This window comes from Bacteroides sp. L10-4, from assembly GCF_013373675.1.
In the GTDB taxonomy this organism is placed as follows: Bacteria; Bacteroidota; Bacteroidia; order Bacteroidales; family Bacteroidaceae; genus Bacteroides; species Bacteroides muris.
In genome coordinates this window covers 39,247-86,629 of the sequence record NZ_JABXJH010000010.1, presented here as the reverse complement: position 1 = coordinate 86,629, position 47,383 = coordinate 39,247, and the positions used below count along the sequence as shown (strand labels likewise).

At 44.0% G+C, this 47,383-nt stretch carries 39 protein-coding genes and 2 pseudogenes; 27 read left to right on the top strand and 14 right to left on the bottom strand.

All coding sequences use genetic code 11. The features are described from left to right. Positions 1–376 precede the first annotated feature (376 nt). The 21 genes and pseudogenes from HU824_RS05380 (at position 377) to HU824_RS05280 (ending at position 23,766) form a co-directional block, all read left to right on the top strand. Positions 377–859, top strand: a complete 483-nt coding sequence (locus tag HU824_RS05380; RefSeq protein WP_176468304.1) for a UpxZ family transcription anti-terminator antagonist — start codon at positions 377–379, stop codon at positions 857–859. Between the two features lie 50 nt (positions 860–909). Continuing rightward, positions 910–2,115: a UDP-N-acetyl-D-mannosamine dehydrogenase gene (gene wecC, locus HU824_RS05375; protein ID WP_117588520.1), complete on the top strand. Its 1,206-nt coding sequence runs from the start codon at positions 910–912 to the stop codon at positions 2,113–2,115. 15 nt (positions 2,116–2,130) lie between these two features. Then, a complete protein-coding gene (gene wecB / locus HU824_RS05370; protein ID WP_176468303.1) occupies positions 2,131–3,288 on the top strand; it encodes a non-hydrolyzing UDP-N-acetylglucosamine 2-epimerase in 1,158 nt (385 codons plus the stop codon). Then, positions 3,285–4,472 (top strand): EpsG family protein, encoded by a 1,188-nt coding sequence (locus HU824_RS05365; protein ID WP_120129840.1) that lies wholly within the window; start codon positions 3,285–3,287, stop codon positions 4,470–4,472. Before wecB ends, HU824_RS05365 begins: the two co-directional genes overlap by 4 nt. Then, on the top strand, positions 4,462–5,913 hold the full coding sequence (locus HU824_RS20010) for an oligosaccharide flippase family protein (RefSeq protein WP_176468301.1): 1,452 nt from the start codon (positions 4,462–4,464) through the stop codon (positions 5,911–5,913). The genes HU824_RS05365 and HU824_RS20010 overlap by 11 nt, the downstream gene beginning before the upstream one ends. Further along, positions 5,913–7,010 (top strand): glycoside hydrolase family 99-like domain-containing protein, encoded by a 1,098-nt coding sequence (locus tag HU824_RS05355; protein WP_120129834.1) that lies wholly within the window; start codon positions 5,913–5,915, stop codon positions 7,008–7,010. Before HU824_RS20010 ends, HU824_RS05355 begins: the two co-directional genes overlap by 1 nt. Next, on the top strand, positions 7,000–8,142 hold the full coding sequence (locus HU824_RS05350) for a glycosyltransferase (RefSeq protein ID WP_117588525.1): 1,143 nt from the start codon (positions 7,000–7,002) through the stop codon (positions 8,140–8,142). The genes HU824_RS05355 and HU824_RS05350 overlap by 11 nt, the downstream gene beginning before the upstream one ends. After that, positions 8,132–9,169 (top strand): glycosyltransferase family 4 protein, encoded by a 1,038-nt coding sequence (locus HU824_RS05345; RefSeq protein ID WP_117588526.1) that lies wholly within the window; start codon positions 8,132–8,134, stop codon positions 9,167–9,169. The genes HU824_RS05350 and HU824_RS05345 overlap by 11 nt, the downstream gene beginning before the upstream one ends. 69 nt (positions 9,170–9,238) lie before the next feature. After that, positions 9,239–11,362 (top strand): bi-domain-containing oxidoreductase, encoded by a 2,124-nt coding sequence (locus tag HU824_RS05340; RefSeq protein ID WP_176468300.1) that lies wholly within the window; start codon positions 9,239–9,241, stop codon positions 11,360–11,362. A 13-nt stretch (positions 11,363–11,375) separates the two neighbouring features. Continuing rightward, positions 11,376–13,247, top strand: a complete 1,872-nt coding sequence (locus HU824_RS05335) for an alginate lyase family protein (protein WP_176468299.1) — start codon at positions 11,376–11,378, stop codon at positions 13,245–13,247. A 1-nt stretch (position 13,248) separates the two neighbouring features. Next, entirely contained in the window at positions 13,249–14,466 is a 1,218-nt protein-coding gene (locus HU824_RS05330; RefSeq protein ID WP_176468298.1) for a glycosyltransferase family 4 protein, read from the top strand. A gap of 206 nt (positions 14,467–14,672) precedes the next feature. Continuing rightward, positions 14,673–15,047 (top strand): hypothetical protein, encoded by a 375-nt coding sequence (locus HU824_RS05325; RefSeq protein WP_176468297.1) that lies wholly within the window; start codon positions 14,673–14,675, stop codon positions 15,045–15,047. 5 nt (positions 15,048–15,052) lie between these two features. Further along, positions 15,053–15,463 carry a hypothetical protein gene (locus tag HU824_RS05320; protein ID WP_136009340.1) on the top strand — a complete coding sequence of 137 codons (411 nt, stop codon included), beginning with the start codon at positions 15,053–15,055 and terminating at the stop codon, positions 15,461–15,463. A gap of 30 nt (positions 15,464–15,493) precedes the next feature. Beyond that, a complete protein-coding gene (locus HU824_RS05315; RefSeq protein WP_176468296.1) occupies positions 15,494–16,102 on the top strand; it encodes a sugar transferase in 609 nt (202 codons plus the stop codon). Positions 16,103–16,111: 9 nt separating this feature from the next. Further along, complete coding sequence (locus HU824_RS05310) at positions 16,112–16,702, top strand: acetyltransferase (protein WP_136009342.1); 591 nt, start codon at positions 16,112–16,114, stop codon at positions 16,700–16,702. Positions 16,703–16,715: 13 nt separating this feature from the next. Next, positions 16,716–17,957, top strand: a complete 1,242-nt coding sequence (locus HU824_RS05305; RefSeq protein WP_176468295.1) for a DegT/DnrJ/EryC1/StrS aminotransferase family protein — start codon at positions 16,716–16,718, stop codon at positions 17,955–17,957. Positions 17,958–18,187: 230 nt separating this feature from the next. After that, complete coding sequence (locus HU824_RS05300; RefSeq protein ID WP_005831322.1) at positions 18,188–18,781, top strand: master DNA invertase Mpi family serine-type recombinase; 594 nt, start codon at positions 18,188–18,190, stop codon at positions 18,779–18,781. A gap of 107 nt (positions 18,782–18,888) precedes the next feature. Beyond that, positions 18,889–19,389, top strand: a complete 501-nt coding sequence (gene tpx / locus HU824_RS05295) for a thiol peroxidase (protein WP_176468294.1) — start codon at positions 18,889–18,891, stop codon at positions 19,387–19,389. Positions 19,390–19,469: 80 nt separating this feature from the next. Beyond that, a pseudogene (locus HU824_RS05290) lies at positions 19,470–19,946 on the top strand (hypothetical protein). A 106-nt stretch (positions 19,947–20,052) separates the two neighbouring features. Beyond that, positions 20,053–21,723 (top strand): putative transporter, encoded by a 1,671-nt coding sequence (locus HU824_RS05285; protein WP_176468293.1) that lies wholly within the window; start codon positions 20,053–20,055, stop codon positions 21,721–21,723. Positions 21,724–21,777: 54 nt separating this feature from the next. Then, positions 21,778–23,766 carry a fructose-1,6-bisphosphatase gene (locus HU824_RS05280; RefSeq protein WP_176468292.1) on the top strand — a complete coding sequence of 663 codons (1,989 nt, stop codon included), beginning with the start codon at positions 21,778–21,780 and terminating at the stop codon, positions 23,764–23,766. Between the two features lie 70 nt (positions 23,767–23,836). Here HU824_RS05280 and HU824_RS05275 read toward each other — a convergent pair whose 3' ends face one another. From HU824_RS05275 to HU824_RS05250, 6 genes are all read right to left on the bottom strand, one after another. Continuing rightward, positions 23,837–25,123 (bottom strand): LA_2272 family surface repeat-containing protein, encoded by a 1,287-nt coding sequence (locus tag HU824_RS05275; RefSeq protein ID WP_176468291.1) that lies wholly within the window; start codon positions 25,121–25,123, stop codon positions 23,837–23,839. Between the two features lie 6 nt (positions 25,124–25,129). After that, a complete protein-coding gene (locus HU824_RS05270; protein WP_176468290.1) occupies positions 25,130–26,677 on the bottom strand; it encodes a sulfatase in 1,548 nt (515 codons plus the stop codon). Positions 26,678–26,732: 55 nt separating this feature from the next. Then, a complete protein-coding gene (locus HU824_RS05265; protein WP_176468289.1) occupies positions 26,733–28,391 on the bottom strand; it encodes a long-chain fatty acid--CoA ligase in 1,659 nt (552 codons plus the stop codon). A 354-nt stretch (positions 28,392–28,745) separates the two neighbouring features. Next, positions 28,746–29,822, bottom strand: coding sequence for a GDP-L-fucose synthase (locus tag HU824_RS05260; protein ID WP_136009352.1), 1,077 nt, complete (start codon positions 29,820–29,822; stop codon positions 28,746–28,748). 26 nt (positions 29,823–29,848) lie between these two features. Then, a complete protein-coding gene (gene gmd / locus HU824_RS05255; RefSeq protein ID WP_176468288.1) occupies positions 29,849–30,925 on the bottom strand; it encodes a GDP-mannose 4,6-dehydratase in 1,077 nt (358 codons plus the stop codon). A gap of 74 nt (positions 30,926–30,999) precedes the next feature. Continuing rightward, a complete protein-coding gene (locus tag HU824_RS05250; RefSeq protein ID WP_136009354.1) occupies positions 31,000–32,160 on the bottom strand; it encodes a dicarboxylate/amino acid:cation symporter in 1,161 nt (386 codons plus the stop codon). A 128-nt stretch (positions 32,161–32,288) separates the two neighbouring features. Between HU824_RS05250 and gnd the strand changes: the two genes are divergently transcribed. Genes gnd through pgl form a run of 3 tightly spaced genes read left to right on the top strand, consistent with a single transcriptional unit; the run spans position 32,289 to position 36,020 of the window. Further along, positions 32,289–33,764 carry a decarboxylating NADP(+)-dependent phosphogluconate dehydrogenase gene (gnd, locus tag HU824_RS05245; protein ID WP_176468287.1) on the top strand — a complete coding sequence of 492 codons (1,476 nt, stop codon included), beginning with the start codon at positions 32,289–32,291 and terminating at the stop codon, positions 33,762–33,764. A 16-nt stretch (positions 33,765–33,780) separates the two neighbouring features. Beyond that, positions 33,781–35,277 carry a glucose-6-phosphate dehydrogenase gene (gene zwf, locus HU824_RS05240; protein WP_176468286.1) on the top strand — a complete coding sequence of 499 codons (1,497 nt, stop codon included), beginning with the start codon at positions 33,781–33,783 and terminating at the stop codon, positions 35,275–35,277. After that, complete coding sequence (gene pgl / locus HU824_RS05235; RefSeq protein ID WP_176468285.1) at positions 35,274–36,020, top strand: 6-phosphogluconolactonase; 747 nt, start codon at positions 35,274–35,276, stop codon at positions 36,018–36,020. Before zwf ends, pgl begins: the two co-directional genes overlap by 4 nt. 242 nt (positions 36,021–36,262) lie before the next feature. Here the strand turns inward: pgl and HU824_RS05230 are convergent, their stop codons facing one another. From HU824_RS05230 to HU824_RS05205, 6 genes are all read right to left on the bottom strand, one after another. Next, positions 36,263–36,964, bottom strand: coding sequence for a LytTR family DNA-binding domain-containing protein (locus HU824_RS05230; protein ID WP_176468284.1), 702 nt, complete (start codon positions 36,962–36,964; stop codon positions 36,263–36,265). Beyond that, positions 36,961–38,028 carry a sensor histidine kinase gene (locus HU824_RS05225; protein WP_136009358.1) on the bottom strand — a complete coding sequence of 356 codons (1,068 nt, stop codon included), beginning with the start codon at positions 38,026–38,028 and terminating at the stop codon, positions 36,961–36,963. The genes HU824_RS05230 and HU824_RS05225 overlap by 4 nt, the downstream gene beginning before the upstream one ends. Positions 38,029–38,276: 248 nt before the next feature. After that, positions 38,277–39,497 (bottom strand): ABC transporter permease, encoded by a 1,221-nt coding sequence (locus tag HU824_RS05220; protein WP_176468283.1) that lies wholly within the window; start codon positions 39,495–39,497, stop codon positions 38,277–38,279. After that, a complete protein-coding gene (locus HU824_RS05215; protein WP_136009360.1) occupies positions 39,497–40,243 on the bottom strand; it encodes an ABC transporter ATP-binding protein in 747 nt (248 codons plus the stop codon). The genes HU824_RS05220 and HU824_RS05215 overlap by 1 nt, the downstream gene beginning before the upstream one ends. A 15-nt stretch (positions 40,244–40,258) precedes the next feature. Continuing rightward, positions 40,259–41,488, bottom strand: a complete 1,230-nt coding sequence (locus HU824_RS05210) for an efflux RND transporter periplasmic adaptor subunit (RefSeq protein ID WP_136009361.1) — start codon at positions 41,486–41,488, stop codon at positions 40,259–40,261. A 12-nt stretch (positions 41,489–41,500) separates the two neighbouring features. Beyond that, positions 41,501–42,901 carry a TolC family protein gene (locus HU824_RS05205; RefSeq protein WP_136009362.1) on the bottom strand — a complete coding sequence of 467 codons (1,401 nt, stop codon included), beginning with the start codon at positions 42,899–42,901 and terminating at the stop codon, positions 41,501–41,503. A gap of 210 nt (positions 42,902–43,111) precedes the next feature. Here HU824_RS05205 and HU824_RS05200 point away from each other — a divergent pair, with 210 nt between their 5' ends. The 3 genes from HU824_RS05200 to HU824_RS05190 are packed head-to-tail and all read left to right on the top strand — an operon-like array spanning position 43,112 to position 46,140. Next, a complete protein-coding gene (locus tag HU824_RS05200; protein WP_136009363.1) occupies positions 43,112–43,351 on the top strand; it encodes a DUF4492 domain-containing protein in 240 nt (79 codons plus the stop codon). Positions 43,352–43,396: 45 nt separating this feature from the next. Then, positions 43,397–44,959 (top strand): cytochrome ubiquinol oxidase subunit I, encoded by a 1,563-nt coding sequence (locus HU824_RS05195; RefSeq protein ID WP_176468282.1) that lies wholly within the window; start codon positions 43,397–43,399, stop codon positions 44,957–44,959. A gap of 32 nt (positions 44,960–44,991) precedes the next feature. Further along, the gene (locus HU824_RS05190) at positions 44,992–46,140 is read left to right on the top strand and encodes a cytochrome d ubiquinol oxidase subunit II (protein ID WP_176468281.1); all 1,149 of its coding nucleotides are present in this window, start codon (positions 44,992–44,994) and stop codon (positions 46,138–46,140) included. Positions 46,141–46,293: 153 nt separating this feature from the next. Here the strand turns inward: HU824_RS05190 and HU824_RS05185 are convergent, their stop codons facing one another. Both HU824_RS05185 and HU824_RS19675 read right to left on the bottom strand, forming a co-directional pair. Continuing rightward, positions 46,294–46,968: an OmpA family protein gene (locus HU824_RS05185; protein WP_136009366.1), complete on the bottom strand. Its 675-nt coding sequence runs from the start codon at positions 46,966–46,968 to the stop codon at positions 46,294–46,296. A gap of 103 nt (positions 46,969–47,071) precedes the next feature. Next, positions 47,072–47,383: pseudogene (locus HU824_RS19675) on the bottom strand (MATE family efflux transporter); the annotation flags it as partial.

The window sequence follows — 47,383 nt, the reverse complement described above, 5'->3', positions numbered from 1 at the left end:
GATGAGGATATCTATGATGTGATGATTAACAGGTCGGAAGAGATGAACCATATATGCGATATTTACAAATTAAAACTAGCAAGCTGAACTTGCGAAACTTAAATTAATAATCATATTCAACTTGCTTATTATCAATTCATAGCAGCTTTACAAACTCTTCATCAGTAATAAAGCGTTACTTTATCTGCGATAAAGCAGTACTTTAATACTAATAAAGCAGTACTTTAACGCGTATAAAGCGGCACTTTAGTATCGATAAAAAAGTATAAAGCAGAAAGGTTCTGTCTTTCAGAGCATTGCTGCTACCACATTGCAGCAACAGGCAAGTGATGAACAATTCCTGATTCACACAAATAATAGAAAACTTAATATAAAGATGAATTCTTTACTTTCCCGTGCTCTTGAGCTTCAACGTGTTGCTCATGAGTTGATGTATTTTGGCATGGACGGTACTCCCGTCTATTCCGATACGTTTTGTCGATTGAACAAGGAGGTGCTTGTTCAGTCCGATTCCCTTTTTCCCGTTCAAGGTTCCGATGTTGAAGAGGAGGCGAATTTGTGCCTGGCTCTTTTGATGGGGTATAATGCTACCATTTATGATGATGGAGATAAAGAGCAAAAGAAACAGGTTGTCTTGAATCGTGCTTGTCAGGTTTTGAGTCGGCTTCCGGCTTCTTTGCTCAAAGTCCGTTTGCTAGCTTATATGTATGGTGAGGTTTATGAGGAATCTTTGCTTCAGGAAGCTCATGCTATTATAGATGGTTGGGGTAAGGAAGTCATGACGGCAGAGCAAGTGGAGTTAGTGAAGGAGTTGAGGAATATTGAGGAGAATCCGTATCCGTTTGAGGAAGTTGAATAGGATTTGGGTGTGATAAGGAAATCATAAAAAAATAGATAACTTTTATTGATATGAAAGCATGTTTTATGGGGTTGGGCTATATTGGCCTGCCTACTGCGATTATTGCTGCTAAACACGGAATTCAGATTATCGGGGTTGATATTAATCCCAAAGTTGTAGAAATGACTAATCAGGGTAAGTTGCATATCATTGAGCCAGGTATGCAGGAGCTTCTTCAAGAAGTCGTTACTACCGGTCAGTTGAAGGCTTCTACAACTCCGGAAGTGAGTGATGCCTATTTTATGGTGGTGCCTACTCCTTTTAAGGGAAATCATGAGCCTGATATTTCTTACGTGGAAGCTGCTACCCGTGCCGTAATACCTTTGTTGAAAGAGGGAGATTTGTATGTCATAGAATCTACATCACCGGTAGGTACTACTGATAAAATGTGTGATTTGATATTTGGATTACGTCCGGAATTGAGAGATAAAATTTATATTGCTTATTGTCCGGAGCGTGTTCTTCCAGGGAACGTCATTTATGAGTTAGTTCATAATGATCGAGTTATTGGCGGTCTGAATGAAGCTTCTACAGATAAGGCCATTGAGTTTTATAGTAGGTTTGTACAAGGAACACTCCATCGCACTAATTGTAAAACGGCAGAAATGTGTAAACTGACAGAAAACTCCTCCCGTGATGTACAGATAGCTTTTGCCAATGAACTCTCTCTGATTTGTGACAAAGCAGGAATCAATGTCTGGGAATTGATAAACTTGGCGAACAAACATCCTCGTGTGAATATCCTTCAACCAGGTTGTGGTGTTGGAGGACATTGTATAGCGGTTGATCCTTATTTCATTACGGCAGAATTTCCTATGGAATCTAAAATCATATCTACCGCTCGCGAAATCAATAACTATAAAGCATTCTGGTGTGCAGAGAAAGTGCAGAATGCCATGTTGAAGTTTGAATTGGAATATCATCGTAAACCTATCATTGCCATGATGGGACTGGCCTTTAAACCCGATATTGATGATTTGCGTGAAGCTCCTGCCAAGTATATTACTACCAAAGTGATGCAAAGCTGTAATAATGCGGATATATTAGTCGTGGAACCTAATGTGCAGGAGCACAACGTGTTTAAACTTACGGACTATAAAGAAGCCTATGAGAAGGCTGATATAGTCGTTTTTCTGGTTGCTCATTCTGTATTTAAATCTTTGCCACATAATGACCGGAAAGTAATTCTTGATTTTTGCGGAATCTATAAGAAATAATTAATCCCCTATAGCATGAAGAAAATTATGTTGGTTTTCGGGACTCGTCCCGAAGCCATAAAGATGGCTCCCCTGGTGAAAGAATTTCAGAAATATCCGGAGGAGTTCAAGACAATCGTATGCGTTACCGGTCAACATCGCGAAATGCTTGATCAAGTGTTACATATATTTGATATTACTCCTGACTATGATTTGAATATTATGAAACAAGGGCAGGATTTATATGATGTGACAGCCCGTGTTTTGACGGGGATGCGGGATGTCTTGAAAGAGGCACAGCCGGATGTTGTTTTGGTTCATGGTGATACAACCACTTCTACGGCTTCGGCATTGGCTGCTTTTTATCAGCAGATTCCGGTGGGGCATGTAGAGGCGGGACTTCGTACTCATAATATTTATAGTCCTTGGCCAGAGGAGATGAATCGGCTGATAACAGGACGCATTGCTACTTATCATTTTTCTCCCACACCGTTAAGCCGACAGAATCTGTTGGATGAAGGGGTAAAGGAATCTTCTATTATTGTGACCGGAAATACGGTAATAGATGCACTCTACATGGTTGTAGATAAGATAAAGAGCGATAAGAAACTTGATGAAGAATTGGAAGGTGTTTTGAGAACTTCCGGTTATGACATTAACCGTTTGCAGGATGGAAAGAGATTAGTTTTGATAACAGGTCATCGTCGTGAAAATTTCGGTGACGGATTCATGTCTATGTGTAAGGCTATTCAGTCTCTTACAAAACGATATCCCGATGTTGACTTTGTTTATCCGATGCATTTGAATCCCAATGTTCGCAAACCCATTCATGAAGTATTTGGTGAGGATTTATCCAATTTAGGAAATATGTTTTTTATAGAGCCTTTGGAGTATCTCTCTTTTGTTTATCTGATGGAGAAATCTACTATTGTTCTGACAGACAGTGGTGGTATTCAGGAAGAAGCTCCCGGACTTGGGAAGCCGGTACTTGTGATGCGTGATACGACGGAACGTCCGGAGGCATTGGAAGCTGGTACGGTGAAGTTGGTGGGAACAAATTATGATAAGATTGTAAATGAGGTCTCTGCTTTGCTGGATGATGAGGCGCATTATGAGGAAATGAGTAAGGCGGTAAATCCTTATGGGGATGGGAAGGCTTGTGCCCGTATTGTAAATATGTTTATACTGAAATGATATATGTTGTAGCCTTTATCCTGATTCTCTATAGTTGGATACTCGTTGATTTGAAACATTATAGAAAGCTTTCTTCTGTATGTATATGTGTAATAATCGTATTTTTGATTTTAATTGCCGGATTAAGATATAGAGTTGGAGGTGATTCTTTACATTATATAGATACATATACTTCAATGCCTACATGGAAAAATTGGGAATTCTTTAGTTTTGATGAAGGATATGGTCCATTATGGTATTTATTTTGTGCGATATCTAAAACGTTAGGTGCTGATTTTGTATACCTTCAATTATTACATGCTATAATAGTAAATCTTACTTTTTTGTATGTATTTAAGAAGCGAAGTGTAAATGTAATATCTTGTTTTCTGATATATTTTCTAATATATTATATTTATTATAATATGGAGATATTACGTGAGGCATTAGCTGTTTGTATTTTTTGTTTTAATATTTCTAATCTTATAGAAAAAAGATATTTTAGATACTATTTAGGATGTCTTTTTTCTATAGGTTTTCATTTTTCAGCATTGGTGTTGTTAGTTTTTCCTTTGCTGAATTACTTATTAAAGGCAAAATATGCCAACTGGTTATTAGGAATAGGGGGAGGAATTGTTCTGCTCGTTTTTTTTTATATCCTACCTAATCACTATATGATTTTTATGGATTTTATGCCTATTATAGGATTGAAATTGAAATCTTATTCTACATTGGAAATGAATAATGTATTGGGTATTATGTATTATGCAATTTCTTTTGTGGCATTTTTGGGTTTTTATTTGATTGCAAATAAAAATGGATTTATGAGTAAGCAGGATAATTGTATAATGAAGATGTTACTTCTGTTTTTGTTTTTAGGAGCAATGAATCAAGGATTAATGAGAATCGCAAATTATTTGATTCCATTTGCAATTCCATATGTAGTAAATGTTGGCTATTCTTTGATTACAATGGAAAAATTTGCTTATAATAAAATATTATTTATAGGGTGTTTCGCTTTTTTGATATTTCAAAAAAGTTATTATTATTTGGCTGATACTTCTCATTTAGCAGTTCATACAAGACAATATGAGTTATGGTATCCTTATGAATCAGTCTTTAAGCCTATTAAACATACTCATAGAGAGTTGATTTTCTATAATGCGATGTATAATCAATCTGTAATAAGAACAAGTGGAGAATAATAGTATTAAAAAAAATATTATTTATAGTGCTATCTTGACAACAAGTAATTATGTAATACAGTTAGTTACTTTTCCGTATTTATCTCGTATATTGGGGGTAGAAAATATTGGAATAGTAAATTTTGTAGATGGAGTTGTAAATTATTTCATAATGATTTCAATGTTGGGATTGAATATATTAGGTATTCGTGAAGTGGCTAAAGCCTCTAATGATATTAGTAAAAGGAATAGTATATTCTCCGTTTTGTTTTCTATAAATTTGTGTTTCACTATTATTGTAACTTTAATATATATTAGTTTGATATATTTGGTACCACAATTTTATGAAAAACGTGATTTGTTGTTATTAGGTATATTTAAATTGTTGTTCAACTTGTTTTTAATAGAATGGTTTTACAAAGGAATTGAAAACTTTAAATATATAACTGCACGCACTTTAGTATTGAGGATTATTTATCTTTTTTCGTTGTTTATTTTTGTGAAAAATCGTAATGATATATATGTTTATTATATCATAACAGTTTTGCTCGTTGTTTTTAATGCTGTTGTGAACTGGATTTATTCGCAAAGATTTGTATTATATAGTTGGGCACATGTTAGAACATTTAAATTATATATAAAACCCTATATCTATCTAGGTTTTTATTTGATATTAACCTCTGCTTATACTACATTTAATGTTATATATTTGGGATTCGTTTCTTCTGAAAGGGAGGTTGGTTATTATGTGACAGCACTAAAGATATATATAATAATATTGGGATTATTTACTTCTTTGACAAATGTGATGATGCCTCGTATGTCAGCTTTGTTGTCTAATGGTAGTGTAATCGAATTTAGAAAGAAAATAAATGCTACATATTGGTTGTTTTTTTCGGTTAGCATACCTCTTGTATTTGCAATCATACCATTGTCTGATGCTATTATAGCTATTATTGCAGGAAATGGATATGAAGGGGCTGTATTACCTATGCAATTGATTGTTCCTTTGATACTGATAGTTGGAATAGCTCAAGTGTTCGTGTCTCAAATTCTTATACCTCTTAAAAGAGATGCTGTTATTTTAAAAATAGCTGTAGTTGGGGCAGTTGTAGGATTATCATTTAATTTGACTTTAGTAAGTAATTTAGCTTCTGTAGGTACGGCAATTACATTATTGTGCTCTGAACTTTCGGTTACTATTTTTCTTTTTTGCTATATGTTCCGGCATAGATTGTTATTTATACCTATTAATAGTATAAAATTGAATGTGTTTTATTCAATTCCATATTGGATTATTGTTGTTCTTCTGAAGGGAATATTGACTGATAATTGGCAAATATTATTATTATCTTTTGTTCTTTGCTGTATGTATTTTTTGTTGTCTCAGTTTTTCTTTATTAAGAATCCATGGATTGTATCTTTTGTTCAAAATTATATTAAGTATAAAAATAGTAAGTGATGACAAATAGAACTCATGTTATTGCATTTTATTTACCACAATTTCATCCGACAAAAGACAATGATAGATGGTGGGGGAAAGGATTTACCGAGTGGACTAATGTAGGAAAAGCTCGTTCGTTATATCCAGGACATTATCAACCTAGAGTGCCAGCTGATTTGGGATATTATGATTTGAGATTGCCTGAAGTTAGAAAAGAACAAGCAGTTCTTGCTCGAAAAGCTGGAATTGAAGCTTTTTGCTATTATCATTATTGGTTTGGAGAAGGAAAGCAAGAGCTTGATTATCCATTTAAGGAGGTTCTAAGGCTTAATGAGCCAGATTTTCCTTTTTGCTTGTGTTGGGCTAATGAATCATGGCATGCAAAATTTTGGAATAAAGATGGAACTTGTCAGAAGAATTTGCTAATAGAACAGCGGTATCTAGGGGTAGAGGATTATATACTTCATTTTAAATCTTTGTTGCCTGCTTTTAAAGATAAACGTTACTTTAAGATAGATGGTAAGCCGGTATTTATGATATATAGGCCTTTTGAGTTTCTTGATGTAGCCAATTTTATATCTGTGTGGAAAGATTTTGCAAAAAAAAATGATATAGGTGATATTTATTTTATTGCCCAAGCAACAATACGCTCAGATATAGATAAAATGCTTTCATTAGGTTTCAATGCTGTTAATTATGTGGGACTATGGGAATGGAAGACTGATAATCTTTTTTTGAATAAACTTAAAAGACGTTTCTGCTCTGATATATTAAAAATTCCATATATCCATAAATATTCGGATATGGTAAGAAAAATGTCTTTGATGAATCGTGAATATGAAGATGTAAAGGTCTTTCCAACAATAATACCTAATTGGGATCATACTCCAAGAAGTGGTACTGGTGGATATATTTTGCATGGTTCAACTCCAGATTTATTTCGAAAGCATGTTAATTCGATTTTATATAATATGAAAAATAAGCCTCAAGAACAGAAATATGTTTTTTTGAAGTCTTGGAATGAATGGGGAGAAGGAAATTATATGGAGCCTGATTTGAAGTATGGTTTAGAATACATAAATGTTTTATCGCAAGAGTTGAAAAATGAAAAGTAAAGTAATATTAACAATGATATATGATATCAAGTTATTTCCACCAGTGATATCTATATGTAACATATTGTCGGAATTAAATTATGAAATAGTATATATCGGTGGTTGTTCGAATGTGGCCATTGAAAGGGCATTGATAGAAAAAAATCATGTAAAATTCTATAAGACACCATTGTATGGTGGAAATGGAATGCAACGAATAATTCAACAGTGGAAATATCGAAAGCAAGTATTGAAAGTATTGAAAACTGAGTATAGCTCCAAAAATACATTTTTGTGGTTGTTACATTCTGAAACAGTCAGTCTATTTTCTGGTGTATTAGAACGTTATAATACGATATCTCATTTGTTTGAATTTAAGAATCCATCACAAAAATGGGCATACAAACTATTAAATCCTTTTTCTTCTTTTGAGGATAATTTAAAGAAGTCGAAGAAAATTATTTGCTGTGAGTATAATAGGGCTCATATCACTAAGGCTATTTATAACTTAGAAAAATTACCTTATATATTGCCCAATAAGCCTTATAATAAACAATCGGAGGAATCGGTAGTATTGCCTCTTTCTATACAGGAAATAGTAGCAAAATACAAGAACAAGAAAATTATATTGTATCAAGGTATTTTTATTGCTGAAAGAAAAGTTGATGATTTTATAGAGGCTGTAAATTTATTGCCAAATGATTATGTCTTGTTTCTTATGGGGGGAGGAACTTCTTTATATGATGAGTTAAAAAATAAATATCAAAGTGATAGAATAGTTTTTTTGCCATTTTTAGCCCCTCCTTTGCATTTAGAAATAACCAAATTGGCACATATAGGAATACTTGTGTATATAGTAAATGGAGTTCCTATTAATCATGCAATTAATGTATTGTATTGTGCTCCGAATAAGCTTTATGAATATTCTAAATTTGGAATTCCAATGGTTGCCAATGATTTACCAGCATTGAATATGGCTTTTTATCAAAACAAAGCAGGGGTTTGTTTGCGGTCATTATCTGCAAAAGAAATTAGTGAAGCAATACTTAAAATTGATTCTGATTATGAGGGATATTCTCAATCATCTTATCAATTATATAATAGTATTGATATGGTTGATCTTGTAAATAGTATCGTAAGTGATGAAGGTTGAACTTTGGGGAACATATCCTCCTCCAATTGGTGGAGTTTCCATTCATATATATAGATTGATTCATAATTTGCATAAATTGGATTCTTCTATAATATTGCGTAATTTTGGGAAACATGTACCTGATATTTCCTATGTAAAACGCGTGTCTTATCCTTGGATGGAGTTTCTTCTTTTACCTTTTAGAAAGAAGAAAGTGATTCATTTACATTCCAATAATCTTTCTGCATTTGCTTTATTTCTTCTGTTAGGAGGAAGACATAAGGTTGGCGTTACATTACATAATCAGAATCTGATAAGGGAAACCTCTTATATTAAAAGAAAAATTATTCAGCTTTTTCTTCAAAATGCGGCTTTTGTTATTTTAAATGATGATAATTATTCAGTAAAGTTATGTTCGTACTTTCGATGTTCAAATGATAAATTCCATATACTTCCTGCTTTTTTGCCTCCGACCCAATCCGAATATTTAGGATTAAGTAATGAAATACTACTTTTTAGGAAGCAACATTCTTTTTTATTTTCAGCAAATGCTTATAAGCTACGTTATGAAAATGGCATTGATATATATGGTTTTGATTTATTGATACAGTTAGTGAAATCTTTGAAAGAGAAAGGTATTAATGTAGGGCTTGTTTTTTGTTTACCAATGATTGGAGATATGGAATATTATCAGAGATGCCTTTCTTTGATAAAAGAAATGAATATTGACGATAATATTTTAGTTGTACAAAAAGAAATGCCTAATGGATTTGAGGTTTGGAAATTATCTGATTTGTTTATCAGACCTACATATACTGATATAGAAGGCATTTCTGTAAAGGAAGCTCTGTATTGTGGTACTCCTGCTATAGCAAGTGATGTTTGCAAAAGGCCTAGTGAAGCTATTTTATTTAAAAATAGGAATTACGAAGATTTGGAGGAAAAAGTTTTAGCTTTCTATAAGAATCATAATCAATCTCAAATTAGAAATGTCTCTTTTGTAGATAGTACGGTTTCACAATTATGGGATATATACAAATCTGTATAATAATATTATTGATTTTGCATTAAAATAGATTCTGTTGAGTATTAGAAGGTGTTATAAAGGAAATTAATCATGAAGCAAATAATTCAAGATATGAAATCAGGGAGGACTGTACTTGAAGAAGTTCCGGTTCCTCAGGTAAAATCAGGTTATGTCTTGGTTAAAACATCTTGTTCTTTAGTGTCTTTAGGGACAGAACGTATGCTTGTCGAGTTTGGAAAGGCAAATTTGATAGACAAGGCTCGTCAACAGCCTGATAAAGTAAAGCAAGTACTTGATAAGATAAAGACAGATGGTTTACAACCTACATTGGAGGCTGTTTTTAATAAATTGGGACAACCATTGCCTTTAGGGTATTGTAATTCCGGTGTAGTGGTTGCTGTAGGAAATGGAGTTACAGAATTTAAGGTGGGCGATCGTGTAGCCTCTAATGGACAACATGCCGAGTATGTTTGTGTACCTAAAAACTTGGTAGCTAAAATACCTGAAAATGTTTCGGATGAAGAAGCTGCTTTTACTGTAATTGGGTCTATAGGTTTGCAGGGTATTCGTTTGTTGAATCCGCAACTGGGAGAAACCGTTGTTGTAATCGGGTTAGGGTTGATTGGACTGATAACGGCTCAATTATTGAAAGCAAATGGGTGTAAAGTCATAGGAATTGATTTTGATGAAGAAAAGGTGGAATTGGCCCATACTAAAGGAGTGATAGGGGTAAATCCTGCTAAAGGAACAGATTCTGTAAAATATGTGCTTGAAGAAACATATTCACATGGGGCTGATGCTGTATTGATTACTGCTTCTGCTAAAACAGATGAAGTGATTCATCAAGCGGCTGAGATGTCAAGGAAAAGAGGCCGTATTGTCCTTGTAGGTGTGATAGGGTTGGATATTCGTAGGGATGATTTTTATAAAAAGGAGTTGTCATTCCAGGTTTCTTGTTCCTACGGTCCGGGACGTTATGACGAAGATTACGAAAATAAAGGGATAGATTATCCGTTACCTTTTGTACGCTGGACAGAAAAAAGAAATTTCGAGACTGTTTTGCAGGCAATATCCATGGGGAATATTGATGTGAAATCATTGATTACTGAAGAAGTGGATTTGAAGGATTATGAAAAGATATATGGGGACATGCGTAAACATGGTTCTATCGCTTCTATCTTGAAATATCCCGTTGATGCAAAACGAAATACGATAGTTGAGGTTGCTTCTGCTGACTTTTCAGCAACAAAAGGACAAATAGGCATTATTGGCGCCGGAAACTTTACATCGGCAACGATGCTGCCTGCTTTGACGAAAGCAGGAGCGCATATTCGGTATATTGCGAGTGCGCAAGGTTTGTCTGCTAAAGTTCTGGCTCAAAAGGCCGGTGCCATGAAAGCAACTTCTGATTACAAGGAAATCTTGAAAGATGAGGCTGTGGATTTGGTAATGATTACAACCCGTCATAATCTTCATGCTTCAATGGTGCTGGATGTATTACGAGCAAAGAAACATGTATTTGTGGAGAAGCCGTTGTGCTTGAATCAAATGGAATTGAATGAGATTACTGAAACTTATCGGGAAGCACAAAAGAATGGAGTAACATTGACTGTGGGGTATAACCGACGTTTTTCTCCTTTCGCGGTGAAAATGAAACAGCTTTCCGGAAGCGGAGTGAAAAATATTGTGGCAACTATGAATGCCGGATTTATACCGTCTGAAGTATGGGTGCATGATTTGAAAGTGGGAGGAGGACGTATTATTGGTGAGGCTTGCCATTTTATTGATTTATGCTCATTTTTAGCAGACAGTAAGGTTGTTGCCGTATGTATGAATGCAATGGGGGAAAACCCTGAAGAGAATACGGATAATGCGAGTATTTTGCTAAGATATGAGAATGGGGCGAATGCCGTGATAAACTATTTTGCTAATGGTAGCAAGTCTTATTCGAAAGAGAGAATAGAAATCTATACACAAGAAAAGACGCTGGTTCTTGACAATTGGAGAGAACTGAAAGGGTATGGTTGCAAAGGATTCTCTAAAATGAAAAAAGGCATGGATAAAGGACATACTACCCAATTTGCTTTATTGAATGATAGAATACAAAACGGAGGAGAAGCTTTAATTCCATTTGACTCTATTGTAAATACAGCCAAGGCATCGTTTGCTTGTATCGATAGCTTGAAGCAGAACAAGTGGATTGAGATTGAATAATTCTGTGTTCCTTATGAATAAACTTCTTCTTTATTTTCAGTTATTTCATAACATGGGAATAAAGTACTTTTTGTTTCGTATCCAGTATGAAATACGCCGTAAAGGGGGAATGTTGAAAAGAGCATACCCTATTTCTTGGGAGGATAAAGAATATTTGTCATTGGCGGATTGGAGAAAGCACGCAAAACCCTTTTTCTTTTCAAGTAGAAAGAGCGTGAAATTGACCCATACTGATAGTAGGGTACTTTCAGAGAAAGTCAATAGAATGAAGCGCGGTGAATATTGCTTCTTTTCTGCCGTTTGGTACAACCTTGGAACGGATTATGACTGGCTGACAAACCCTGATACGAACTATAAATATAACGCGAATGTACACTGGACGACAGTAGAGGATATTGTGCCTGAAGCAGGGGATATAAAGTATGTATGGGAAAAGTCCCGTTTTTCTTTTCTCTATGACATTATCCGCTATGATCAAAAGTCTGGTGAAAATCATGCGTCTTTTGTATTTTCTCAAATAGAGGACTGGATTCATAAAAACCCGCTTAATTGTGGACCTAATTATAAATGTAGTCAGGAAATATCTTTGCGTGTATTGAATTGGTTATTCGCACTTTATTATTATAAAGATTCGGTTGAATTGACGGAAGATGTTTTTAGGTTAATCATCCAGTCTGTTTATTGGCAAATAAAGCATGTATGTGCAAATATAAATTTTTCCCGGATTGCAGTGCGTAATAATCATGCAATAACGGAAACGTTGGCGTTGTATCTGATAGGTCTGTTATTTCCTCAATTTCCAGAATCTGGAGAGTGGAAAAAGAAAGGGAAAAAATGGTTTGAGCAGGAGATAAAATACCAGGTGGCAGAAGATGGTACTTATCTGCAATTCAGTATGAATTATCATCGGGTAGTGGTTCAGCTTTTGACATGGGCCATTACTCTGGCAGACAGAAATGGGGAGCGGTTCTGTGAAGAAGTATATAAACGTGCTTATCAGTCTGTGAATTTTTTGTATCAGTGCCAGGATGATTTGACTGGCTGGCTACCTAATTATGGCTCAAATGATGGAGCTTTGTTTTTTAAACTTAATGATTGCGATTATCGTGATTATCACCCTCAACTCGATGCGTTACATTATTTGCTTACTTCCGAGCATTTGTATGATCGGCAATATGAGGATAGAGAATGGTATTTGTGCGAGTGGAAAGCAAACCGACAGATGTATTCACCAATAAAAAAACAGTTTGGTTGCATTTCTTTTGATAAGGGAGGATATTATTGTATTCGTGAAAAGGATACTTTTTCTTTTATCAGATGTGGAAGATATAAGGACCGACCTGCGCATGCGGATAATCTGCATTTGGATATTTGGTATCAGGGAGAAAATTATTTGTTTGATGGGGGGAGTTATAAATACAATACAACAGAGAAGTTACTTCGATATTTTATGGGTACGGAATCTCATAATACAATAATGCTTGAAGGACATGATCAAATGTTGAAAGGATCTCGATTTATTTGGTATAATTGGTCGCAAGCAGAGTGGAGTTCGTTGAAAGAAACAGAGGATGCCTATATATTCGAAGGAAAAGTCTCTTGTTTTACTTATTTGAATAAGGGAATGAAACATTATAGAAAGATTGTAAAATGGAAAAACACATGTAAGTGGGAGATAGAAGATTGTATAGATGGTAAACCTCAAAATATGAATATGTGTCAGTTATGGCATACAAATAAGGATAATCTTAGCTTGGAATCAAACGGTGAAACTGTTGATACAGAACAATTATGCTCTAATTATTATGGCCAAACGACTAAATGTAGGCAAATCGAATTTCAGACTAAAAATAGCTCGATAAAAACAATCCTTCAATTTATATAAAATGAAAGTGCTTTATTTCCATCAACATTTTACCATTCCCACCCAAGCGGGGGGGACACGTTCTTATGAATTGGCAAAACATCTGATTTCCAGAGGCCATTCTGTTTGCATGGTTTGTGGTGAAACGGCCAAGCTGGATTTGCCGAACACAACGATGAAAAATGTTCATAGAGGAATGGTCGATGGTATAGATGTGATTCAGATAGCTTTGCCTTACTCTAATAAGGATGGCATCGCCAAAAGGGCATGGACTTTCGTGAAGTTTGGATGGAAGGGTATTCAAATAGCATTGAAAGAAGATTATGATTTGTTGTTTGCAACTTCTACTCCTTTGACAGCCGGTATTCCAGGCATAGTAATGAAGTTGTTCCGGAAGAAAAAATTTATTTTTGAAGTTCGTGACTTGTGGCCTGAATTACCTAAGGCCTTAGGTATGAAGAATCCTTTTTTATTGTGGGGGATGAATATTTTGGAGTGGTTGAGTTATCATTGCGCGGATGCTTGTGTTGGTCTTTCTCCTGGAATTTGTGAAGGAATTAAAAGAAGGAGCCAGTCGGGCAAGCGTATTTCGATGATTCCGAACGGGTGTGATTTGGAGATATTCAAGCCATCTTCACGTGATAATCTTTCGTTGGAGGGCATTTTCGAAACAGATAAAGTGGCGGTTTTTACTGGTGCACATGGAATTGCTAATGGTTTGGACGCAGTGTTGGATGCTGCTGCAGTGCTGAAGGCAAAGCAACGGACGGATATTGTGTTGGCATTTATAGGAGACGGTAAAATGAAACCGCATTTGATGGAACGAGCTCGAAAAGAGCAATTGGATAATTGTCGTTTTTATAATCCGATGCCTAAGAAGGAACTAAATAAAGTTGTTGCATCAGCAGATTTGGGTTTGATGGTATTAGCTGATGTTCCGGCTTTTTACTATGGAACTTCACCTAATAAGTTTTTTGATTATATATCTTCAGGATTGGCTGTCTTAAACAATTATCCAGGTTGGCTTGCTGATATGATTCAAGAAAATAAGTTAGGGATTGTTGTTCCTTCTAAGGATGCAAATGCTTTTGCCGAAGGCTTGATTTCTTTATTGGACGATGATACATACAGAGCAGAGTGTGGGCAAAGAGCTCGGGCATTTGCAGAAGCTAATTTCTCAAGGAAATTGTTAGCGGATAAATTTGTTTCTTTTTTAGAGGAAGTGATTTCTTTTGTATAAAAATCATTGTTGATAACCAATAATATAGCAAAAGGTTAAATAATCAATGTTTTGCCGGTATTTATATTGACTATTTATAGTCTATTGTTATATTTGCAAAATCAATTATTTAACAAAATCTAATTGGTATTAGAAAGGGAAGATATATAATGTGTTGTGTTGAAGTCATTAAAGATAATATTGTTGCTATTCAAACGGAATCGGCAATGAATAAAAAGGCTATGGATAAGGCTATTGATACTTATTTGGATATAATTTTAGATATTCAGAAAAACATACGTAGTTTGAATAAATCTATAGCTGAACTTTATGATTTGATTCATGATAATTTCTCTCAATTAACAAAAGAAGACTATTCTCAGATAGCTGATATGTATAAAAAGCTAATTCGGAATCTGATTGGATTATATACAACTTATCGAACATCCCATTTTTATTCCGGTATAAAAACCGATTTGAAGAATTTTAAAAATGGCATTGATGATTTGCAGGAGATAGGGAATGATATTAGAATATTTATTGTTTCACTTCCTCAAAATAATGATTATAGGAATTTGGTTGGTTTAATCAATAGCTTATAATTGTTGTGCTTGTTTTTTATTCCATTCAGGCATTTCGAAATGCCCTAACAAAGCTTTGTTCTAAGCCCAAAGAAGGTTATGGCAGTGTTGTGAAAGATATATGTAACTCATTTAAGGATAAATCTATAGAGGAAATTCGCATAAATCGGGACATGGTGCTTAATGAAGATAATTTTACTATTATCAAATTTAGAGTGCCCAATAGCGGACAGAAGCTAAGTAAAAAAGATGGTTTCAGACTTATTTATTTAGTTCATAAACAAAGAGAAGAGATTACTTTCTTATATATCTATCCCAAACGAGGACCACAAGGTTTGATTACCCTCAAAGACAATGATATAATCTCCTTATTGAAGGATTATGTTGACGAAAAACAAGATTTAGTATCTCATGATATAGCAGATAATTTGGGGTAATCTTTCGCACACAATCTTATTTTTTTGACCATGTATTCTCATTTTTTTAAGAGGGTGATTGACTTCATCCTCGTGTTTTGTGTGTTGGCTTTGATTTGGCCGATACTGCTTCTCGTTGCCCTTTGGTTGTATTTTGCCAATAAGGGTGCCGGAGTATTCTTTACTCAGGAGCGTCCGGGAAAGGATGGAAAAATCTTTCGGGTTATAAAGTTTAAAACCATGACGGATGAACGGGATGCGGAGGGTAATTTGTTGCCAGATGCCGTACGTTTGACAAAAGTTGGAAGTTTTGTACGTTCTACTTCGATTGATGAGCTTCCACAATTACTTAATGTCTTGAAAGGAAATATGGCTTTGATAGGTCCCCGTCCTTTATTGCCTCAATACTTACCGCTTTATAGTAAAGAGCAAGCCCGTCGTCATGAAGTCCGTCCGGGGATTACGGGCTGGGCTCAGGTAAATGGGCGCAACACCATTTCTTGGTCTAAGAAATTTGAATTGGATGTGTGGTATGTAGATCATTGTTCTTTTCTACTTGATTTGAAAATTGTTTTTATGACGATAAGAAAGGTATTTATAAGGGAAGGTATCAGCTCTGATACTTCGGCTACGATGGAAGTTTTTACTGGAAATAACTAATATCAGAAAATGTATTTATATGGTGCCAGTGGTCATGCCAAAGTGATCATTGATATATTACGTGCTAATCATGAACCGATTGAAGCATTATTTGATGATAATGAGAAAGTCCATCATCTTTTTGACTATCCCGTATTACGCCCGTCGAAGGTCTGCGGACCATTGATAATCAGTATCGGGAATAATGGCATTCGCAGGAAGATTGCCAAGGAGTTGAAGGTGGAATATGGCAAGGCTTTTCATTCTTCTGCAATTATATCTGAAGAAGCTGAGATAAGAGAAGGCTCGGTAGTTATGCAGGGAGCAATTGTGCAGTCGGATGCTTGTATTGGCAGCCATTGTATTATCAATACCGGTGCTTCGGTGGATCATGAATGTCTGATTGCTGATTATGTGCATATTTCTCCCCATTGTACGCTTTGTGGCAATGTGCAAGTTGGCGAGGGGACATGGATTGGTGCCGGCAGTGTTGTTATTCCGGGTGTTAAGATAGGGAAGTGGAGTATTATAGGTGCCGGTTCCGTTGTTACAAAGGATATTCCGGATGGTGTGTTGGCTGTAGGGAATAGGTGTAAGATTATCAAGAATATAGTTTTGTAAATCACGTAATTTTATGGATAAGAGAATTTATCTTTGCCTTGCTCATATGAGCGGCAAGGAGATGGGCTTCATACAGGAAGCCTTTGACACAAATTGGGTGGTTCCACTCGGTCCGAACGTGAATGCCTTTGAGCAGGAACTGGAACATTTTGTTGGTCAGAACAAGAAAGTGGTCGCATTGAGTGCCGGTACGGCAGCGGTGCACCTGGCTCTGCTGGCCTGTGGAGTGGGGCAGGGTGATGAAGTGATAGTACAGAGTTTTACATTTTGTGCCTCAAGTCATCCAGTGACGTATCTCGGTGCTACACCCGTATTTGTGGATAGCGAAAAGGATACTTGGAATATGGATCCTGTACTTTTGGAGGCAGCGATTCAAGACCGTATCAATAAGACGGGTCGGAAACCCAAAGCGATTGTTCCGGTGGCTTTATATGGAATGCCTTACAAGATAGATCAAATCATGTCGGTGGCAGATAAATATGATATTCCGGTTATAGAGGATGCCGCCGAAGGCTTTGGCAGCAAGTTTGACGGGCAAGTCCTCGGAACTTTTGGCAGATATGGCGTGCTTTCCTTCAATGGCAACAAGATGATAACGACCAGCGGTGGCGGTGCTTTGATTTGCCCAGATGAGGATGTCAAGAAAGAGATTATGTTCTATGCCACCCAGGCCCGTGAGTCCTATCCCTACTACCAGCACGAGCGTATAGGCTATAACTATCGGATGAGTAACATTTGTGCCGGTATCGGTCGCGGTCAGATGACGGTGGTGGATGAGCACATAGCACACCATAAGCATCTGTGCGGTCTGTATCGTGAGCTGTTGGCTGATGTGGAGGGAATCACGCTTCATGAGAATCCTTCGGAGTGTTATGACAGCAATTATTGGTTGAACACGGTACTGCTTGACGAGAATCTGCATGTGAGGGGTGAGGAGGATGCCTACCGTGAGACTGTGAAAGGTGCCGTAGGTGGTGCTGCGGGTGTTACGCATGAGTCGGTTAGCGCCCATACTTCTTGTGAACCCAATCGTAATGTGGAAGCCATGCGTATTTGCTTGGACAGAGCCGGTATCGAGAGCCGTCCCTTATGGAAGCCTATGCATCTTCAACCGGTTTATGCTCAGAGTCCTTCTTATGTAAATGGTGTCAGTGAGAGTTTGTTTAAGTGTGGTCTTTGCTTGCCGAGTGGTCCTTACGTGACGGAGGAGGATGTGAGATACATTGTGGATGAAATGAAGAAGAGTATACGATGAAATCTACATAGTATCAATTTTTTATGAACTAATTTTAGAAAACAGCTTCAGTGGGGCTGTTTTTTTTGTTTGTAGGCATATTTGAGATGCTTACCGAGAAGTCTTTCTTGACTTCGGGGGATGTTCATAATGTGATTCTCTGTGATATAGAGTCATAGTTGTGTGTTGCCACTCTTGCTTGAATAACCGTTCTTTGGTGGTGAATAATAACCAATAAACGTTTATCAATTATGGCAGTAGTAGCTTATTTAAGAGTAAGTACAGAAAAACAGTTTCTAGAGAATCAGCGCGAGGAAATTATACGATTCGCGGAAAAGAATGGGTTGAGCATCGACAGATGGTACATGGAGACGGTCAGCGGAAAAGTGAGTAGCAAAGAGCGTAAACTGGCGGGCTTGTTGGACCGGATGAAACCGGGAGACTCCTTGATTATAACGGAGATCTCACGGCTTAGTCGGACACTGCTGGAGATAATGACCATTCTTAACTCTTGCATCAAAAGGGGAGTGGTGTTGTACAGTACCAAAGAGGGGTATGTATTTCAGAATGACATCAATAGCAAAGTGCTGGGTTTTGCTTTTGGACTGATGGCTGAGATAGAGCGTAATCTGATTTCCATGCGTACCAAAGAAGCGCTGGAACGACGGAGGAAGGAGGGAAAGCATCTGGGCAGGAAGAAAGGAGACACGCCCAAAATGAAGATACTCTATGCGAACAAGAGGAAACTTGTGAGGGAGCACCAAAGAGGAGAGTCGTGTGCCGAACTTGCCCGGCAGATGGGAGTGTCACGGACTACGATGTTTCGTTTTCTGAGACGATATTGAGCAATTCGGCTAGACGAAAATGTCACAGGCGGGATTCCTTTTGACATGCTTCGGATGAACTTTTTCTGTATGTAATTTGTTGTGTATACATATAATTTGATAAAACTATGGCTACAACAAAATTTAAAGGACAACCGGTAAAGGTTATCGGTGAATTTATAAAGGTGGGCTCTGTTGCCCCCGATTTCGAATTGGTAAAAACAGATTTGTCTTCATTCTCTTTGAAGGAACTGAACGGGAAGAATGTTATCTTGAATATTTTCCCCAGCCTTGACACTGGTGTGTGCGCTACTTCTGTACGTAAGTTCAATAAACTGGCTGCCGGCCTGTCTGATACCGTGGTGCTGGCAATCTCCAAGGATTTGCCTTTCGCACATGCGCGTTTCTGTACAACGGAAGGTATTGAGAATGTGATTCCTTTGTCTGATTTCCGTTTTTCCGATTTTGATGAAAATTACGGGGTACGTATGGCGGACGGACCGCTTGCCGGTCTGTTGGCGCGTTCGGTAGTGGTTATCGGCAAGGATGGAAAGATTGCCTGGACGGAATTGGTACCTGAAATTACACAAGAACCAGACTATGATAAAGCTATTGCAGCTGTAAAGTAGAAAGATTGGATTTAGGATAAACAATGAAAAAGCGGTGGACGGAATTTTTATGCTCTCCACCGCTTTTTTAAAAGAGACGTATGGAGACGTCACCGGTAACCTGTCGTACGTTTGAGGAGTTCTATCATATAGACTGCCACCCGTTTGAGAAACAATACAAGGAGGTACTCGGCGGTTATCGCGCCTAGAATCAGCTTGAATGCGTTGACGAGTGGTTTCTGTTCATCGGCAATATAGGGTCTCGCCTGACAATAGACGAATCGTCGCTGTTCAATGGTGACATTTACACTTTTGCAACCAACCGCAATGCCTGAGAGAGCGAACTTTAGTGACCGTCGTAGCGGGTACTAAAATCCACACTTGACCTTTCTGATTCAATGCGTAAGATTGTCCGTACGGCTTTCTCTAAAGCCAGTCGCGTCATTGATTGATTATCCGATGCCATGGCTGAGTCATTCAATGTTAAAATCAAACTATTCTACGCTAATTTAAGAGGTGTAGCCGACAAGAAGTTCTTTCTGTTCCGTATCGCAAATCTATATGATTATCCCCACTGATTTGCTACTGACTCTGTACTTTCGTATAAAAAATGAATGAGTTCATTTTATTTTGCATTTCGTTTGCACTATCTTTGCAGCCTGAAACAGTAAAATAGAATGCACATTGGATTGGCTATATAGTTTATTTGTTGAGCACTCCGCCTTGCAGGCGGTTGTGGTACTCTCGCTGATTTCCGCTATCGGATTGGGATTGGGGAAGATACATGTTTGTGGCATTTCATTGGGAGTGACGTTTGTATTCTTTGCCGGCATCATTGCCGGGCATTTCGGGTTGTCCATAGACCCGCAGATGCTGAATTATGCGGAAAGCTTCGGGCTGGTGATATTTGTATATGCCTTGGGTTTGCAGGTGGGACCGGGCTTTTTTAGCTCTTTCCGTAAAGGAGGGCTACAATTGAATATGCTTGCTGCAGGGGTAGTATTCATCGGCACACTGCTGACTGTATTGGGCAGCTATGGATTGGGAGTATCCTTGCCGGACATGGTGGGCATACTTTGTGGTGCCACGACAAACACACCGGCACTCGGTGCGGCACAGCAGACATTGAAACAGATGGGATTGGAGACCAGTACGCCTGCTTTGGGGTGTGCGGTAGCATATCCGTTGGGAGTGGTAGGAGTTATTCTAGCCCTACTGTTCATCCGTAAGACGCTGGCACATAAGGAAGACTTGGAATTGAAAGAGAAGGATGACGTGAACAAGCCTTACATTGTTGCGTTCCAGGTGCACAATCCTGCCATCTTTAACAAGAGTATCAAGGAAATAGGCGGGCTGAACAGTTATCCGAAGTTCGTGATTTCCCGCTTGTGGCGGGATGGGAATGTGAGTATACCTATTTCGGAAAAGATTATAAAGGAAGGTGACCGTCTGCTGGTGATTACCTCGGAGAAAAATACGCCAGCCCTGACCGTGCTTTTCGGCGAGCAGGAGAATACCGATTGGAACAAGGAAGATATAGACTGGAATGCTATAGATAGCCAGTTGATTTCGCAACGTATCGTGGTGACGCGTCCGGAACTGAACGGCAAGAAGCTGGGCTCTCTTCATCTGCGTAATCATTACGGTATCAATATTAGCCGGGTTTATCGTAGCGGCGTGCAGTTGCTGGCTACGGCGGAGTTGACCTTGCAATTGGGTGACCGCCTGACCGTAGTGGGCGAAGCTGCTGCCATACAAAATGTGGAGAAGGTGCTGGGAAATGCTGTGAAAAGCTTGAAGGAACCGAACTTGGTGGCGGTATTTATCGGCATTGTCATAGGTTTGGCTTTGGGGGCAATTCCTATTTCCATTCCCGGTATCAGTGCTCCCGTGCGGCTTGGACTGGCAGGAGGTCCTATCATCGTAGGTATTCTTATCGGGACATTCGGTCCGAGGATGCACATGGTGACCTATACTACGCGCAGTGCGAACCTGATGCTCCGTGCATTGGGATTGTCTCTTTATCTGGCTTGCCTGGGACTGGATGCGGGTGCCCATTTCTTCGATACGGTATTCCGGCCGGAAGGACTGTTATGGATTGGCACAGGCTTTGCATTGACTGTGGTTCCGGTATTGATTATGGGTATCGTCACTTTCAAGTGGCTGAAGATAGATTTCGGAACAATGGCAGGTATGTTGTGCGGAAGCATGGCAAACCCCATGGCGCTAAACTACGCCAACGACACCATTCCGGGAGACAATCCGTCAGTGGCATACGCTACGGTTTATCCGATGTGCATGTTTCTACGGGTAATCATAGCCCAAGTGCTTCTCATGTTTTTCATTAATGGATAACGGATACTGGGGAATGAAGGACATTATCAATTATCAACTATCAATTAAATAACTATGGGAAATATAACTCCGGAAAGTATTGTTAATGACTTGCGTTATTTGCAATTATTATCACGTAGTTTTCCTACCATTGCTGATGCCAGTACGGAAATCATCAATCTGGAGGCTATTCTGAATCTGCCGAAAGGTACAGAGCATTTTCTGACGGATATTCATGGCGAGTATGAGGCTTTTCAACATGTGCTGAAGAATGCATCGGGGGCAGTGAAACGTAAGGTGAACGAAATATTCGGGCATACACTGCGCGAAAGTGAGAAGAAGGAAATCTGTACGTTAATTTATTATCCGGAAGAGAAGTTGCAACTTATCAAGGAGCAGGAAAAAGACTTGGATGACTGGTATTTGATAACTCTGAACCAGTTGGTAAAAGTATGCCAGAACGTTTCGTCCAAATATACCCGTTCGAAAGTACGCAAGGCACTTCCGGCAGAGTTCTCATATATCATTCAAGAGTTGTTGCACGAATCGAGCATTGAACCCAACAAACATGCCTATATCAATGTCATAATCAGTACCATTATTTCTACGAAGCGTGCGGATGACTTTATTGTGGCGATGTGCAACCTTATCCAGCGTCTGACCATCGACTCGCTGCATATCGTGGGCGATATATACGACCGCGGACCGGGTGCGCATATTATCATGGATACTCTCTGCGATTATCATAATTTCGATATTCAATGGGGTAACCACGATATTCTGTGGATGGGTGCCGCATCGGGTAATGATGCCTGTATTGCCAACGTAATCCGTATGTCGATGCGTTATGCCAATTTGGCAACGCTGGAGGATGGTTATGGCATCAATCTGTTGCCGCTTGCGACGTTTGCCATGGATACCTATGCGGATGACCCTTGTACCATTTTCGCACCGAAAATGAACTTTGCCGATGCGGAATACAATGAGAAGACCTTACGGCTGATTACACAGATGCACAAGGCGATTACGGTTATCCAGTTGAAATTGGAAGCGGAAATCATCAGCCGTCGTCCTGAATTCGGTATGGAGAATCGGAAACTGCTGCATCTGGTGGACTTCGAGCGTGGCGTGTTTGTATACGAAGGCAAGGAGTATCCATTGCGCGATGTGAATTTTCCTACCATAGACCCGGCGGATCCGTATCGGCTGTCGGACGAAGAGCGCGAATTGGTGCACCGGATTCATTCTTCTTTCATGAACAGTGAGAAAATGAAGAAGCACATGCGTTGCTTGTTTACGTATGGCGGCATGTATCTGGTGTGTAACAGTAATCTACTTTATCACGCTTCCGTGCCTCTGAATGCAGATGGAAGTTTCAAGCATGTTCACATCGGCAAAAAGGAATATTGGGGACACAAGTTGCTGCAAAAGACCGACCAGCTGATACGTACCGCTTATTTTGACGAGGATGGTTCGGAAGAGAAACAGTTTGCACTGGATTATGTATGGTACATGTGGTGCGGACCGGATGCCCCTTCCTTCGATAAAGATAAGATGGCTACTTTTGAACGCTATTTTGTGGCCGACACAACATTGCATAAAGAGACGAAAGGACATTACTATACCCTACGCAATGAGGCAGCGGTGTGTGACCGCATTCTTGAAGAGTTCGGTGTGAGGCCGGGATCACACTCGCATATCATCAACGGGCATGTGCCGGTAAAGACCATTAAGGGCGAAAAACCTATCAAAGCGGATGGTAAGCTGCTGGTGATTGACGGTGGTTTCTCAAAAGCCTATCAGCCGGAAACGGGAATTGCGGGATATACGCTGGTATATCATTCCCACGGCTTACAGCTGGTACAGCATGAACCGTTTCAAAGTCGTCAGAAAGCTATTGAAGAAGGGCAGGACATAAAGTCTACAACACTGGTTGTCGAATTCAATTCGCAGCGTATGATGGTAAAGGATACGGACAAGGGGAGTGAACTTGTTACGCAGATTCAGGATTTGATGAAGTTGCTGGTGGCATATAGGACGGGGCTGATTAAGGAGAAACAATAATTGGGGGATTAAGGATGAGGGCTTGCTGTTCATCGTTTACCCCTAATCCTTATCCCTTTATCCCTATCTCTTATAATTTCAGTATCGTTGCTCCGCCCTCCACAATGATGCCTTTGTCATAGGTTTTCCCTTGGGTGTAGTAGCGGCTGCCGCCATAACCGCCAGTGAGGAATAAGCCAAAGCGGTCGGTCAGGTGGTATTCTAGATTGACACGTGCTTGGAGGGCATAGAGACGTGCCGGAATGCCGTAGTTTTTGTTTTTGAAGGTTTCTATATGTTGGTATCCCAAATCTCCGCTGATGAACAGCTGTTTGTAGAGCGGTAATTCAAGACCGGCACGGTAGAAGAGGGCAGCGGAAAACTTGTCGCCAAAATCCAGATAATGGGTACCGCCACCGAGGATGGTATAGAAGAGCCGGTTCTTGAAACGGGTACCCACATTCAGCTTGGTGGCATTACCACCAAACAACATCAGTTGAACTTTCGTTTGGGGATTGGCATTGACTAATCCCAATTGGAAACCGTCTAATTTTTCTTTGTAGTAGTTGAATAGCCCTATTTGAAGCCCTTGGGCACGTATAGCCATATTGGCAGCACCTATTTGTAATCCTTGGGCTGTACCTCCCACCACATTGCCCAGGCCGGAAACCTGAACACCGGTCATATCTCCGGCAGTGATGTTGGCAAAGGCGGACATTTGCATGCCATTCAAGTCTTCACCGACTACACTTAGCAGGCCGGCTCCTGAAAAACCTTTGAAATTTCCGCCGGAAATACTGGCGAGTCCGGCAAAGTGTATACCGGAAGCACCTTCTCCGCTGATATTCAACAAGCCGCCTATGGAGGCACCGCGATTATAGTCCCCACTGATGTTTGCCAGACCGGAAATGATGACGCCTTGCGCATGATTTCCGGTGATACCTACCAGTCCCGAGACGGATACTCCGATGAGGTTGTTGCCATTGATGTTGGTAATTCCCGCTATCTGTATGCCTCGCATGCTTCCTCCCACCATATTTGACAGACCTGCCATTTGCATACCGTTTACATTTCTGCCGGTTACACTACCAAGAATATTCATGCCGAGGCCATTCAGACGGTTCATGGAGGAAAACACACCAAGATTGAAGCAAGTGCTTCCTACGGTATCAGTCCGCTGTGTAGAGATGTTTTTCCATAGGGAGATATTGATACCTACCGGGCCATGGTCTGTTCGTGAAGAGCGTTGTTTTCGGAAAGTATTTTCGGAGGATTTTTGAATTGTGTCCGGCTGTACGCTGCCCGGATTATGTTCTTGGGCAAGAGTTGTCCCTGCAAAAAGCAGAGACATAAGGAGGAGTGAAAGGTTTCGTTTCATACTTTTTTATATTTCGTCCGGCCAGGGAGCTGGTTGGCGGGTGGCACGCAACAGAGGGCGCTGCGCATTCACAGACCGGAGGTAATTACTTAGTTTTCGTGATAGCTCTTTGACAACTTCAGGCTTTTCTTGGGCCATATCATGCTTTTCACTGATGTCAGCGGGGATGTTGAAAAGTTCTCGTCTACCGTCACCGAAATAGTACACCAGTTTCCACTCGCCCGAACGGATGGAGCAAGTGGCTCCAATGCCCGGACCGGAAGGCCCCCAACTATTGGGATAATGCCAGTAGATATCACGCTTTTTCATTTCACCTTTTCCGGTGAGCAGCGGCATAAAACTGATACCGTCGCGTTGTTGTACAGTTGTATAGTTGTCGACGCCTGCCATCTCAAGGATGGTGGGGAAAAAGTCCTCTATCATCAGATAATGGTCGCATTGGGTTTGGGGAGCCACGATGCCCGGCCAGCGGACAATCATCGGTTCACGTATGCCTCCTTCGTAGGCAGAGCCTTTGCCGCTGTTGAGCGGATAGTTCTGGACATGTAGTTGTCCGGTACGAGTGTGGGCCGCCAAGCCGCCATTGTCGGACATGAAGATGAGGATAGTGTTTTCCGTCAGGTTGTTTTTGTCCAGATAGTCCATGATGTCTCCCAGGCTTTTGTCCATGCCCTCAATGAGAGTGGCATAGGCAGCTTCTACCGGAGAAAGGCCTTTGTCCAGATATTTCTGGTAAAAACGCATGTCAGGTTGTATAGGGGTATGGATGGCATAGTGTGCCATGTATAGAAAGAACGGCTTGTCAGTCTGCTGTGCATTATCCAGTGCCTTCATGGCCTCTATGGTAAGGGCTTCACTTAGGAAAGTGTCGGTGCCATAATATTTCTCCAGACCGGGTACGGCAGCTAGGGGGCTTCTACCGTCTGTTCTATTGCCGAAATTCTCCTGGCCATAGTAACTGGCAGGTGAACCGGCGGCATGTCCGGCTATGTTCACTTCAAAGCCCATTTTCAACGGGTCGGCTCCAGGAGTGCCTTCAGCACCGAAGTGGGCTTTTCCGCAATGAATGGTATGATAGCCGTGGGCTTTGAGCACTTCGGCCAGGGAGGTGACTTGTGTAGTCCGTTCCACGCCCGGTTCTTGACAAATGCCGTTAACGTTCCATTCCGGATAAATCATGACCGAGTCCGGTTGTTCATGGGTAGTGTTCTTACGGAGAGTCCAACTGGTAACTCGGTGCCTAGCGGCATTCATTCCCGTAAAAAGGCTGACACGCGTAGGTGAACTGATGCTGCATGCATAGGCCTGCGTAAACATTTTGCCTTGTGTGGCCATTCGTTCCATGTTAGGAGTATGGTACGTATCGTTGTACTTGGTACGCTGTGTCCAAAAGGAGAGGGAGGTGTCTTGCCATCCCATGTCGTCCACTAGGAACAGAATGATGTTCGGTTGCTCTTTTGGAGCAGGTACAACATCCCCAGACGGCATGCCATACGCTTCTCCCGCCATGCCGCATATTGGAAGCATGGCGGATAATAATAATTCGTTTCCCATTTGGATAATAATTTAGAAAGGGTTAGATAGCTTGTTGTTCAATGCCCTTTTTACGTTATTCTTTGGCCTCCTGATACAAGAAGCGCTTGATAGATTTTTTCGGCGTTTTTTCAAATTCTTCAGGATAGATTTTCATCTTGAATATTTGGCTGTATGTGGGCAGTTCTGCATTCAGCGCCACACGATTTTCTTCCATGACGCGTTCGATGTCGTCATTGTTCAGACCATGGGCAAAGGCATCATCGAAGTCGGGGTACACCAGACCTACAAGTTTCTCATTTTGCTGCACGATGATGCTTTCGGCTACATATGGCATATTGTTCAGCTTGTCTTCTATTTCTTCCGGGTAGATATTCTGACCACTTGGGCCGAGGAGCATGTTCTTGCTGCGTCCCTTGATGGTTATGTTGCCTTCAGCATCCATTAGGGCAAGGTCTCCGGTGTGCAGCCAGCCGTCTTTGTCAAGTACCTGCATGGTGGCTTCTTCGTTCTTGTAGTAACCCAACATTACATTGTGGCCACGGCAGACGATTTCTCCCGGAATATTTTCGGGGTCGGGTGAGAGAATTTTCACTTCCATGCGCGGTGCGGCCTTTCCGCAGGAACCGGATTTGAAGCGAGTCCAATCCTCGTAACAGATGATGGGGCCACATTCCGTCATTCCATAGCCTACCGTATAGGGGAAATCTATCATCTTTAGGAACTGCTCCACTTCCTGGTTGAAGGCAGCTCCTCCTACAATTATTTCTGCAAAGTTACCGCCAAAGGCCTGTATCATTTGTTCACGTACGGTCGCTTTTATCTTGTCGTTAATGATGGGTACTTTAAGTAACAATTTCATGGCAGGAGTTTCCAGCTTGGGCAGTACACTCTTCTTTATAATCTTTTCGATAATGAGCGGGACAGCCACAATCAGGTTAGGCCTCACTTCGGTGAAAGCTTGGAAAATAATTTTGGGGCTGGGCATGCGGGTGAGGAAGAAGATGTGGCAACCTACGGCGAATTCATACAGAAACTCGAATGCAAGTCCGTACATGTGCGCCATTGGCAGCATGGAGACAATCTTGTCACCGGATTTTAGCGGCAATACTTCGAAAGCGAAAGTGGTATTTGACCACAAGCTGCGGTAGGGTAGCATCACTCCTTTGGAATAACTAGTGGTGCCGGATGTATAGTTGATGACTGCCAGTTCGTCGGGCTGGTCCTTGTGGTAACCGACATGTTCCTTGCGGAAGTTCTTGGGGTATTTCCTGCCGAACATTTCGTTGAGATGTTCTCGGGCATAGTCCAATTTTTCGCTACGGGAGACAAGGATGTAGAAGTCTGTCATCATCATGATGCCCTCCAGTAGCGGCATGGCACTTTCATTGAGGTTCTCCCAAACCTGATCGCCTACAAAAAGCAGTTTGGCTTCGGAATGGTTCACGATGTTGTGTATATTGTCTGCCTTGAATTCGTGAAGGATGGGGACGATTACCGCGCCGTAGGTCAATGTTGCGAGGAATGTTACCCCCCAGTGGGAACTGTTGCGGCCACAAACGGCAATCTTATCGCCTTTCTTGATGCCGCTTGCCTCAAAAATAATATGCAACTTTTCTATTTTCCGGGCTACGTCCTTATATTGCAGGGTTGCTCCCTTGTAATCGGTCAGAGCATCTAAATCCCAATTTTTCTTTATGCTATTCTCTATATAAGTGATAAAACTTTGTTCCATGATATTAATTGCACATTTAGTTGAAGATTGTGCAAATATAAGAGTTTATATATAGAAAGCAAATTTTTATAAGGAAAATAGCTCTTTATGCACACGGCTTTTTCATTTGCAGAAGTTAGAGAGAGTTGTTACTTCGCTCTGTTAGTAGTTAAAGGACTGGACTGGGACAAACACACCGGATTTTTTGTTTGTATCTGCTATGGAATGAGATAAACGGCCTTCCTACCGAGTTATTTAGGTTCAGAAGGCCGTGATATGGCAAGTCCGTTGAATTGTCTGAATTTTTGTAAAAGAATCTCCATGCGTTTAAAAAGGGGATTTATGAGTTTTCTTAGAAAAAAGGCGAAGGGATAATCATCCCTTCAAATACCAGTTGTACATACGTTGTACGCCTTCTTCAATGTCAATCTTATGATGCCAGCCCAATGCATGTAGTTTGCCGGGATCAGTCAGTTTGCGCATGGTTCCATCTGGTTTGGAGGTATCGAAAGCCAAACGGCCTTGATAGCCTACGGTGTTTACAATCAGCTCTGCCAATTGGCGGATGGTGATTTCTTTTCCCGTACCAATATTGATGTGGCAGTTGCGGATTTCCTTGTCGTCCGGATTGAAGGTATCCTTGAAGTTGACGTGCTCCATGACGAAGACGCTGGCATCTGCCATCTCCTCGCTCCAGAGGAATTCGCGCAAGGGGGTGCCAGTACCCCATAATTTCACTTCTTCTTCGCTGATGCCGTATTTCTGGAGAATATTCAGAATGTCCTCTTTGCTGCTGTCGCCGTTGATGCCTTCCACCGGACGCAGGTTCATGTCGTGGCGTACGGCATCCCAGTCACCTTGTTTCAGGTGGTGGGCAAGGTGTATCTTGCGTATCATGGCGGGGAGTACGTGGCTGCGTTCCAGGTCGAAATTGTCGTTGGGGCCATAAAGGTTGGTGGGCATCACGGCAATGTAGTTCGTACTGTACTGAAGATTGAAGCTTTCGCACATTTTCAGTCCGGCTATTTTGGCAATGGCATAGGGCTCGTTGGTGTATTCCAGCGGAGAGGTGAGGAGTGCGTCTTCCTTCATCGGCTGTTCGGTATCACGGGGATAGATGCAGGTACTACCCAGAAAGAGGAGTTTTTTCACTCCGTGACGGAAACTTTCGCCGATGACATTCTGCTGTATCTGCAGGTTCTTGTAGATAAAATCGGCACGATAGATATTGTTGGCCATGATGCCGCCCACAAAGGCGGCGGCAAGGAATACATATTCAGGCTGCTCCTCGTCGAAGAAGCGGCGTACGGCAACTCCGTCGAGCAAATCGAGCTCTTTGTGGGTCTTGCCGACGAGGTTGGTATATCCTTTCTCCTGAAGATTCTTCCAGATGGCAGAACCTACCAATCCCCGGTGGCCTGCTACATATATTTTGGCATTTTTGTCTAACATTGTTATCTGAAAATTTGTTTGGCCATTCAAAGCTCTTTGCTTTTTAAATACAACTTTTTCACGAATTTCATGTCGTGCTCTACCATGATGCGTACCAACTCTTCAAAACTGGTCCGCTTCGGGTTCCATCCTAGCAATGTTCTTGCTTTGGTGGGGTCTCCCAGTAACTGTTCCACTTCGGCAGGCCGGAAATATTTTGGGTCGACTTCCACGAGGACTTTGCCGGTCTGTGTGTCGATACCTTTCTCGTTCACTCCCTGCTCTTCCCAGCGTAGAGTGATGCCTGCCTCCCGGAATGCAAGCGTCGCAAATTCGCGTACGGTGTGCATCTCTCCGGTGGCAATGACGAAGTCTTCGGGAGTGTCGTGCTGTAGGATGAGCCACATGCACTCTATGTAGTCTTTGGCATACCCCCAGTCGCGCCGGGCATCCAGGTTGCCTAAATACAGCTTGTCTTGAAGACCTTGAGCGATGCGGGCGGCCGCCAGTGTGATTTTTCTTGTCACGAAGGTTTCACCGCGACGTTCGCTCTCGTGGTTGAAGAGTATGCCGTTTACGGCAAACATGCCATAGCTTTCGCGATAGTTTTTTGTAATCCAAAAGCCATACTGTTTGGCTACGCCATAGGGGCTGCGGGGATAGAACGGGGTCGTTTCGCTTTGCGGCACTTCCTGCACTTTCCCAAAGAGCTCGGAAGTGGAGGCCTGGTAGATGCGTGTCTTCTTCTCCATACCGAGGATGCGTACGGCTTCGAGCATGCGCAGGGTGCCTACAGCATCGGTTTCAGCGGTATATTCGGGTACGTCGAAGGATACTTTGACATGGCTTTGGGCGGCAAGATTATATATTTCGTCCGGTTGCACACTCTGGATGATGCGAATCAGAGAACTGGAGTCCGTCATGTCTCCATAGTGCAGATTGATGGTACGTTTCTGTTTCATGTCGCGTACCCATTCATCGAAGTAGAGGTGCTCAATGCGGCCGGTGTTGAAGGAGGAAGAGCGACGCAGGATACCGTGCACTTCATATCCTTTCTGTAGGAGGAATTCGGCAAGGAACGAACCGTCTTGCCCGGTAATGCCGGAGATAAGAGCTTTCTTCATAATGTATGCTTTTTGTTATTATGTCTTTTCAGACTGCAATATTCGCTATTTTTCACGAGATGGCAAAATATAAACTATTTCTTTCCCATCACTTTGTCGATAATCAATGCAATTGCTCCGTCGCCTGTAACATTGCAGGCTGTGCCGAAGCTGTCCATCGCTATGTATAGCGCAATCATCAGTGCTTGTGCCGACTCGTCAAAGCCCAGCATGGATTGCAGAATGCCCAGTGATGCCATGATGGCACCTCCCGGTACTCCCGGAGCGGCCACCATAGTGATGCCCAGCATGAAGATGAAGCCTGCAAATAGAGAGAAATCATGGGGCATGCCTTGCATTATCATCAGTGCCAGGGCACATGCCACAATCTTCAATGTACTACCCGACAAATGGATTGTGGCGCAAAGTGGGATGACGAATCCGGCGATGTCGGCAGAGGCACCGTTTTTCCGGGTCTGCTCCAGCGTTACGGGGATAGTGGCGGCACTGGATTGAGTGCCCAGCGCCATGAAGTAGGCAGGCATCATCCGTCCCAATAGCTTGAGAGGGTTTTTGTGGACAAACAGTGCCGCAATGCTATATTGGAATATCAGGAGGAAGATGTGAAGCAGGAAGATTACACCGATTATCTTAATAAATACCATCAGGATACCGAATACTTGCCCGTTGTGTGTCATGTTGAGGAAAATACCGAAAATATAGATGGGAAGCAGTGGTAATATCACTGCACTGATTGTGCGGATGATAATTTCTCGAAAATCGCGCGCCGCATTTTTCAGCACCTCACTTTTCAGTTGTGCCAAGCCCAGTCCCAGCGTGAAGGCAAGTACGAGTGCGGTCATTACATTCATCAACGGTGGGATGCCCACTGAAAAATAGGGAAGGATACCTTGCGACTCGCTGATTTTTTCCAACGGCACTCCGGGGGCTATCAGGGAAGGGAATACTGTCATGCCGGTGAAGTAGGAGAGAAAACCGGAGAACAAGGTGGCTCCGTAAGCGATGAGCGCCGTAATCACCAGCATCCGCCCGGCCCCTTTGCCGATGTCGGCAATGGCAATCGTGACCAGTCCCACAATGATGAGGGGAATGCAGAAGTTCAGGAATTCACTGAAAATAGCATTGAATGTTACGAACAACCGCACCAGCGAAGCGGGTAGGAAATTTCCAAAAAGTATACCTGAAATAATGGCAATGATGATGCGTGGCAATAGTCCGATGTGGAAGTTCTTCATAGGCATTGGTTTTCTGTCTGGTTGAAAAATAGGCTTTCGCTGGCAAAAGTACTATTTTATTTCCGTAATTCATACGAACAAATGCTATTAGCATTTTGTTTCCATGGAAAAATAAGATTTGCATCAATATGGAGAATCTAAATAAAACAGACATTGGACTTGTCGGTCTAGCCGTGATGGGAGAGAATTTGGCTCTCAATATGGCAGATAGGGGATGGAATGTTTCGGTATATAATCGTACGGTTCCGGGAGTGGAAGAAGGAGTAGTGGTACGTTTTGTGAACGGCCGCGCCAAAGGGAAAAGCATTGAAGGCTATACAGACATAGCCGAATTCGTAACTTCCATTGCCACACCTCGCAAAATAATGATGATGGTTCGTGCCGGCAGTGCAGTGGATGAGCTGATGGAACAGCTGTTTCCCCATTTGTCCGAAGGGGATATACTGATTGACGGTGGTAATTCCAATTATGAGGACACTAATCGGCGTGTGGCATTGGCCGAGAAGAAAGGCTTCCGTTTTGTGGGAACCGGAGTTTCCGGTGGAGAGGAAGGAGCGCTGAACGGCGCTTCTATCATGCCTGGAGGCTCTGAAAGTGCCTGGCCTGAGGTGAAACCTATCTTGCAGAGTATTGCGGCAAAAGCATCTGACGGTACTCCGTGTTGCCAGTGGATTGGTCCTGCCGGTTCGGGTCATTTTGTCAAGATGATACATAACGGTATCGAATATGGAGATATGCAGCTCATTGCCGAAGCTTATTGGGTGATGAAGAATCTGCTGGGGTTGGACAATGGACAGATGGCGGAAATCTTTGCTGATTGGAATGAGGGTAAGTTGCGTAGCTATCTCATTGAAATTACTGCCAATATACTGCGTCATAAGGACAAATCGGGAGGTTACTTGATAGACAAGATATTGGATACCGCCGGACAGAAAGGTACGGGTAAGTGGTCTGTCATTAATGCAATGGAGCTGGGCATGCCGTTGGGGCTGATTGCTACGGCTGTGTTCGAACGTAGTTTATCGGTACAGAAAGGTCTGCGCGAAACGGCTTCCAAGCAATTTGTATGCCGACGCTCGCAGGCGGTGTACAACAAGTCGGAGATGGTGAAGGATATCTATTCCGCACTCTATGCTTCCAAATTAGTGTCATACGCCCAAGGATTCGCTGTGTTGCAGCGTGCCTCCGATGCTTTTGCCTGGAACCTCGATTTGGCATCCATCGCCCGCATGTGGCGGGGGGGCTGCATCATCCGTAGCATTTTCCTGAACGACATAGCCACGGCTTTCGAGGCTAAAGATAAGCCTAAACATCTGCTGTTGGCACCTTATTTCAAAAATGAAATGCAACAGCTGCTTTCCGGCTGGAAACATCTGGTGGCACAATCCATGAAAGAGGAACTTCCGGTGCCTGCATTTTCGTCTGCCTTGAATTATTTCTATTCCCTGGTGTCTGTCAAGTTGCCTGCCAATATGATTCAGGCGCAACGTGACTATTTTGGTGCACATACCTTTGAAAGGACAGACGAGTTGCGTGGACAGTTTTTCCATGAAAATTGGACGGGACACGGAGGAGACACGAAATCGGGTACGTACAATGTGTGAGAAAGGGAAGCGGATAATGAAGAAACTAGTGATTGTTATATTCGGCGCTTCGGGCGACTTGACGAAGCGCAAACTGATGCCGGCACTCTATACTTTATATAATGGCGGGCGGTTGCCGGAAGGATTCACCATTTTGGGGATAGGGCGTACCGAGTATACGGATGCCCGCTACCAAGAATATATAATGAGTGAATTGGGTAAGTTCGTAGCTTCCAAAGAGCAGGTGGAAGATAGAATGAAGGATTTTTGCAGTCATCTGCATTACTTGGCATTAGATCCTGCCCAGGTCGAAGGCTATCATCTGCTGGATGGACGCTTACAGGAGTTTACCGGTGAGAAGAAGCCGGATAACCTGCTGTTTTATCTGGCTACTCCACCTTCCTTGTACGGTGTCATTCCCTTGCATTTGAAGGCTGCCGGTCTAAACCGTCCTGATACACGTATCATTGTTGAAAAGCCGTTCGGTTACGATTTGGAGTCGGCCGGAAAGCTGAATCGTATTTATGCTTCGGTTTTCAAGGAACATCAGATTTATCGTATCGACCATTTTCTGGGTAAGGAAACGGCGCAGAACATTCTCGCCTTCCGTTTTGCCAACGGAATCTTCGAACCGTTATGGAACCGTAATTATATAGACTATGTGGAGATTACAGCCGTAGAGAATCTGGGTATCGAAGGACGGGGCGGATTTTATGAAGGTGCCGGAGCCTTGCGTGATATGGTGCAAAACCATCTCATACAGCTTGTGGCACTTACTGCATTGGAGCCGCCTGCCATTTTCAATGCAGATAATTTCCGCAACGAGGTGGTGAAGGTATATGAGTCATTGGCTCCCTTGACAGAGGAGGATTTGGAGGAACACATTGTCCGTGGACAATATACGGCTTCGGGCTCGAAAGCCGGGTATAGAGAAGAGAAGAACGTGGCACCCAATTCGCGTACCGAAACGTATATTGCCATGAAAATCGGTATCGACAATTGGCGGTGGAAGGGGGTTCCTTTCTATATCCGTACCGGCAAACAGATGCCGACAAAGGTGACTGAAATTGTTGTACATTTTCGTGAGACGCCTCATCAGATGTTCCATTGCGAGGGTGGACACTGTCCTCGTGCGAATAAGCTGATTCTGCGCCTGCAACCCAATGAAGGCATTGTATTGAAATTCGGCATGAAGACTCCCGGACCCGGATTTGACGTGAAGCAGGTGATGATGGACTTCAGTTATGACCAGTTGGGCGGGCTGCCTACTGGTGATGCCTATGCCCGTCTGATAGAGGACTGCATACAAGGTGACCCTACACTCTTTACCCGCAGCGACGCGGTAGAGGCTTCATGGCGCTTTTTCGATTCCGTGTTGCGTTATTGGAAAGAGCATACGGATGCTCCTTTATATGGGTATCCCGCAGGTACTTGGGGACCTTTGGAGAGTGAAGAGATGATGCGCGAACATGGTGCTGAGTGGACTAATCCGTGTAAGAATTTGACTAATACTGATGAATATTGCGAGTTATGAAAAGTTATGTTTGTCATTCGGCTACAGCTACGGCACATGCGTTGATTGAACATTTGATTGCGATGATGGAGCGTGAGCCGGAAAAGACCTTTTATTTTGCATTCAGCGGGGGAACTACTCCTTCGCTGATGTTTAGCATTTGGGCTAACGAGTACAAGGAGGCGACTCCTTGGATGCGGATGCGGATTTACTGGGTGGATGAACGGTGTGTACAGGCAGAGGATTATGAGAGCAATTATGGTACCATGCGCCGTTTGCTGTTGGAGGAAGTGGGCATGCCCGATGAATACGTTCACCCTATTTATGGAGTGAACTGCCCGGAGATTGAGGCAAAGAACTATTCGACACTGGTTTGCCGTACGGTTCCGCTTTTGGGCAGATTCCCTGCCTTCGATGTCGTTTTGCTTGGTGCAGGAGATGACGGGCATACTTCCTCTATCTTTCCGGGCCAGGAGTGTCTGCTTTCTTCCTTTCATCCTTATGAGGTGAGTGTCAATCCCTATAATGGGCAGAAACGCATAGCCATGACCGGCTGCCTTTTGTTTGCTGCGAAGCATCTTATTTTCTTTATTACCGGTAAGAATAAGGCGGATGTAGTCCGCAATATTCTTGATTCCGGGGATGCCACCGGTCCGGCAGCTTATGTGGCCCATCATGCCGAGCATGTGGAATTGTTTCTCGATGTCTGGGCCAATGGGGGGAGATTGTCCGACAATCAAATTTTGCAACCTGCTGCGAAATGATGGAAATCTGCTTTTCTTGTAAGTGCCCGATACACCTAAAATAAAAGCACTTCCAACGTTCGCTCACGGAGGAAGTGCTTCACACAAAAACTAAACTAGACTTAACTAAACTATTCTATTGGGGGAGTTTCACAACTCCTATCTGTTCGGTGCAAAGATAAAAAAACATATTTTAATATGCAAAAGGATTCTATGATAAATCGACGTTTTTCCTGATTTTATCGATGGATTGGTCGATTTTTCTAGCTTCTTCGGTCTAAAAAATCCTGAAAAGCTTGTTTGTAGCTGTCACTTACCGGGATATAATTCTTCCCGAATACGATGCGACCACGGTCTATGATGCGTATTTTTTCCTTTTGGACAATGTAGGAACGGTGGACGCGCATGAAACGCGAGGCAGGCAGGAGTTCCTCCATTGCCTTCATGCTCATTAAAGACAAGACAGGCTTGGGAGAGTCCTCCTCGTAGATTTTAAGATAGTCTTTCAACCCCTCTATGTACAGAATTCTACTCAGTTCGATTTGCACCAGCTTATACTCGCTCTTTACGAAGATGCTCCGAATCTCTTCCTTCGGCTGTTGCAGCAATTCGAACCATTGCACAGCCTTGTGGGCAGCTTGCAGAAAGTCAACGTAGGAGATGGGTTTCAGCAAGTAGTCCAGCGCATTGACCTTGTAGCCGTCTATGGCATATTGGTCGAAGGCGGTGGTGAAAACAATGCGGGTATTGAAATCGACCATCTTTGAAAATTCGAGTCCGTTCAGTTCGGGCATCTGGATGTCGAGGAAAAGCAGGTCGACGTGCTTTTCGGGCAATTCCTTGATGGCTTGCACGGCACTGGAATATTTACCGGCCAACTCCAGAAACGGGGTCTTGTTGACGTAGCTTTCCAGAAGCCCCAAAGCAAGAGGTTCGTCGTCTACAATGGCACACTTCAGATTCATATTTTTATAATTAAAATCGATTTATACTCTTTCATGTCTTCGCTCACTTCCTGCTGCCAGCCGTAATGACCGGGATAGGTCAGTTCCAGACGCTTGCGTACCTGTTCCAGACCGATGCCGCTTCCGCTTTTGTCTGCCATGCTTTTGGGATGGTAGCTGTTGGTTATTTCGCAGCATATCTCTCCGGGACTTTCACTGAAGTGGATGCGGATATAGCTGGGCTCGGTAGGGGAGATGCCATGCTTGAAGGCATTCTCTATTAGAGAGATGAAGATGAGCGGAGCTATTTCCGTACGACTGTCCGGCCGGATGTCTATCTTTGTTTCCACAGTGACGTTGGAGGAGAGACGGATGCGCATCAGTTCGATGTAGTTGCGGATAAAGTCCATCTCCTTGTTCAGGGTGACGAAGCTCTGCTGGTTGTCGTACAGCACATGGCGCAGCAACCGACTCAGTTCCTGTACAGCGGTTTGTGCCTTGTCGGCATCGAAGGCGATGAGGGCGTAGATGTTGTTCAGTGTGTTGAGCAGGAAATGCGGGTTGAGTTGGTTGCGCAGGTTTTTCAGCTCGGCTTCCGTGCGGCTTTTCTCGGCTTCCCGGCGGGCAGCGTCCATCTGTACCCAGCGTCCGCTCATCTTGATGGCGGCACTTAGCCCTATGGTCAGTATCATGGAGAAGGCATCGCGCAGGATGAATATCCATTTGGGAGGTCCTATGCGTTTGCTGCCTTTATCATCGTGGGCGTGTGCCTGAAACATGTATTCTTGCCATAGGTGGGCACCGGCGGTGATACAGATAATCAGCAGTGCGTTGAGCAGCAGATACTGCTTGATGCGTCCTTCGAACAAGTATCGTGGAATCAGGAAACAATAGTTTACGTAGAACACGATGAGAAAGGAGAGGGGGATGACACTGCCGTGGCGCAGATAGTCCATCCAGGTGATGTTGAATCCGCTTCGCGTCATCATCAGAAAGGGGAAACCGAATATGATTCCCCAGCCTATGATGTGTATCAGGATTTCGATGCCACAGCGGCGTGGGTTGGGAAGTTGCAGTTTCATCATGACACAAAGATAATATTTTTATATGGATATTGAAAACATCCGCAACGCCTGTAGAGCTTTTCCTTGTTCGCAGGGTGCGGATATGTATTCCAAGGTTGCGGATATGTGTCCCCAGCTTGCGGATGTCTATCCCAAGGCTTGGGATAGAGATTATCTTTAGTTCCGCATAACTTTTCTTCTTGTTGGCAGAAAGTTTCTTCCTAATACATAGAAAGTTCTTTCCTAATGTCCGACAAGAGGAAGACTGGTTATTCGTAGCGTATGGCTTCTATCGGGTCGAGGTCCGCAGCCTTCTTGGCGGGATACCAACCGAAGAACACACCGGTAACGGTACATACGGCGAAGGAGAGGAATACGCTCCATGGCTGTATGAAGATGGGCCAGTGGGCAACACTTTTCACTATCCAACTGGCGCCGCAGCCTATGATGACGCCGATAATGCCTCCAGTGATGCTGATAAGAATGGCTTCGATGAGGAACTGGCTCAAGATGTCGACACCGCGTGCGCCTACACTCATGCGTAGACCGATTTCGCGCGTGCGTTCCGTCACCGATACATACATGATGTTCATGATGCCGATGCCGCCCACAACGAGCGAGATGCCGGCGATGCAGGCAAGCAACGTGGTCATCAGGTCGGTGGTGGAGTTCAGCATGGTGCTGAGTTCCTGCTGGCTGCGGATGGTGAAGTCGTCATCGTCACTCTCCTTCAGCTTGTGGTTGCGGCGTAGTATCCCGGTAATTTCGCCGGTGGCATTGTCTGTCATCTCCTCGGTAAGGGCAGAGGCGAAGATACCGCTGAGATAGGTCTGTGCCAGCAGGCGTTTCATCACGGTGCTGTAAGGGGCGAGCACGACATCGTCCTGGTCCATGCCCATGGAGTTGTAGCCTTTGGACTTCAGCACGCCCACCACGCGGAAGGGAATTTGGTTGAAGCGTATGATACGTCCTACGGGGTCTTCTCCACCGGGGAAGAGATTGTCCCGGATGGTCTTTCCGATGACGCACACCTTGGCGGAGGTCTGTATGTCGGCTTCGGTAAACATTTCGCCGTTCTCTACGCTGAGCTGCCGGATTTCGAGATAATCCGTACCGACGCCGCTCACAGAGGAGGGGTAGTTGTTGTTGCCGGCGATGAGTTGTCCGCTGGAGGAGACATTGGGACTGACGGCAGCCAGGAAATTGGTTTCGTTGCGCAGGGCTTCGTAGTCGGTCAGCTTCAGTGTCTGCATGGCGCTGGGGTCTTGGCGGACACCGCCACGCATGTCGGCACCGGGATGAATCATAATCATGTTGGAGCCCATCTCGGAGATTTGCGCTTGGATGCTTTTCTTCGAACCTTGTCCGATGGCAAGCATCGTGATGACGGACGCCACGCCGATGATGATGCCCAGCATGGTGAGGAATGCGCGCAGCTTGTTGTTGTTCAAGGCTCGCAGGGCTATTTTGAAAAGGTTTGTTCCGTTCATTAGTCTTCCTCCTGTTTAGGTAATGCGGCCAGGGCTTCGGCTGCATTCTGAATATGGGTGTTGATTGTATCGTCCTTGATTTGCCCGTCGCGCAGCACGATGTTGCGGCTGCTGTACTGGGCTATTTCGGGATTGTGTGTCACGAAGATGATAGTACGTCCTTCGGCATGCAGCTTTTGGAACAGTACCAGAATCTCGAAAGAGGTACGGGTGTCCAGATTACCCGTGGCTTCGTCTGCCAGGATAACCGCGGGATTGTTCACCAGGGCGCGGGCGATGGCTACGCGTTGCATCTGTCCGCCGGACATCTGATTGGACTTATGCTCCAGTCGGTCTCCCAGTCCTACGGCTTGCAGGGCTTCGATGGCGCGCCTCCGCCTTTCGGAAGCCGAGACGGAGGAGTTGTACATCAGCGGTAGCTCCACATTCTCCACAGCAGTGGTTTTGGGCAGCAGGTTATAGTTTTGGAATACGAATCCGATTTTACGGTTGCGCAGTACGGCACGTTGAGGCTTGCTCATGGTGCGTACGGAGATGCCGTCCAGCAGGTATTCGCCGCTGGTGGGCGTGTCCAGGCAGCCGAGGGTATTCAGCAAAGTAGACTTTCCGGAGCCCGATGTGCCCATGATGGTGACAAACTCGCCTTCGTGGATGGTGAACGAGACGCCGCGCAGGGCATGCACGGTTTCGTCTCCCACCTGGAAGTTCCGTTTGATATTTTGAAGTTCAATGACTGCTTTGTTCATAATTCTTTTTTTATATTATTTTCCGTTCTTCTTCTTGCTTCCCGGAGGGCCGGGCATGAACGGACTCTTTTCACCGCCGGGAACTTCCCTGTTCATGTCCGGAGCACCGCTGCCGGGCAGGCTGCCGATGGTGGCTTCGGTCACCACTACGGTACCTTCGTTAATGCCGCTGATGATTTCCGTGTTGACTCCGTTGGAGATACCGATTTTCACTGGATGGGCGGTAAAGGTGTTGCCTTCGCGTGTCCAGAGTTTATGTTCCCCTTCGCAGTCTTTCACGATATCATTGTCGCCGATAAGCGGTTTTTCGGGGTTGAAACGCAGGGCACGGGCGGGAGCGCACAGCACGTTTTTGCGGTCGAGGGTGAAGATGGTGACGTTGGCTGTCAGACGTGGCTTCAGTTTCAGGTCCGGGTTGTGGGCGGAGATGACTACTTCGTAGGTCACAACCGTGCTGGTGCCGGTGCTCGACGTGCTGCTTGAGCTGGCATCTCCCAGGCGGATTTGCGTGACTACTCCTTCAAACACGTCATTCGGATAGGCGTCTACGGTAAATGTGGCGCGCTGTCCTTCTTCCACACCACCTATGTCGGCTTCATCCACATCGGCCACAACCTGCATCTGCGTCAGGTCGGCAGCGATGGTGAACAGTGTCGGCGTCTCAAATCCGGAAGCTACGGTCTGTCCGGCTTCCACGTCGCGGCTGATGACCACGCCGTCAATGGGAGAGGTGATGGTGGCATAGGAAAGGTTGCGTTCGGCCTTTGCCAGTGATGCCTGGCTGCTTTCGTAGTTGCTCTTGGCTTTCTCGTAGTTATAGACGGACTGCTCATAGTCCGTTGTGGCGATGAGCTGCTTTTCGTTCAAGGTCTTGTTGCGTTCGTAGAGTTTCTTCTGGTAGTCGTACTCGGCCTTTGCACCGTTATAGGCGGCGCGTTGCGAAGCGAGTTCGCTTTGCAGTGTCACGCGGTCCATCTCGGCAATGAGCTGGCCTTTGGTTACTACGGAATTGTAGTCTACATAAATCTTATCGATGATACCGCTCACCTGGGTACCCACTTCTACTTCCGTCACCGGTTCGATGGTTCCCGTGGCGGTTACGGATTCGGCAATCTCGCCTTTACTGACGGTGGCTGTGGCGTAGGTCACCCCGTGCTTGGCCTTTGCGCCACCAAAGAGGCATACGCCGCCGCCCACTATGACTACGGCAGCTACGGCAATGAGGATGGTTCTTTTTTTGTTCATATATATAAGGTATTATAATTCGATTTTTTCTCCTTGGTAAAACTTCAGTAGCTGCATGTTCAGTATTGCCATGTACTTGGCCTGCAGCGTTTCCTGCTGTGCGTTGAGCAGATTACTCTTTTCCGTCAGCAGTTCTACGGTATTCTTCATGCCCAGGTTGAACTGTTCCCGGATTAGCTCATAGCTGATCTGCGTACTTTTCAGTTTCTCCGTAGCAGCGACGTAGCGTTGCTGTGCGCTGTTGGCATCGAGCCAGAGGGTTTCGACGGTTTTGTACAGTGCCTTCTGGTCATCCAGCAAGTCCAGCTCACTGGTTTGCTTCTGAATTTTGGCTTTCTCTATGGCACTTTTGGTCTGTCGATTACTGAAGATGGGCACGCTTACGGTGAAGCCCAGCGAGTTGTTCCAGTTCTGCTTTACCTGCTCGCTGAAGGTGAAGTCGTTGCCATTGGCATGGCTGGTTCCGATACCGGCGCTGAGGCTCAGAGTAGGCAGATAGCCTGCGCGGGCAATCTTGATGTCAAGGTCGGATGTCTGTATGTTCAGTTTGCCTGCTTCTATCTCCGGACGAAGCACGAGGGCAGAGCGATAGACATCCGTCTTGGCGGGCAGGGGTGCCAGTACGTTTTCTGTGCCCAGGGCAGGGATGTAGAGGTTCATTTCGGCTTCGCCATCCAGTTCCAGAAGCTGTTTCAGCTGTAGTTTGTAGTCTTGCAGGGTGGCTTGCGCTGTCACCAACTGGTACTTGTCGGTGCTTACCTGCGCTTCCAGTTGTGCCAGGTCGCTCTTGGCTATGCTTCCTGCTTCAAGAAGCTGGCGGGCGCGTTCGCATTCGGCCTGGCTCACTTTCAGGGTAGATTCGTTCACTTTCACGGCTTCGGTGGCGTAGAGTATCTGTACGTAGTTCTGTGCGATGCTTTCCTCGATGCTGTTTTCGCTTTGGGCCACGCTGAGCTCGGCAATGCGGCGGTTCAGTTGCTGCTGTTTGATGGTGTTGAGGCGCTTCCCGCCATTGTAGAGAGTCCAGTTGGCATCAATGCCGTAGCTACCGTTGTAGGAAGTCTTGCTCTGGCTGCTGGTGATATTGTCACCGTCGATGATGGTGTTTGTTTCGCTCTTCGGGCGATTCACGATACGCTGGTTCACACTGGCCGAAAGGTTGGGGAAGAGGGCGGCTTGGGCGGCCTTTACGTCTACCCGGGCACTTTCCGCACTGAGGCGGTTCTTACGGATGGTGATGTTTTGCCGTAAGGCATAGTCGATGCACGACTGCAAGTCCCATAGGGCGGCCAGGCTGTCGGCAGGCTGTTCGGAATTTCCGATAGTCTGCGCGGGAGTGGCGTTTTGGGCGGCCAATCCCATGCAGCTTGCCATACATAGCGCTATCACTGTCAATCTTTTTACATTCGTCATATCTTCGTTATTCTATGGTTTTACATTGGCAAATGTAGCGGAGTGGAGAAAGGATTGCAAAAGTGATAGACGTTGGGAGAATTTTTCTCGTCTAAAATCTTTTTTGTACCGATGAATGGGAGAACTCTTTTTTCTGTTCAACTTTTTACTTTTTTATTTGTTCTTTATATAAAAGTATTTTATATTTGTAATCATTATAATTTTATCGACATGAAACGGACTGCGGTGAATATTTGGCGTTTTTATTTGGAAGGTTTCCGAAGTATGACGTTAGGGCGTACTTTGTGGCTTATCATCCTTGTGAAGTTATTTATCATGTTCTTTATTCTCCGCCTTTTCTTCTTTCCACGGTTTTTGAATACTCCCGTGGTGGGCGATGACAAGGAAGGCTACGTCAGCAATGAGCTTATCCACCGGAGTCTGGGCAGTGACCTTCTACCTTCCCAATAACTCTCAGCAAATAATTTATAACTCATAACACATAACTTGATTCTTATGCTTGAACACATTGACACTTCTCTGATTGACTGGTCGAGAGCCCAATTTGCCTTGACAGCCATCTATCACTGGATTTTTGTGCCGCTGACACTTGGACTGGCGGTAATTATGGGCATCATGGAGACGGTGTACTACCGTACGGGTGACGAATTTTGGAAACGTACTGCCAAATTCTGGATGAAGATTTTCGGTATCAACTTTGCTATTGGTGTAGCAACCGGCATCATTCTGGAGTTTGAATTCGGTACGAATTGGAGTAATTACAGCTGGTTTGTGGGCGACATCTTCGGTGCGCCGCTTGCCATCGAGGGTATTTTGGCTTTCTTTATGGAAGCAACGTTTATCGCCGTCATGTTCTTCGGCTGGGATAAGGTGAGCAAGCGTTTCCACTTGGCATCTACCTGGCTCACGGGGCTGGGCGCCACGATTTCCGCCTGGTGGATTCTGGTTGCCAATGCGTGGATGCAGAACCCCGTAGGCATGGAGTTCAATCCCGATACGGCACGCAACGAGATGGTGGACTTCTGGGCTGTGGCAACTTCGCCGATGGCTGTCAACAAGTTCTTCCACAGTGTGCTGTCCGGCTGGGTGCTGGCTGCCGTGTTTGTAGTAGGCGTAAGCTGCTGGTATCTGTGGAAGAAGCGTGAAAAGGAATTTGCGCTGGCAAGTGTAAAGATTGCCGCATGGGTAGGGCTGTGTGCCGCTGTGCTCTCTGCCTGGACGGGTGATGGCTCGGGCTATCAGGTGGCGCAAAAGCAGCCGATGAAGCTTGCCGCCATGGAAGGGTATTATGAAGGAGAGCAGGGTGCGGGGCTGGTAGCCTTCGGTCTGCTGAATCCTGCCAAGCAGACGCCGCAGGACGGAGTAGATCCCTTCCTTTTCCGTGTGGAAATCCCTAAGATGCTGTCGCTGCTTGCCGAACGGAAGATGGATGCTTTTGTTCCCGGCATCAATGACTTGCTGAAAGGCGGATATCCGTTGAGGGACGGTACCATAGCGCTTTCGGCAGAAGAGAAAATAGAAAAAGGAAAAACGGCCATCGGTGCGTTTGCCGCCTATCGTGCAGCCAAGGCGGCGGGCAATGATGCGGATGCAGAGGTGGCTGCCAAAGTGCTGAAAGATAATGTAGCCTATTTCGGTTACGGCTATATCAAGGATGCGAACGAGCTGGTGCCCAATGTGCCTCTTACGTTCTACATGTTCCGTGTGATGGTGATGTTGGGGGGATATTTCATCCTCTTCTTTATCGTGGTGCTGTTCCTGGCCTATAAGAAAGACTTGTCGCAGATGCCGTGGATGCATTGGGTGGCTATGCTCACCATTCCGTTGGGCTATCTGGCTGGACAAGCCGGATGGGTGGTTGCCGAGTGCGGTCGTCAGCCGTGGGCCATCCAAGACATGCTGCCTACGAGTGCGGCTATCTCTAAGCTGGACGTAGGCTCCGTGCAGACCACGTTCTTTATCTTCCTTGTGCTTTTCACTGTCATGCTGATTGCCGAGGTGGGAATTATGCTGAAGGCCATTCGCAAAGGTCCGGAAACAGAAACGCATAATTCATAACATAATTCATAATTTATAATTCATAACTCACAATGAATACCTATATTTTTCTTCAACACTATTGGTGGTTCGTAGTCTCCTTGTTGGGAGCACTGCTGGTATTCCTGCTGTTTGTGCAGGGAGGTAATTCGCTTCTGTTCTGTCTGGGGAAGACGGAGGAGCAGAAGAAGATGATGATTAATTCTACGGGACGGAAGTGGGAGTTCACATTTACAACGCTTGTCACGTTTGGAGGTGCGTTCTTTGCTTCGTTTCCGTTGTTCTATAGCACTAGTTTCGGAGGGGCCTATTGGTTGTGGATGATTATTCTGTTCAGCTTTGTGTTGCAGGCTGTCAGCTACGAGTTCCAGTCGAAAGCGGGAAATCTGTTGGGCAAGACAACGTATCGCACGTTCCTGGTGATAAACGGAGTGGTAGGTCCGGTATTGCTGGGTGGGGCAGTGTCCACGTTCTTCACGGGGGCCGAATTTTGCATTAATAAAGGGAATATGGCAGATACGTTGATGCCGGTCATCAGTCAGTGGGCCAATGCAGGACACGGGCTGGATGCGTTGCTCAACCCATGGAATGTGGTGCTCGGGTTGGCTGTATTCTTCCTGGCACGCATCTTGGGAGCGCTTTATTTTATTAATAATATCAATGAGGATGATTTGGTGAGACGTTGTCGCCGGGCACTCTGGGGAAATACGGCATTGTTTCTGTTATTCTTCCTGGCCTTCGTCATTCGTACGCTGGTGGCCGACGGCTATGCTGTACGTCCGGAAACGGGAGAGGTGTTTATGGAACCTTACAAGTATCTGACGAACTTCCTGCAGATGCCGGTAGTGCTGCTTGTATTTCTTGTTGGTGTGGTGGCTGTGCTCTGGGGCATCATCCGCACGCTGTGGAAGCCGACATTCGATAAAGGTATCTGGTTTGCCGGTGCAGGGACGGTGCTTACGGTATTGGCACTGCTGCTTGTGACAGGCTATAACAATACGGCCTATTATCCTTCTACCCACGACCTGCAAAGCTCACTCACGTTGGCAAACAGTTGCTCGAGTCAGTTCACACTGAAGGTGATGGCTTATGTCTCTATCCTTGTTCCTTTCGTTCTTGCCTACATCTTCTACGCATGGCGCAGCATAGACAATCGTAAGATTGATGCGAAGGAGATGGAAGAGGGTGGACACGCATATTGATTGAAAATTGAAGTGAGAGAGACTAAGGATGCAGAACTGGGTGCCAGTTTCATCAATCGCAGAATTAGTCTTTCTCTTTTATCGTTTTTTGTATTTTTGACAATGTGATTAATGTGCCAATATGCTAATCGGCACATAAATCACATTCGCACGTTAATTAGCTGCTTCCGCATTCTTAATCATCTGTTCGCTGGCATACATGTATACTTCCACGCGTCGGTTCTGGTCGGCAGACAGACTTTCGTCGTATTCGTTGTATCCCACGCCTTCCACTTTCTTGAATTGGGCTGGAGATACACCGCAATCCTGCAAATAGTTCTCTACGGCATAGGCACGATTCTTGGAAACCTTCATGTTAGCTTCGTAAGTACCCACCTTGTCGGTATGGCCGATGATGGCAATATCCGTTGTCGGGTCTTCCTTCAGAATTTGTGCAAGTTCGCGCAGGGAAGCCTTGGCATCGTTGCTCAGTGCTGCAGAGTTGAAGCCGAACAAAATACCTGCCGCAAAGGATACTTTGACAGCCGGCAAGCCGTTGGCATCCGTTACCTGCTCCACTTGGGCACCTTCAATCTTGGCAGCTTCGGCAGCCTTTTTGTCCATTTTGTGTCCGATGGCAACACCGGCACCCGTACCTACTGCCGCGCCTACTGCCGCGCCAATGGCAGCACCCTTGCCTTTACCTATCAGTCCGCCGATAATGGCACCTGCCGCTGCGCCGGAGCCACCACCGATTATTCCACCTTTTGCTTTGTTGTTCATGGTGCCACAACTGCCCAGCAGTAATGCACTGCACAGAAACAATACTGTAATTTTCATTTTCTTCATAATTCTTTTTCTTTTAAAAGTTGACTTTATCTTTAATACTGCAAATTTATGTATATAATAACCATATTTCTCTTCCTAAAGTTCGTCAGTGCGGTTGTTTTTTTAGAGGAATGCGCATATAGTTACATCCGATGCTTACAATGGCAGGCGGTATCGTCCGTCCCAGCCCGTAGAACACACCTTGCATGGTGATTTCCATCATCATGAACATTTGCGAATAGCCGTCAATGCGGAGATAGTCTCCACCCACGCGGTAGGCATCGCTCTCAGGCACGAAGATGGAGAACACCTCGTTGCCGAACAAGATGAACAGCAACGAGCAGAGGCTGCCGAATACACCAGTCATCCATAGGGTGGTGCGCCATGCCTGCTTCACGCGTGACTTCTGTCCCGCTGCATAGTTCTGGGCGATAAA

Bases quoted from the DNA above. Each gene is read 5' to 3' on its own strand.
- HU824_RS05380 (WP_176468304.1), top strand. From the start codon at position 377: ATGAATTCTTTACTTTCCCGTGCTCTTGAGCTTCAACGTGTTGCTCAT.
- wecC (WP_117588520.1), top strand. From the start codon at position 910: ATGAAAGCATGTTTTATGGGGTTGGGCTATATTGGCCTGCCTACTGCG.
- wecB (WP_176468303.1), top strand. From the start codon at position 2,131: ATGAAGAAAATTATGTTGGTTTTCGGGACTCGTCCCGAAGCCATAAAG.
- HU824_RS05365 (WP_120129840.1), top strand. From the start codon at position 3,285: ATGATATATGTTGTAGCCTTTATCCTGATTCTCTATAGTTGGATACTC.
- HU824_RS05355 (WP_120129834.1), top strand. From the start codon at position 5,913: ATGACAAATAGAACTCATGTTATTGCATTTTATTTACCACAATTTCAT.
- HU824_RS05350 (WP_117588525.1), top strand. From the start codon at position 7,000: ATGAAAAGTAAAGTAATATTAACAATGATATATGATATCAAGTTATTT.
- HU824_RS05345 (WP_117588526.1), top strand. From the start codon at position 8,132: ATGAAGGTTGAACTTTGGGGAACATATCCTCCTCCAATTGGTGGAGTT.
- HU824_RS05340 (WP_176468300.1), top strand. From the start codon at position 9,239: ATGAAGCAAATAATTCAAGATATGAAATCAGGGAGGACTGTACTTGAA.
- HU824_RS05335 (WP_176468299.1), top strand. From the start codon at position 11,376: ATGAATAAACTTCTTCTTTATTTTCAGTTATTTCATAACATGGGAATA.
- HU824_RS05330 (WP_176468298.1), top strand. From the start codon at position 13,249: ATGAAAGTGCTTTATTTCCATCAACATTTTACCATTCCCACCCAAGCG.
- HU824_RS05325 (WP_176468297.1), top strand. From the start codon at position 14,673: ATGAATAAAAAGGCTATGGATAAGGCTATTGATACTTATTTGGATATA.
- HU824_RS05315 (WP_176468296.1), top strand. From the start codon at position 15,494: ATGTATTCTCATTTTTTTAAGAGGGTGATTGACTTCATCCTCGTGTTT.
- HU824_RS05310 (WP_136009342.1), top strand. From the start codon at position 16,112: ATGTATTTATATGGTGCCAGTGGTCATGCCAAAGTGATCATTGATATA.
- HU824_RS05305 (WP_176468295.1), top strand. From the start codon at position 16,716: ATGGATAAGAGAATTTATCTTTGCCTTGCTCATATGAGCGGCAAGGAG.
- HU824_RS05300 (WP_005831322.1), top strand. From the start codon at position 18,188: ATGGCAGTAGTAGCTTATTTAAGAGTAAGTACAGAAAAACAGTTTCTA.
- tpx (WP_176468294.1), top strand. From the start codon at position 18,889: ATGGCTACAACAAAATTTAAAGGACAACCGGTAAAGGTTATCGGTGAA.
- HU824_RS05280 (WP_176468292.1), top strand. From the start codon at position 21,778: ATGGGAAATATAACTCCGGAAAGTATTGTTAATGACTTGCGTTATTTG.
- HU824_RS05275 (WP_176468291.1), bottom strand. From the start codon at position 25,123: ATGAAACGAAACCTTTCACTCCTCCTTATGTCTCTGCTTTTTGCAGGG.
- HU824_RS05270 (WP_176468290.1), bottom strand. From the start codon at position 26,677: ATGGGAAACGAATTATTATTATCCGCCATGCTTCCAATATGCGGCATG.
- HU824_RS05265 (WP_176468289.1), bottom strand. From the start codon at position 28,391: ATGGAACAAAGTTTTATCACTTATATAGAGAATAGCATAAAGAAAAAT.
- HU824_RS05260 (WP_136009352.1), bottom strand. From the start codon at position 29,822: ATGTTAGACAAAAATGCCAAAATATATGTAGCAGGCCACCGGGGATTG.
- gmd (WP_176468288.1), bottom strand. From the start codon at position 30,925: ATGAAGAAAGCTCTTATCTCCGGCATTACCGGGCAAGACGGTTCGTTC.
- HU824_RS05250 (WP_136009354.1), bottom strand. From the start codon at position 32,160: ATGAAGAACTTCCACATCGGACTATTGCCACGCATCATCATTGCCATT.
- gnd (WP_176468287.1), top strand. From the start codon at position 32,289: ATGGAGAATCTAAATAAAACAGACATTGGACTTGTCGGTCTAGCCGTG.
- zwf (WP_176468286.1), top strand. From the start codon at position 33,781: ATGAAGAAACTAGTGATTGTTATATTCGGCGCTTCGGGCGACTTGACG.
- pgl (WP_176468285.1), top strand. From the start codon at position 35,274: ATGAAAAGTTATGTTTGTCATTCGGCTACAGCTACGGCACATGCGTTG.
- HU824_RS05230 (WP_176468284.1), bottom strand. From the start codon at position 36,964: ATGAATCTGAAGTGTGCCATTGTAGACGACGAACCTCTTGCTTTGGGG.
- HU824_RS05225 (WP_136009358.1), bottom strand. From the start codon at position 38,028: ATGATGAAACTGCAACTTCCCAACCCACGCCGCTGTGGCATCGAAATC.
- HU824_RS05220 (WP_176468283.1), bottom strand. From the start codon at position 39,497: ATGAACGGAACAAACCTTTTCAAAATAGCCCTGCGAGCCTTGAACAAC.
- HU824_RS05215 (WP_136009360.1), bottom strand. From the start codon at position 40,243: ATGAACAAAGCAGTCATTGAACTTCAAAATATCAAACGGAACTTCCAG.
- HU824_RS05210 (WP_136009361.1), bottom strand. From the start codon at position 41,488: ATGAACAAAAAAAGAACCATCCTCATTGCCGTAGCTGCCGTAGTCATA.
- HU824_RS05205 (WP_136009362.1), bottom strand. From the start codon at position 42,901: ATGACGAATGTAAAAAGATTGACAGTGATAGCGCTATGTATGGCAAGC.
- HU824_RS05200 (WP_136009363.1), top strand. From the start codon at position 43,112: ATGAAACGGACTGCGGTGAATATTTGGCGTTTTTATTTGGAAGGTTTC.
- HU824_RS05195 (WP_176468282.1), top strand. From the start codon at position 43,397: ATGCTTGAACACATTGACACTTCTCTGATTGACTGGTCGAGAGCCCAA.
- HU824_RS05190 (WP_176468281.1), top strand. From the start codon at position 44,992: ATGAATACCTATATTTTTCTTCAACACTATTGGTGGTTCGTAGTCTCC.
- HU824_RS05185 (WP_136009366.1), bottom strand. From the start codon at position 46,968: ATGAAGAAAATGAAAATTACAGTATTGTTTCTGTGCAGTGCATTACTG.